Genomic DNA, 55369 nt, shown 5'->3' on the forward strand with positions numbered 1-55369 from the left:
TTGATACTCCTACATCATGGTCCATAAATATTGAGCCACAACAGCTTGCCCGCGAATCGGTGGTTCAGTCGCTGAAGGTGTGGCGCCAGTACCGGCCTCTTCGTGAGCAAGCTCACTCCCACAGGTTCAGCGTTGACTCTGGCGATCCAGACCGCCCACCTGGTGGGAGCGAGCTTGCTCGCGATGGCTGATTTCCAGACGCTGCAACTCCACAGCCTGAATCGGCCTTTTCCCGGCTGAAGCCGGTCCTACAGACGCTGCAGGTTTTTCGTAGGACCGGCTTTAGCCGGGAAGGCGTCGGGTGTTGTGCCGTTGATCGCAGGTGGTTTATAGACAGCTGGCTCACTGCCACAGGTTCAGCGTTGACTGTGGCGATCCAGACCGCCCACCTTGTAGGAGCGTGCTTGCTCGCGAAAAGTCGGACCATCCATCGCCCACGCTACATCCCCACCACAACCCCTTCCTGCGTTTCGCTCGCCGCGCGCAGGTAGCATTCGAACGCTTCGATCACGCCCGCCCAGCCTTGCCGGCTGGCGTGTTGCCGGGCGTTCAATCGCACGCGTCGCAGTGTCTCGTCGTCTTCGAGCATCCATCGTGCGGCGTCGATAAAACCTTCTTCGTCGCCCGGCATGGCGACGGCGCCGTTGTGTCCGTGACGGATATGCTGGGCCGCTGCGGCTTCGTCGTAGGCAACGACGCCAAGCCCTGAGGCCAAGGCTTCCAGCACCACGTTGCCGAACGTCTCGGTCAGGCTGGGGAACAGAAACAGGTCTCCGGACGCATAAAGCGTCGCCAACGCTTCACCGCGCTGGGCCCCGCAGAAAATCGCATCCGGCATTTGCTCCTGCAATGTCGCGCGCACCGGGCCGTCGCCGACAATCACCAGCTTCAGGTTTTTCTCGGGATATTCACTGACAAGCGAGTCGAACGTGGTCTTTAGCAAGCCCAGATTCTTTTCCAGTGCCAGTCGGCCGACATGCAGAACCGCGGTGTCGCCGGGTTCCAGCCCCCAGGATTCACGCAGGGAGGTGGAGCGCCTGGACGGATGAAAAAGTTGGCAATCCACGCCCCGCGACAGCAATTCCAGGCGCTCGAAGCCGCGCCGCTCGAGCTCGTTTTTCTGAGTGACACTGGGCACCAGCGTGGCAGCGGAGCGGTTATGAAACCAGCGCAGGTACGAGGTCAGCAGGCGAGTAATGAAACCCAGCCCATACTGCCGCGTGTACTGCTGAAAGTTGGTGTGGAAACCGCTGACGATCGCAATCCGCAAACGGCGCGCCGCCCGCAGCGCAGAAAGGCCCAAGGGACCTTCGGTAGCGATGTAAAGCACATCGGGACGATTGCGCCGCCAGCGCCGCAGCAGCTTGTGCATCGACGACTGCCCCCACTGCAACCCCGGATAGCCCGGAATCGGCCAGCCGCGGCACAGCATCAGATCATCCCCGGCAGCGCGCGAAGGATCGTCCGTCTGCCGAGGCCTGATCACCTCGACCCGATGCCCCCGCGTGCGCAAACCTTCACACAAGCGGCTGAGCGTGTTCGCCACGCCATTGATCTCAGGCGCGTAGGTTTCAGTAATCAGGGTGATATGCAGGGATTTACTCATGACAGCCAGTCTCTGAGCCCCGCATTGCGCTTGCATGGCGGTTGAGTGATGGATTTGTGACGGATGAAACATCTGAAAACAAGAGGCGCTGTCCGGCCGGTTACAGAAACGCCAACCGGCGTCGAACACCGCCTTTGTCCGAGCGCAGAGCGGCGTCCGCTTAGCTGCCCACGAGCAATGGCACTATTCGTGAGCTGCCGATTTTTTCCAGCGCCGCGGCTTCAGGGACGTAGCTGGTCTGCCGAGGATTCAGGCTGACCAACTCCAGATGCGAGCGCGGCCGCACATAGCTGGTGAGTGCTGCGGGTGCTGCCTTGGTCGTTTTTGTCGCAAAATTATCGACGGCCTGCTGCAGCGCTTGCATGAACTTGGGTGCGTGGGGGTCGGCTTTTGGCTTCTTTTCCATCAGAAAAGAGGAGGACGGCAGCGTTGTGCTGTTTGACGCATTGATACGGTTCGATTCCATGGACATGTAACTCCCGATGATGAAAGCGTCAGCCAGGGCAACCCGACTTCGCTCGCCCGGAAGGGGCAATGTCAATGGTGAAACAGACAGCGTGTAGGACGTTGGGAAGACTCCAGTAGGTGTTTTCCTGATTTTTCGGGGAGCTGACGGACGGATCAGGCCGAAAAAAAGCCTCTTTCGAGGCCTTTCTGGTCTGTTACCGAATCCGCTCTGCCAGTGTCTCCGCCCCGCGCTCCCTTACCCAGAACAGCGTCGCGCCGGCCACGGCTGCTGGCATCATCAGGAGGTTGACCACCGGGATCAGCAGCACCAGGTACACGATCCCGCCGAAGCTCATGCTTTGCCAGCGTTTGGCACGCAGCCAGGCGAGCATGTCTTGCCAGCTCATCTTGTGGTTGTCGGCGGGGTAGTCGATGTACTGGATAGCCATCATCCACACGCCGAACAGCAGCCATAACGGCGCGGCGATGATGTTGACGACGGGTATCCACGAAAGGATGAACAGGCCGATGGCCCGTGGCAGAAAATAGCCGAGTTTGCGCATCTCGCGGCTCAGGGTGCGCGGGACCATTTCGATGAGTTCGGCCCAGCTGAAGGCGGGGAAGTCGTCCTTGCCACGGAGTACCACTTCGACTTTTTCAGCAAGAAATCCGTTGAACGGTGCCGCGATGATATTGGCGATCATGGTGAAGGTGAAGAACACCATTAATACGACCAGCACTACGAACAACGGCCACAGGATGTAATTGAGGAAGCTCAGCCAGCTCGGCAGCGAGGGCATGAAGGAATCGACCCACAGGCTGAATTCGTGACCTGCGAAGTAGATCAGAGCGCTGAACAGCACCAGGTTGATGGCCAGCGGTAATAGAACGAACAGGCGAAGCCCGGGGCTGAGGACCAGTTTAAGGCCTTCGCGCAGGTATTGCGGACCGGACAGGGCGGGTGCAGGCATGGTGGCCTCCAGCGGTTGAAGTCGCGCCGACCTTACCGGCTTTGTCGCGGGCGCGGAAGCTGGACGGGCGTCATGACATTCGCCGAAACAATCTCTGGCCGAGAAAGTCTATCGACAGAACCGTGTGGCATCCGATCGGGGATAGGTGGGGTCTATGAGCTGGATTGTGAATCGATATTTCCTTAATCTCTGCCGCCCCGATAAGCTTGCGGGCAACTTTTAGACCTTTTCCCATTCACTTTGAACCTCGAAGGAGTATTGATGAGCGTTCTGGTAAACAAACAAGCCCCTGATTTTGAAGCAGCGGCCGTACTGGGTGACGGTTCGATCGTCGACAGCTTCAAGCTGTCGTCCTTGAAAGGCAAATACGTTGTGCTGTTTTTCTGGCCACTGGACTTCACGTTCGTGTGCCCGTCGGAGATCATTGCCCACAACAACCGCATCGATAAATTCCGTGAGCTGGGCGTTGAAGTCGTCGGCGTGTCCGTCGACTCGCACTTCACCCACGCTGCATGGCGCAACACGCCGGTGGAGAAGGGCGGTATCGGTGAAGTCGAATTCACCATGGTTGCCGACATCAAGCACGAGATCACTCGCGCTTACGGTATCGAACACGACGACGGCGTCGCGCTGCGCGGTTCGTTCCTGATCGACAAGGCTGGCGTCGTTCAGCATCAGGTGGTGAACAACCTGCCGCTGGGCCGCGACGTGGACGACATGGTGCGTCTGGTCGAGGCACTGCAGTTCACCGAAGAGCACGGCGAAGTCTGCCCTGCTGGCTGGCGTCCAGGCCAGAAAGGCATGAAAGCCGACGCTTCGGGCGTTGCTGATTATCTGGCTGCAAACGCTAGCAGCTTGTAATACCGTCGCTGCGGCCAAGGTCGCAGCGTCACGATTTCAGGATTGGCGAACGGGTAAACCAAACGGCTTTCATGCTGGCGCCGATCCTTTTTATTCCAGCCGGTGCGCCGGCTTAGACCACAGTGACTCCGACCACACGTGAACGATGGCCGGTCAATAGGAGTGTGTCATGTCTGATGTACGTCATTCCCGAGTGATTATTCTCGGCTCCGGCCCTGCCGGTTACAGCGCTGCGGTCTATGCGGCACGCGCCAACCTCAAGCCGCTGCTGATCACCGGCATGCAGTCCGGTGGTCAGCTGACCACCACCACCGAAGTCGACAACTGGCCGGGCGACCCCCATGGCCTGACCGGCCCGGCGCTCATGGACCGCATGCGTGAACACGCTGAGCGTTTCGAGACCGAGATCGTGTTCGACCACATCAACGCCGTCGATCTGGCTGGCAAGCCGTTCAGCCTGAAGGGCGACAGCGGGACCTACACCTGCGACGCACTGATCATCGCCACTGGCGCCAGCGCTCGCTACCTGGGCCTGCCGTCCGAAGAGACGTTCATGGGCAAGGGTGTTTCGGCCTGCGCAACCTGCGACGGATTCTTCTATCGCAACAAGCCTGTGGCGGTCGTCGGTGGTGGTAACACTGCCGTTGAGGAAGCGCTTTACCTGGCCAATATCGCCAGCAAAGTGACTCTGGTCCACCGTCGTGAGACGTTCCGCGCCGAGAAGATCCTGATCGACAAGCTGCATGCACGTGTGGCGGAAGGCAAGATCGAACTCAAGCTGAACTCGACGCTCGACGAAGTGCTGGGTGACGACATGGGTGTAACCGGTGCGCGCCTGAAGAACAACGACGGCAGCTTCTCGGAGCTGAAAGTCGATGGCGTCTTCATCGCAATCGGTCACACGCCGAACACGTCGCTGTTCGAAGGCCAACTGGCGCTGAAGGACGGCTACATGGTCGTGCAAGGCGGTCGCGAAGGTAATGCGACGGCCACCAGCGTTGAAGGTGTGTTCGCGGCCGGTGACGTGGCTGACCACGTGTACCGCCAGGCAATTACCTCGGCTGGCGCAGGCTGCATGGCGGCACTGGACGTCGAGCGCTACCTGGACGGCCTGGCGAACGCCTCGTTCTGATCCAACGCTTCAAAACAAAAAAAACCGGCCCAAGGGCCGGTTTTTTTGTGTCTGATGATCGCCTTCATAGTAGGAGCGTGGCTTGTCCCGCGATCGGCTGCGCAGCAGTCGTAAAGTCAGCTCCATCGTTGCATCTGGCACACCGCGTACACCGAATCACGACGACTGCGTCGCCGATCGCGGGACAAGCCACGCTCCTACATAGGCGAAGGTGGCGTTACGCCTTGCGAGTCAGCGGCGGTGCGCTGAATTTCACGCCCGCCAGCCCGTTGGCAATCAATGCGCGGATGTTGCCGTGATCGGTGCCTTCGGGCGTTGCAATCACGGAGCGATAGTGTTCGCCGAAGGCCAGTAGCGCTTCTTCGTCGCTCAGCCCTTCCAGCAATGCCAGGCCCAACGTCTTGCACGACCCCTCGTTCTGACCCGCTGCGTTTTCTACCGCACCGTTGCTGAACGCCTGAGGCTGGTAGTCATAATGAGCAGCCACAAAAGCCAGTGTGTCAGCGAAGACGTGCTCGCCGCTTTTCAGGCTGCTGCGCAGGGTGTTCAGGTCAGTCATGTTTCTGTTCCTTGGCGAACGCCGCTTGCTGGTCGGCGCTGGCTTCTTTCTGGTATCTGGATTTCCACTCGCTGTACGGCATGCCGTAGACCACTTCGCGGGCGTCATCGAGGCTGATGTCGATGTGCTTTTCGTCGGCTTCGGCCTTGTACCACTTCGACAGGCAGTTGCGGCAGAAGCCAGCGAGGTTCATCAGGTCGATGTTCTGGACGTCCTTGCGGCTGTCCAGATGCGCGACCAGACGGCGAAAGGCGGCGGCTTCGAGTTCCAGGCGTTGTTGCTCGGTCATGATGGACTCTGTGCGAATGAAGGTGGGGCGGATGATAAGAGTGCGGGGCAGGGTGGGCAATGGTATTCGTCGACCGGATGCATGGGCTGTGGGCGCGGATGAATGCGCGCCCACCGAAGCGATGCCCTAATCGGGAATACCAGCGCGCGATGCTCAGCGCCTGATGCTCAGCGTTCCGCGGCGAGGGTAATGGACACCGATTCAGCGAAGCGCAGTGCGTGGGGCTTGTCGACTTCCACCTCGGCGTACTGCACCGCCTCGTGGCTCATCACCAGGTCCAGCACTTCCTGAGTCAGGCGTTCGAGCAGGGCGAAGCGGTTGCTTTCCACGTGCTGAATAATCGCCTTGGTGATCGTGCGGTAATTGAGGGCGTGATCGATATCGTTATCGCGCACCGCTTCCTGAGCCGCATACAGGATCGTCAGATTGATCAGAACGTCCTGTTTGTTGAGGATCTCATCCTCATTGATGCCGATATAAGTGCGCAGGCACAGGTCTTTCACCCGAATGCGTGCGGTGCCTGGTTCAAGTCTTGCCATGGACTACTTGCTCCGTCCGATCAATTGCAGAAATTCCATGCGCGTCGTGGTGGATTCGCGAAAGGCGCCGAGCATCACCGAGGTGTTCATGGTCGAGTTCTGCTTTTCGACGCCGCGCATCATCATGCACATGTGTTGGGCTTCGATGACTACCGCCACGCCCGCAGCGTGGGTCACGCCCTGGATCGCATCGGCAATCTGCCGCGTGAGGTTTTCCTGGATCTGCAGGCGCCGGGCGAACATGTCGACGATCCGGGCGATCTTCGAAAGCCCCAGCACCTTGCCGGTCGGAATGTAAGCCACGTGGGCCTTGCCGATGAAGGGCAGCAGGTGGTGCTCGCACAGGGAATACAACTCGATGTCCTTGACGATCACCATCTCGTCGTTGTCGGACGCAAACAGCGCGCCGTTGACGATTTCCTCAAGCGTCTGATCATAGCCATGACACAGATACTGCATCGCCTTGGCCGCGCGCTTGGGCGTGTCCAGCAACCCTTCGCGCTCGGGATCTTCACCCAGGCCAACGAGGATTTCGCGGTAGTGCTGTGGCAGTGACAAAGTCATTAAGTGGGTCCTCGGGGCGGCTTACTTGACGTGCCGTCCGCCGTTCAGGGTCAGAGTGGTGCCGGTAACGTACGGGTTATCCATCAGATAGCGAAGGCTCTGGTAGATCACCTCGGCGCCGGGTTCGATGCCCAGCGCGGATTTGGCCAGCGTTCTTGCGCGATACGCCGCGTCGTCGTCGGGTTGGAACATCAGCATGGCCGGGGCGATGCCATTGACCTTGATATGGGGCGCGAATCTGGCGGCGAACGACAGCGTCAGATTCTCCAGCCCCGCTTTGCTTGCACTGTAGGCGATATGTTTGCTGCTGCCTTTGCGCGTGACGTCATCGCCAATGTGCACGATGTCGGCCACTTCGCTGCGCTGCAACAGCTCGGCGCAGTGCAGATTGATCAGGTACGGCGCCAGCATGTGGACGCTGAACAGGCGAGTGAATACTTCGGCCTCGTCGCCCGGCGTCTCGGCGAGCCAGTCCGACGCGTTGTGCACGATCGCGCGCAGGCTGTCGGTCTGCGCTTTGAGCTGCGCGATGAAATTCATCACGCTTTCTTGCGATGAAAAATCGGCCTGAATCACCACCGCGCCCAGCTCTTTCAGGCGCTGCACGCCCGGTCGCTCGCTGCGATAGCTGATGATCACCGGCTGGCTTTCGTGCAGCAGGCGTTCGGCGCAGTGAAGACCGACGCGCTGACTGGCGCCCGTGATCAGGACTGGGGCAGGAGAGGAAGCCATGGCTGCTCACGTGGTCATCAAGGAAGAAGAGAGACGGCGGCCAGTCGAATTCGAGTCTGCGGCGAGCTGCTTTCATTGCGCCATCAGAGAATGACCGTCCGGGGCAAAGTTAACCCAATGGTCAGTGGTGTACAACTGTAGGGTATGAGCGCGGCGCCGGTATGCGCGGTGATCGCGGGAAAGCCGCCAATGGGCTCCCGCGAAAACCGCGGCGTGAGGTCAGCGGGTCGAGGCCGACTCTGCGGCGGCGGTGGGCACCTGAACATGGTTGTTCAGCCAGCCCGACAGAAGATGGGTCGACAGCGGGATGAACCAGAACACCATCAACGGCGTCAGGATCAGGGTGCTGATCATGATGCGCGGCAGCAATTCCAGCTGACCCAGCAAAGGGCCCAGCACGTAATTGAAGATCAGCGAGACCGGGAAGAACGCCAGCCAGATCGCGACGGCCTGTTTCCAGCGCGGCGGGCGCTGACCAACGGTACCGAACCAGCCGTCCATGCCTCGTACGCGATGCACGGAATTCTTGGCAAACAGGCCGCTGCCGCGCACCAACCATGAGCGTCGGGACGCAGAATGCTCCCAGGCGTGCATCGTGGCCTCATCGGCAAAGCGGAAAATAATCTGGAATTCGTCATCTCCCGGAGGCGGCGCAAGTACGCCAGAGCCAAGGTAGCCGGGAAAGTCTGTAGCGAGCTGTTCGCCTTCATGCAGCCAGGCAATCAGTTCCTGATAGCGGCCATGGGCGACGCGACGGGCAACCATCAGCGTGACGGGTGAGGTAGACATTGTGTATCTCCGATAACGAGTGAGCTTCCCGGGTAGGGAAATCACATGACGCAGTGCCGGGGTGGTGGCGTCGCGTCAGCTTCACTGGAAAAGCAAGCAAGGATTATTCCTGATTCCCTGAATAAAGCCATCTGTCTTCGTCGGACAACGCGCCTTTTTGCCACTCGGCGCCGCTACAATGCGGCCGAATCCTACAAAGATCTGGCCCGCCATGACTCAAATGCTTTCTGACTCGCGCGGCATCGACGAACTCAAACACACCGAGCTGTTTCCGATCCGCGAAGTGTCGCGTCTGACTGGCGTCAATCCAGTCACGCTGCGGGCGTGGGAGCGTCGCTACGGCCTGATTTCGCCTACCCGCACTGAAAGCGGCCATCGGCTTTATTCCCAGGCCGATATCGACAACATCCGCACCATCACCGACTGGATCGAGCGCGGCGTGTCGGTGAGCAAGGTCGGCAAGATCCTCGCCGGCATCGGCGGGCTGGGGGCTCAAGAACGAGCGCTGCACAGCGTGATCGATGCCGCCGAACAGCACAGCTGGCAAGCTCAGGTGCGTCAGGCGGTCAACGAATTCGACGAGAACCGCCTGGACCAACTCTATGGTCAGATCTTTTCGACGTACCCGTTGCCGGTCGTGTTTCAGGAATTATTGATGCCGGTGTGGCGCGAGTTCGCTGCGCGGCATGACGGTTTCGGGCAGATCAGCGAATGGCTGTTTCTGGACAGCTTCCTGCGGGCGCGCACCCTGCAGCGGGTGCAACTGACGCGAGGTTCGGCCAGTCAGCGTGTGTTGTTGGCGTCGATGCCAGGCGGGTGCCGTGAGCTGGAGTTGTGGGTGGCGGGCATTCTGATGAGCACCAGCGACGTGGCTGTCAGCGTGCTTGCTCCCGGGCAGCCCCTTGAAGAACTGAGCCTGGTTTGCAGCAAAATGCGGCCGCAGGCGCTGGTGCTCTTCTCAAACTCGCTGCCGACTGCCGACACGCCAAAGAAGCTGGTTCGTCTGGGTCTGAGCCTGAACTGCCCGTTGCTGCTGGCCGGGGAAATCGCCGACATGGCCCTGGACAGTCTCAACGGCACTGCCATCGGCTGCCTCGGCAGCGAAGGCCAATTGATGCAGCGACGCTTGCAGTTATTTCTGGCGGGACGACTGGATACGTGAAGGCACGCTGAGCGCTGCGCGGCCAATGCCGAATGCGGCCAGCCGCCTGCGACGCGTTACGTCACAGGTGCATCGAGGGATGGATCTTGCGATGCTGCTGGAGGATGTACTGGCGCAGGCGCTCAGTGTCTTCCTTGCTGTTCTGGCTCAATCGATAAGCCGCCAGGCCTTGCTCGGTCAGGCGTTCGAACGTGCCGCGCAGCGCGATGGGCGCATGGCCGGGCGGTGTGAACCACGCTGAGAAGTACTTGGGCGGTTTGGTCTGCTTGCGGTTTTCGAGCAGGATGCCTTTGAACGAAATCTCGTGAACCCAGAGCGCTGTGAGCGAGCCTTTTTCGGTCTCGAGTGCCATCGGTTCCGGCAGCGTCAGGCGCCATGGACGAATACGCGGGCCTTCTTCAAAAATGCTCGGCGCGCCGAGCTCAAGGTGCAGCGCGTGGAATTCGTCTTCGACCAGATGCAGCGGGAAGGTCATCTGTTGGTTGTCGAACTGGGCCTGGATGGTCACCTGCTCATGTGCGGCCAGACGCGTCAGCAGATCCTGAATCTGCACGCCGCCGTTAACCACCAGGCTGCGGGACTTGTCACGCAGGTTCAGCTTGGGGTTGCGCTGCATGTTCTGGATGAAGTCCAGCTCATCCTGCGTGAGGATATTGTCGCGCTGCATGTTCGAGCTCGATTTACCGGTTATTGAGAAAGCAGACCAAAAATTCGCTGTTTTGTTGCTGCCGTTCGTCAGTTACAGGACGTTACCGTTTCAGCGCTTCAATCTCTGCACGAGCTTGCGCCAGTTCCGCCTGCAATTCGACAACTTTCTGTTGCGCCAGCACGTGCTCGGTCACGTCCTTCTGGATGCCGATGTAATACATCAACTTTTCCGCATCGTTGAACACTGGCGTGATCGACAGCTCATTCCAGAAGGACGTGCCATCCTTGCGATAGTTGCGCAGGATCTGACGACAGGGCTGACCTTTGGCAAGCGCCTGACGAATGACCTTTCTGGCCAGCTGATTGCGCTCGTCACCCTGAAGAAAACGGCAGTCCTTATAAAGGATGTCCTGCGCGCTGTAACCGGTCAGGCGCTCGAAGGCTTTGTTGACGTAGATGAGAATGTCGTCATCGCCTTCGTGCTCGGCTACCACGATTCCGTCGTTGGACTCGTCGACGACCAGTTGCAGCAGTTTTGCGTTGATCACTGAATGCTCCTCCCTGGCATTACGAAGGCGGCATTCTAAGACATTGCGCCGCTCTGGGGCATAATGCCGCACGATTTTACTCAGTCACAGGATCGCACAATGAAAGTCGCCATTGTTTCAGGCTCGGTGTACGGCTCGGCCGAAGAAGTCGCCCGTCACGCCCAAGACATCATCAAGGACGCCGGCCATGAGGTCTTCTTCAACCCGCGCGCAACGCTGGCCGATCTGCAGGCGTTTGCTCCGCAGGCCTTGCTGGCCGTGACTTCGACCACCGGGGTGGGCGAGCTGCCGGACAACATCCTCCCGCTGTACAGCCAGTTGCGCGACACGTTGCCGGCGGCATGGCGCGGTCTGCCGGGCGGTGTGATCGCTCTGGGGGATGCCAGCTATGGCGACACGTTCTGCGGCGGTGGCGAGCAGATGCGTGAGCTGTTCATGGAGCTGGGTGTTCGCGAAGTGCAGGAGATGCTGCGTCTGGACGCCAGCGAATCGGTGACCCCGGAGAGCGATGCCGAGCCTTGGCTGGCCGGGTTCGTCAGTCAGTTACAGGCGTAAATAAGCCATTGGGCGCCGCCCGCTCACGCAGCAGCGCCAGCCAGGCCTGAGCGGCTTTGGACAGATACGCACCCTTGCGCCAGATGAAAGCAATGTCCCATCGCAAGGTCGGCGGCGCCTTGAGCGTCACGTGCACGACGCCAGGGCGGACCAGCGCCCGCGCCACGACTTGCGGCAGCAGCACCACGCCTTGACCGGCAGCCACCAGCGCCGCCAGAAAATCCGCCTGACCACTGCGCCCGCCTTCTTTGGGCGTGAAGCCAACCTGCTGGCACGCCTGCAGCAGACGATCGTTGAGCACGAAGCTGCGCTGATACAGCAGAAACGGCGTATCCGCCAGCTGGCTCAGTTCGATCTCACTCAGGTTCGCCAGCGGATGACGGGCGGGCAGCAGGGCATCCAGCGGCTCGTCGCAGAAAGGTTGCCAGGCGAAAGCGGGATCGTCCGGCGTCAGGCTGCCGCCCAATTCAAGCTCGCCGCTCATCACGGCCTGCTCGATGGCCCGACTGCCGCCTTCGATCAGATGAATCGTCACGTTCGGGTAACGCCGCCTGTACTCAGCAAACGTCTCGGCGAACAGCGTGTCACTGCCCAGCATCGGCAGCCCCAGATTCAGTTCCCCGCGGGCCAGATGGCTCAGGTCATCCAGCTCTCGCAGCAGGCCGTTGCGCAGCACGAGCATTTCTTCCGCACGGTTGAGCACGATTCTCCCCGCAGCCGTCAGGCTGACTTGCGATCCATGACGATCGAGCAGGGTGACGCCAAGGCTCTCCTCCAGCTGCGCCACCTGCTTGCTCACCGCTGACTGGCTGACATACAGCGTCTTGGCCGCCTGAGTGAAGCCACCTTGGCGCACGACTTCGACAAAGCTGCGCAGTTGCTTGAATTCCATCGCAGAGAAGATTCCTGAATGACCGGTGAGCGCATTGTGACGTTTTGTATTCCGGAATGGAATTCCTGCAAGTCAGACAATTCGTTTTCGAGATTCTAGTGTGGTCGATAGACTGAACTCCCCAGAGGACCGGAATATCATGAAACGCTTGTCTCACTTTTCCCGACTGGTTGTCGAAATCGCCGTCTTGCTGGCGATCTATCAGCTGGGCTGTGAAATCGCGCTGTGGCTGAACTGGCCGATTCCGGGCGGTGTGATCGGTCTGGCGCTGTTGCTGATGACCTTCGCCACCGGCTGGGTGAAACCGGCGACGCTGCAACTGGGCGCGGGATTGCTGCTGGCGGAAATGCTGTTGTTCTTCATCCCGCCGCTGATGAGTCTGCTCGACTACGGCACGCTGGTGCGCACCGATGGCTGGCGGATCATGCTGGTGATCGGCTGCAGCACGTTGTTGGTCATGCTGGTGACGGCGTTTACGGTCGAATTCGTTTGCCGCCTGAAAGAACGTCCCCAGGAGCCGCGCGCATGAAGTTCGAGCCCATGCCGGTGTTCTGGCTCGTGGTGACGGTTGCCGCCTACCTCACCAGTCGCTGGTTGTACCGCCGGACCGGTCGCTACCTGCTGTCGCCATTGATTATGGTGCCCATCGTGTTGCTGGCCATCGCCGTGCCGATGCACACCGCTTACGCCGAATACTCCACGAATACCCATTGGCTGATGCTGGTGCTGGGGCCTGTGACGGTGGCTTTCGCCGTGCCGATCTGGCAACAACGGGCGCTGCTGGCGCGACACTGGCCTGCTTTGTTGATCGGGATGCTCGCAGGCAGCGCGGCGTCGATCGCCAGCTCTTTCGGCCTCTCTCGGGCTCTGGCGCTCGACCCGTCGGTCGCGATGTCCCTTGTGCCTCGCTCCATCACCACGCCCTTTGCGATGCCGCTGGCCCATAACCTGGGCGGCGTGCCGGAGCTGACAGCGGTGTTCGTGATGTGCACCGGCGTCTTCGGCGCGGCGCTTGGCGGCGTGTTGCTCAAATGGCTGCCGCTGCGCACGGCCCTGGCGCGCGGCGCATTGTTTGGCGTGGGCGCGCACGGTGCCGGCGTCAGCCGCGCGCGGGAGGTCGGCGGCGAGGAAGGGTCGGTGGCCGGGCTGGTCATGGTGCTGACCGGCTTGATGAATCTGTTTGCGGCGCCGCTTTTGGTGTGGATGCTCTGAGGCACGCGCTGCAGAGCGCTGCCGGTTTTCGTGACTCGCCAGGCCACTAACGTGGCTGCCAAGGCAAGTAGCGCGCGGCTGGGGGCTGACTAGACTGCTGAGCCTACGAGAGCACGCCACAGCCCGAGGACCGCCGATCGTGAAAGTCGCCCAGGTGTTTACCGATACCCTCAGCTCTTCCAGCAGCCCCGTGAAGGATCAGGTCAGCGACGCCGAATGGCAGACCCGCGTTGATCTTGCCGCGTGTTATCGACTGGTGGCGATGCATGGCTGGGACGATCTGATCTTCACGCACATCTCGGCCAAGGTGCCGGACACCGAAGACTTCCTGATCAACCCGTATGGTCTGATGTTTCACGAGATCACTGCGTCCAGCCTGGTCAAGGTCGATCAGTCGGGCAAGAAACTCATGGACAGCCCGTATGAGATCAACCCTGCCGGCTACACCATTCACAGCGCGGTGCACGAGGTGCGGCATGATGTGAACTGCGTGCTGCATACGCACACCGCGGCCGGCGTCGCTGTTTCGGCTCAGAAGCAAGGTATTTTGCCCATCAGCCAGCAAGCGCTTTTCGTCCTCGCCAGCCTGTCGTATCACGGTTACGAAGGTGTCGCGTTGAATCACGACGAGAAGGCCCGGCTGCAGGCGGATCTGAGCGGCAATAACTTTCTCATGCTCAACAACCACGGGCTGCTGACCTGCGGGTCGAGCATCGCCGACACCTTCTTGATGATGTTCACTTTTCAGCGCGCGTGTGAAATTCAGGTGCTGGCGCAAGGCAGCGGTGCCGAACTGATCGGCATCGACGGACAGATACTGGCGGGAGCCAAAGCGATGATCGCCGGCGTCACGCGCAGTGCCCAAGGCATGGGCGGGCATCTGGCGTGGCCAGCGCTGCTGCGCAAACTCGACCAGTTCTCGCCGGGATACGGCCTGTAATGGGCCTTGCAGAAATCCCGCTCAGTGTCTGGCGCACCCGTGGGCATGATTTCGAGTTTCAGGGACAGGTCATCCGTTACTGGAGCGCGGGGCAGGGCGAGCCTTTATTGCTGTTGCATGGATTCCCGACCGCCAGCTGGGACTGGAATTACCTCTGGCAACCGCTCTCGCGTCAGTATCGTGTGATCGCCTGCGACATGCTGGGCTTCGGCGACTCGGCCAAGCCGCGCGACCATGACTACAGCCTGCTGGAACAGGCAGACCTGCAGCAAGCGTTGCTCGACCATCTGGGCGTCAACCAGCCGGTTCATGTCCTTGCGCATGAATACGGCGGCAATGTCGCTCAGGAACTGCTGGCCCGAGAAGGCGAGGGCCTTTTCAAAATGGCCAGCTGCGTGTTTCTCAACGGCGTGTTATTTCCCGAAACCCATCGGCTACGGCGTGTACACAAATGGTTGCTGGGCCCGCTCGGCTGGCTGGTGGCCCGCCTGTTCGACCGCGCCAGTCTGGACAAAGGCTTCAGCCGGATCTTCGGTCCGGACACCCGGCCGAGCGAAAGTGAACTCGATGATTTCTGGAGCCTCATCACCAGCAACGGCGGGCAACGCATTCTCAACCGCCTGATCACCTACATCCCGGAGCGTATGGCCCAGCGCGACCGCTGGGTGCAGGCCATGCAGCAGACTTCCCTGCCAATGCGCTTGATAAACGGCGTCGCCGACCCTTACGTCGGGACGCGGACTGCCGACCGGTATCGCGAGTTGATACCCGCCGCCGACGCAGTGCTGATCCCCGGGATCGGCCGCTATCCTCACACCGAGTCGCCGGCGTTTCTGTTGCGGCATTACCAGCGGTTTCGCGCCGACATTGCTGAGCGGCGCACGTGTCTCGTGCCCCCGCGTCCTGTCCAGAACGCCCCCCAGCCTGATCATCCCGTTGCGTTATCGAGCACCATTCAGAGTGCCTCGTGTTGATTGTGACCGGTGCCTGACTGGTCGACACTCGATGACTGATTCGCGCGTTCCAGGTCTTCTGCTGTCCAGCGCCTGTCTGGACGGCACACTGTGAACGGCACCATCCTCGGGAGAGCACTATGAGTGAGACCGTACGTTTTGATGACAAGGTCGTGATCGTCACGGGCGCAGGCGGGGGGCTTGGTCGGGCACATGCATTGCAGTTCGCTCGCCACGGCGCGCGAGTCGTCGTCAACGATCTCGGCGGGTCTGCCCACGGGGAAGGGGCGAGCGCCTCGGCGGCGGATCGGGTCGTGGCGGAAATTCGCGAGCAGGGCGGCCAGGCCGTGGCCAACCATGATTCGGTCACCGATGGCGACAAGATCGTACAGAACGCGCTGGACGCTTTCGGCCGAATCGACGTGGTGGTCAACAACGCAGGGATTCTGCGTGACAAAAGTTTCGCGAAAATGGAAGACGCCGATTGGGATCTGGTTTATCGCGTCCACGTCGAAGGGGCCTACAAAGTAACGCGCGCTGCCTGGCCGCATCTTCGGGAGCAGAACTACGGTCGGGTGATCTTCACGTCTTCCACTTCGGGTATCTACGGCAATTTCGGCCAGTCCAATTACGGCATGGCCAAGCTGGGACTTTACGGCCTGACCCGCACACTCGCCATCGAGGGGCGCAAGAACAACATCCTGGTCAACGCCATCGCCCCCACCGGCGGCACCCGGATGACCGAGGGTTTGATTCCCGCGAGCGTTTTCGAATTGCTCAAGCCGGAGCTGGTCAGCCCGCTGGTGGTGTATCTGGGCAGTGAGCAATGCCAGGATACCGCTGGATTGTACGAAGTCGGTGGCGGCTGGATCGGCAAAGTCCGCTGGGAACGTAGCCTGGGCGCTGGCTTCGATCCACGCGCTGGCTTCACCCCGGATGACGTCGCCGCCCAATGGCAAACCATCAGCGACTTCGGGGACGCGGTCCACCCGGGCGACAATGTGGAAGCCTTGAAGGAAATGATGGCCAACCTGCAAAAGTTTCCGGGCTGAGGGCGTTGTCTGACTGAGGAACTGCCGGTCCGAGGTCGGATTGGCAGTTTTTTGTAGGAGAGTTATTTGAAGGATTGTAGGACCTATCTATTTTCCCTCAATGTCAGGTTTGTGGGCTCAAGGAGCGTAGCGACTTCCCGATAGGACGAAAGTAATCCTATCTGCCGTGGAGGTGGCCATGCTTCAAAATTTCTCAATAATCCGTGAGCGGCTCAGTAATTATGTCGTAGTGCCGGACAGAAAATTTTTGACTGACTCTGGAGCGTCCGCTGAGGAGGAAAGTATCAGTCAAAAGGTCCGTCAATACTGGGCCGATGAGACGGTGTCAAACGCCCAGAAACTCAAAGGCCTTAATCTGGATATCTCGGGTTTTGACCCGCGCAACACAACCAATCGAGAGCTTAGGGAAATCGGAAGTGTGCTCGTGGGGCTGGGCATTATTGATTATGGAACGTCGGGTTGGTTGTCAGGTATTGATCTTGAGTTCGATGCGCAGGGTAATGAGATAGGTCTGGATAACCCAGTTGATATGTATGATTACTTCGAGCGGCAATTAACATTTCTGAGCGGCTGTATTACCGAGGGGCGTAGCTTTGCCAACGATACGTTAACCAAACTCAAAACGGTTATGTCGGTGACGCAGGCGCTGGATGAGCGCGCCAAGCGACCGCCGCCCAGAGCCTTGGTCAACATCCGTGCCTAGCCGCATAAGGGCCTGAACCCCTGGGAATTCAGGCCTTTGTGTGCGTTACAGTGGCAGCGAGAAGCTGCCACGATAGCCCACGGGCGCGTTGCCGTTGCGGTTATTCAGAATGACGCGAAAGCTGCCTGCGCCCCAGTTGGCCGAAGGGTCGTAGGCATTACTCGCCACTACGACCCAACGCCCACCCTGGAGACGTTCGACCGTGACAGGCTGCACAGATCCCTGCTGAGTTCGGACGGTCAGGTGGTGCATTGTTGTTCCGCATTTGACGGTGTAACTGTGGATCACTTTGTATTCGCCCGGTGCGGCGACTCCCGGCGACATCTGGCTGCTGTATTTGTAGCATTGAACAGCCTGAGCCCCGGGTGCAGCAGTGGCTGAGTGGGACACCTGGGCCATGCCCAGCGCCAGCATCAAGGCGATTACGTTTTTACTTTTCATATAAACTCCATTAGTCATATCCATTGATTACCGTTGCGCGGATCAGAGAATCCGAAACGCTTCGATGACTAACGTTTAAACAGATGGTCGCGTAGGACTGCAGCTAATAATGCCGTAGGACAGGTCTGAGTATTTCAACGGGCTGCGTATCACTGCCAACAACCCTCAGCTGAGAAAAACCTGCTGCGTTGAACATATTCAAAGCAAAAAAAAGCCGCTGCAGCGGCAGCGGCTAAACAAGACGTTAGATCCAGGAGCTGAACAATCGAACGTCGATGATACTAAGCGAGCTCGTATCCCGCATAAACATAAGCAGGAAAACAGTGACGCTGAGTCGATGGCGTAATAATGAAGATTGGCGGGTAAAATAAACATACCTGTTTAAGACAAGCACCTTTACGGACGAGGTAACAATGCGTTCTTGCGAAACCCTTGAAGGGTGCGGGTTGAGGATCTTTCTGTCACGGCGTTGGTGTAGCGTCGCACTGTTTGTGTCAGCACGTGGGGCTGCAATAAATATTTAATTATCCCTGTCGTGACACGCCAATGACGTTTGATGGAGCCTCATTTTGCTGCTCGTTCGTTTCACCGCCGTGGCTGGATGCCTGGCGGGGCGAGCAGCCTACCTTGGAGCTTCAAATGAACGACCTCTCTTATAAACCTGCTCAAACAGCGAACCTGCACGCCAGCACTTTGGGTGACGTGACTGGCCAACTGGCAAAACTCGCAGGCGCCTCGGCGTGCTGCATTGATCTGATGAACAATTCGCCCTCGCTTCGGGCTGTGGCTTTCGACCTTCTGCAAGGCTTTTTGCCTCGCGGTACGCGGATTTCCAACCCCGACAGCATCTTTTTGAACAGCGCCACCGATAGCGGCGTGAAGTCTCTGTCGCTCACTGACGCGCTGCTTCACGCGATGATTCATGGTCATGCCTTTCTCGAAGAACCAGACCTTCAGTTTTATCAGCGGCACGATTCGGTCGCCGATCTTTACAGGTTTTCCTCTGATGAAACGAAGCGCATCACCAGCGCCGTGCGTCAGCTTGTGGACGTGTTGCCGGCACGCTTCGAAGGGCAGATCCACGCCTTCTGGAACGCCCAGCACGTCAGGCCAGATGACGCTTCGCGAACGGCGAAACGTCGAGAAATCATCAGTGATCAGCAGACCCTGGCCTTGCGGTGCGAGGCGCAGATTCACTGCGCGACTCAAGCCATCACGTTGAGCGAAAAAGAACATGTCCTCCAGGCATTGGACGACGAGGTGCCGCAAGGTGGTTTTTCGATCAACCTTTTGACCGACGAGGGCCATACCTGGGAATTACCGCTGATTGCCATCGAGCAGCCTGCGTCCGGCGAAGACGCATCGGCCGTGTTTCTGCTGATCCCGGGCAAAGGCATGGAGCGGATAGACTCGCTCAGCGTACTCACCGAAACATTGAGCCACCGACTCGCAGGCCCTTCGCGCGATGAGCATCTGTTCGGCTGCCTGCCTGCGCCGCTGCGACAGCAAGTCGAACAGGGAGTCGCGCTCCAGGGGACGTTTCATACCGTGCCGCTGGGTGAACCCATTCTGCGCCGGCAGATGGACGTCTTGCTGAACAGGCAGGTCCATGATTTCAACTACCTGCTCACCCAAGCGCGCAATGACGCACAGCTCTCGGTGTTCCTCGATCGCATGGAGCACGTGCAGCCTGCTGTCGCCCTGAGCGATGCACTGGGCTACCGCGTGAAAGCACTGACGGTGCAGGCGAACGAAAGCTTCAGGCCGGGCTGGTTCACATACGCTGACCCGGCACATCGCGAGGAATACTTGCTGTTGGAGGCCGAACACCAGAAGCGTCGCGAGGCCGTCGACAGCATGTTTGCAGGCCTCGAGTCCCTGGAAACGTTCGGACTGAAGCAAATCGATACGTATGTCCTGGAGCGCCTGGGTTACAGCGTCGATCCTCGTCAGGTCATAGTCAGCGTGCCGGATGAAGTCGCGCTCAAGAGTGGAACGATCAGCACGCGTTACAAGAAGTCGTTGTTCGATTTCGCCATTTCCGGGCTTCCATTCGCTTCTCAGGATGGCATCGTCGAGTTGCCGGCGGGCAAGTCCAACCCGCTGTTTGACTTCGGATTCGTCGTCGATCTGGTCACTCAAGTCGACGTTCAGCGTCGCTATGCGCAGATGCTCAGGGACCGCTATTCCCAAGCGAGCGTTCAGCGCGCATTGGTTCACATGCGCGACAGTGCTCTGGCGTTGAGCGTCTGTGGCGCCGTGATGCAAGGGCATCTGCGTGATGCGCGCAGCGAAGAATGGGTGAGAGGCGTGCGCGCAGACGTGACACTCACTCAAGCGCCGCTCAGGATGGGCAGTCTTTCGCTGGCCGCCACCGGCACACGATTCAAGGATGCGATCGTGTTCTGCGACGGCCTGGGGAGTGACGCACACTTTGTCTTGTATGCACCGGGCGCGCCTGCGGGCAAAGATCTGTTCGAAGGTTCCTGGCAGCAGATTGCCAACGAAGTCGGCGGGTGGACCGCAACCGAGGCGGGCAGGCGTTACGTGACCGATCAGGTCGCCGAACACAATGGCAACGATCCTGAATCCTTCATGCAAGCCATCCAGCTCAAACCCAGTCTCTGGAGCAGCGAAAGTGTTTCGTTCCAGGCTCTGGCTGTACAGCCTTACGAACTGAACCTGCTGAGTTTGATCAGCCACAAGGTCGATCGCGCCCTGAATCAGCAGGACGCTGACGTTCTGGGACTCAGGAATGAAACCGCCTTCGCCAACCGTCGCACGCTGGCGTTTATCGATGCGCGTCTGGAATGGCTGGACAGGGAGTTCAGAGGTTCGATCCGAGGCCTGCTGTCATACAAGGATTTCGTTGTTCGCGAAACCCGAGCCGCTTTCGATGAGTACTTGCAAGCTGACGGCATCAATGACTCGATCGACCCGGACACGCTGTACTTCGATGTCCACAATACGGCTTATACCGACTCGCCTGACTTCAGTGAGTACACCCATCTGCGTACGCTCACCAGCCTGATGGCGGAGGGCTATTCCGATCAATACGCCTACAGACCGACAGCGCCGATGTATTCATCTGTAGGGCAAAACCCGTTGGACTGGCCGCTGTATTTCGTTCAGTTCGTCGATCAGCAACTCAGGAAGGCCAACCTGGGCGCGCGCTATATCGACTACCTCAAAAGCGACTTTCTGAACGCCAGCCATCCTCAATACGCACATCGTCGCGCGCTGATGGGCATGCGCACGCAGTTTCAGATGCGCCGCGCCGCCATTTCTCATTTCCTCGACGGCTCATTGAACCAACAGCAATATCGTTGGCTGGTCGACATGATCGTCGGGCTGGATGAAGACGTGCTGGCGAGCGATGTGTTGCTCAGGGAGCGTAATCTAGGCCGCGCGATGTCTCCCTTCCGCGTCGCCGGTCACATTGTCCAGGGCGTGTATATCTTCAGGGATTTCAACTCCGACGATCCCCAATTCAAGTTGCTCTACACCCCTGACGCACCGGATGGCGTGTCGTTCCGGCCTGTCACCGATTACCTTCAGTTGCTCGAATCCCATGAGATGCGCAGTTATTACTATCACCGGGTTTCCTACAAGGGCCAACCCAGCGTCGGCACGCTCTACGAGCAGATGGCACGAGGGCTCAAGCGTGACCCGGAGTCGATCAAGGTCCTTCAGCCGATGGTGTCTGCCGATGACGTCATCACCGATGTGTACAAGCTGTACGACACGATGTTGGGGCGCATGATCTTCGACGTGGATGCCCAGACCACCAGCACCGCAGAGCAATGGGCGGAGGTGCTGTACACGGTCGTGAGATGGACCGGCACCATTCTTCTGTTGCCCTTTCCACTGGCGGGCATCGCCTGGGGCGTGGTGACAAGCGGCGTCAGTTTCTTTCGTGGCGCAATTGCCTACAGCTACGGCGATCGTGCGACCGCGTTGCCGTATCTGGTCTTTGCGGTGAGTGGCCTTCTGCTGGCTGGCGATGGGGTCCGGGCGTTGAGCCAGGGCACCCAGACTATCCTCAAAAGCATCGGGCTCAAGGCCGTCACCTCAAGCATGGCCCGGGGCGGCTTGATCATTTGATGGTTTGGTCACCGCGCGTGGCTTTTCCCACGCGCTTGCAAGACGCTTCAGTGAACGATCCGATCGCCGGGCAGTTGGCCAAGACGCTGAGTCAGCCGCACCCGTTGTACCGGATCATCACTTAACAGCAACGCATACTCCAGGTCGAAACGCTCGGCCTGGGGGCATTCAAGATTCTGGTACAGGCTGGCGCGAGCGAGGTAATCGCTGGTGTTGGCCTGACCCAGCTCCATCACGCGATTGGCATCCTTGAGCGAGGCGATCAGGTCGTCGTTGATCTGGTGCAGATGCCGCAGGTTGCGCGACAGCCGCTGAAGCATCGCCACCGGCGTCGCCGTGACCATGTGCTCGGCGCGCAGCGGCATGTCTGGCCCGAACTGGCGCAACAGCAACTCTCTGCAATCCTTGGGATAAAGCCGTCTGCCGCCGCACGGATCGAGCGTGTGATCGGCACCCGGCACACGCAACAGAAAGTGCCCAGGGAAGTTGACCCCTTCCAGCGGAATCTCGAGCCTTCGGGCAATCTCCAGTGCAATCAGTGCAAGCCCCAATGGCTGACCTCGGCGGCGTTCGATGATCTTGTGCAACAACGCCGCCTGGGGTTTGGGCTGAGCGGCATCGTCCAGCTGAAAACCATACGTGGCGAGCTGTCGCAACAGCGGCTGCGCCAGCTCCGAAGAGGGCAGCATGGGCAGTGCCGCGCTGACATTGCGTTCAAGCACGGACAGTTGCTCGCGCGTCTGCTCCAGATCAAAGGTTGCATCGTGCTCAACGGATATCCACATCGCCGCTTCGAACGTCGCCGGTGGCGTACGTTGCAGGCAGGCGATGCACAACTGGCGAGGATTCATCGACTTCTCCGGCCGGATCAGGCGTCCGAAATCTGGTTCTTGAATGCTCGTTGTAGCCTTGGTGGCGGGCTTCGTCCAGTGTTGTTTGCCCGTCGGTGCTTCAAGGATCGCCGGTCAGACTGGTCGTCTGGATATGCCGCACCTGACCATCGTTTTTTCTGGCAGCGCCTATACTCGCCAATACAAAAAAGAACGGGAGCACGGCCTATGTTCGCTCTCATGCAAAGCTCACGCGTGCAGTCGTTGCACCTGATCGTCGATCCGCGCACCAGCCTCAAAGCGGTGATCGCCATTCACAGCAGCCGGAAGGGGCCGGCGCTGGGAGGCTGTCGTTATCTCGCCTATCCAAATGAAGAGAGCGCGATTGAGGATGCCATTCAACTGGCGAGGAACATGAGCTACAAGGCTGTGCTCGCCGGGCTTTCTCTGGGCGGCGGAACGGCGGTCATCATGCGACCTGCCCACGTTCCCGATCGCGCGGCGCTCTTCGAAGCCTTCGGTCGCTTCATTCAGACACTCGATGGTCGCTACATCACGGCCATGGACAGCGGGACGTCCAGCGAAGACATGGACTGCATCGCCCAATATACCCAGCACGTGACCAGCACCACCGAGGTCGGCGATCCTTCCGCGCACACCGCGCTTGGCCTGTACGCCGGCATCCGCACCACCGCAATGGCGCGACTGGGCAGCGATAACCTGGAAGGCCTGCGCGTGGCGATTCAGGGGCTGGGGCATGTCGGCTATGCACTTGCCGAGCAACTGCACGCCGCTGGGGCCGAATTGCTGGTCGCCGACCTGGACAGCGGCAAGGTGCAACTGGCCATGGAACAGCTGGGCGCCAAACCGATCGCCAGCGAAGCGCTGCTCAGCACGCCGTGCGACATCCTCGCGCCTTGCGGCCTTGGCGGCGTCCTCAACAGCCACAGCGTCACCAAACTGCGCTGCGCCGCCGTGGCCGGGGGCGCCAACAATCAACTGAGTTGCCCCGCCATTGCCGATCAACTGGAGGCGCGGGGCATCCTCTATGCACCCGATTATGTGATCAATTCCGGCGGCCTTATTTACGTCGCCCTTCAGCATCAGGGAGAACAGCCAGGCACCATCACTGCGCACCTGTCGCAGATAGGAACAAGGCTGACTGAAGTATTTGCCCACGCCCAGGCCGAGAAGCGCTCACCCGCGCGGGTTGCCGATGCGTTGGCAGAACGCCTGTTGAACCTCGAATAAGCGCCTCACCGGAGCTGTTCGAACCAAGCTCGCGACCACAAGTGGCGAGTGTTGACCATCACGCGTGCATCGCCATGGCGCCGCCGCGTGCTCAGGAGTGTGCAATGTCCAATAACAAGATCGAGCTTGCGTACACCCGTTATCTGTCCCCCGACGGTCGCCTGACCGGAGAACTTCCCCCTTGGGCCGATGACTTCAACCTTCTCACGCGTCTCTATCGGCAGATGGTCCTGACCCGGCTCTTCGACCAGAAAGCCGTTGCCCTGCAACGCACCGGACGCATCGGCACCTACGCCCCGACCCTGGGCCAGGAAGCGATCGGCGTGGCGATCGGCAGCCTGATGCACCCGGAAGACGTGCTGATTCCCTACTACCGCGACACCGCCGTGCAGTTGATGCGCGGGGTGCGCATGGAAGAGATTCTTTTGTACTGGGGCGGAGACGAACGCGGTAGCGACTATGCCGAACCCTCGGTGGCGCAGGACTTCCCGCTCTGCGTGCCGATTGCGACACAAGCGCTGCATGCCTGCGGCGTCGCCAGTGCATTCAAGATTCGCGGCGAGCATCGAGTGGCCGTCACCACGTGTGGCGACGGCGCAACCAGCAAAGGTGATTTCCTGGAGGCGCTGAACGTCGCTGGCGCATGGCAATTGCCGGTGGTGTTCGTGATCAATAACAACCAATGGGCGATTTCAGTCCCGCGTCGGATTCAGTGCGGCGCGCCCACGCTGGCGCAAAAGGCCATTGGCGCCGGCTTTCATGGCGAACAGGTAGATGGCAACGACATGCTGGCCGTTTACGACCGGATGCAGATTGCGCTGGAGCGGGCTCGCAAAGGCAAAGGGCCAGTGTTGCTGGAGTGCCTGAGTTATCGGCTGGGTGATCACACCACCGCGGACGACGCCACCCGCTACCGCGCCGCGGAGGAAGTGAAGCAGGCGTGGCAGGAAGAGCCGATCAAACGCCTGCAGTCATTCATGGCCAGTCAGGGCGTCTGGGACGAAGGCCGGGAGCAGGCGCTGATCGCCGAATGCCAGGGCCTGGTTCAGCAGTCTGTGGATAACTTCGACCGCGCAGGAAATCAACCGGCCGAATCGGTCATCGATCATGTCTACGCACGGTGGCCTGCGCCTCTGGCGGATCAGCGTGAATGGTTTCTGGAGCGCGTGGCGCGTCGTAATGGAGGGGCTGATCATGGCGAATGACAATGCGATGGACGAAAAGCCCTCAGACAAAAAACTGAGCCTGCTGGAAGCCGTGAACCTGGCGATGCATCGCGCCATGAGCGAAGACGAGAACGTCGTCGTGCTCGGCGAGGATGTTGGGGTCAACGGCGGCGTGTTCCGAGCCACGCAAGGGCTGCGCGAGAGTTTCGGATTCAAGCGCGTGATCGATTCACCCCTCGCTGAAACCATGTTGGGCGGATTGGCGGTCGGCATGGCGGCGCAAGGGCTCAAATCGGTGGTCGAGATTCAATTCATGGGGTTTATCTATGCCGCCATGGAGCATCTTGTGTCCCACGCCGCGCGCATGCGCAATCGCACGCGCGGTCGACTCAATTGCCCGATGGTGATGCGCTCGCCCATGGGTGCGGGCATTCGCGCGCCCGAACATCACAGCGAAAGCACCGAAGCGATGTTCGCCCATGTACCGGGCTTGCGGGTGGTCATTCCGTCCTCCCCGGCACGAGCCTATGGCCTGCTGCTGGCGGCCATCGACGATCCCGACCCGGTGATTTTCCTTGAGCCGACAAGGCTCTACCGCATGAACCCGCAAACGCTTGTCGACGACGGTAAACGCCTGCCGCTGGACACTTGTTTCACTCTGCGGGAGGGCAGCGACATCACGTTGATCAGTTGGGGCGCAAGCGTCCATGAAACCCTGCAGGCCGCCAGCGCCTTGGCTGAGCAAGGCATCGGGGCCGAGGTGATCGATGTGGCATGCGTGAAGCCGCTGGACCTGGACACCCTCGAAGCGTCGGTGCGGAAAACCGGGCGCTGCGTAATCGTTCACGAAGCGCCGCGCTCCGGCGGGCTGGGCGCAGACATCGCAGCAGGGCTCTACGAGCGGGTTTTTCTCGACCTGCAAGCGCCGATTCAACGGGTCACCGCGCCTGATATTCCGCCGCCGTTGTATCGCCTGGAGCAGCTGTATATCCCCAGCGTCGAGGACATTCTCATGGCATGCGACAGCGCGCTGAACTTCGCCTGACAGCCCAGGAGGCTTGCGATGAAATATTTCAAATTGCCCGATCTGGGCGAAGGTCTTCAGGAAGCGGAAATCGTCGAATGGCACGTCAAGGCAGGAGACACCGTCAAAGCCGATCAATTGGTGGTTTCCGTGGAAACGGCCAAGGCCATCGTCGACATCCCCGCGCCATATGACGGTGTCGTGGCAAAAGTGTACGGGGGCGATGGCGATATCCTGCATGTCGGTGAACCGCTGATGGCCTTCGAGGGCGAAGGTGATGCGGGCACGGTGGTCGGGCGGCTGGAAGGCGGTGGCAGCAGTCATGAAGACGCGTTTTACGTAGGCGCTGCGCCCTCTACCCGTGAGCACATGTCCACCCGCGCGACGCCTGCCGTTCGCCAGCTGGCGCGGCAACTGGGCGTGGACCTTGCCGCATTGAGCGGGTCGGGCAGCGATGGGCTGATTACCCGCGCGGATGTCGAAAGTGCTTCGCAGGCGGAGCGGGACAAATTCGGCGGCGAAAAGCTGCGTGGCGTGCGTCGCAGCATGGCGCTGAACATGGCCAGATCCCACGCGCAGGTCGTGCCGGTCACGATCTTCGGCGATGCCGATCTGCATCGCTGGGGCTCGGCGCGTGATCCATTGATCCGCATTGGCAAGGCGATGGCGGCGGCCTGCAAGGTTGAGCCGGTATTGAACAGTTGGTTCGACGGCAAGTCGCTGTCGATCAAACACCACGACAGCCTTGATCTGGGTATCGCCGTGGACACGCCCGATGGCTTGTTCGTGCCGGTGTTGCGCGATGTCGGTAATCGTCAGCCAGCGGATCTGAAGGAGGGCTTGAGTCGACTGCGAGCCGACGTCAAGGCACGTTCGATTCCCGCGAAAGAAATGATGGGAGCGACCATCACGCTGTCGAACTTCGGCACGTTGTTTGGACGCTACGCGAACCCGGTCGTGGTGCCGCCGCAAGTGGCGATCATTGGCGCAGGCGGGATTCGTGAGGAACCGGTGGCCGTGCAAGGGCAGGTTGTCGTGCATCCGGTGCTGCCGCTGTCATTGACCTTCGATCATCGCGCGGTGACCGGCGGTGAAGCGGCGCGGTTCTTCAAAGCGCTGGTCGAAGCGCTGGAAAAACCGGAGTAAAACTCGAAAGAGCGGCACGTCGGCACTGGGCGGCGTAGCTTCGCCAGTGCCGGCTGACCGGATGACCGAGGAAATGGCTGGCGCCTGTTTTCCCGTCAGTCTTCACTTGCCGGGGCTTCACCCAGCTCGCTCAATGCGCTTGCATTGTTCTTGAATGCCGCTGCAAAAATCGCTCGGTTTTTCGCCATATAGATGCTCGCATCTTCCGCATGCTTCTCAGAAAGCCCTGGCACGTTCTTCATCAGAACGTCGGTCAGCAGCTCTGCAAGCTCCAGCATTTGATCATGGGCATCAGCGAGTTTGCGGTCCACGAACGTAGTCTCCAAATCGCGGGTACTGCGGTAAAGGGTTTCAACAGCCATTTTGGCCTCGTCGTTTGTCCAGTGTTGTAAAAGGAAGCATGTGCTCGGCGCTTCATGCTGGCCAACAGGTACAGCGCAACCGCTGGCATCAAGCCCTTGTATCGCGTGCCAGGCGGGTTTGGCACATCGCGAAAGGCTCTCAGGCTCCGCTACGGACCTGTGCCTTCACGAATTCGGTCTGTCTCGGATACTGTGTTTTTATACAGTGCGCAGCATAAGGGAATCGACGCGGCTTGGGTAGTGGCAATTCATACGTAATTTCCGGTCCATGGATGTGCCTTGCGACATCCGGTCACGTTCTCAACCATAGCCGATGGCCTCTTTAATGCTTGGCAATCTATGCGTCACGAACGCGCGGCATCATCCGTTCCGGATCACTCAAGGAAGTTCATCGTGAAAATCAACTGGGCCGAATCTCTCCGTCAGCACGTACACAGCTGCGCCGAGTCACTGGGCAATCTGTTCGTCGAGACCTTCCATTACCTGGCGCTGTTCGCCATCGGGGCGGTGACTGCCTGGGCGGCGGTCATGGCATTTCTGGGCATGCTGGAAAAAGGCCACATCACGGTCGATGACATCCTGCTGCTGTTCATCTACCTGGAATTGGGCGCGATGGTGGGGATCTATTTCAAGACCAACCACATGCCCGTTCGCTTCCTGATCTATGTAGCAATCACGGCGCTGACTCGGCTGTTGATTTCTGATGTGTCGCACCATGCGCCGCCGGATCTGGGCGTCGTGTACCTGAGCGGGGCAATCCTGCTGCTGGCGTTTGCGATTCTGGTGGTGCGCTATGCGTCGTCGCAATTTCCGTCGGTGAAAGTGCCGGACCCGCATGGCAAGACCAAAGGTGCGGTGATCGAGGAGAAGGGCGAGATTTGATGCCGTCACGACGGACAGCGGTCGGAGGTCTGCGAAGCAGGAGGCGGGGAATGAAGACCGCCTCCGTCAGATTCGCATCATGCTGGTGAGACCCGGATCAGATACCCACATTCAACTGAGGGCGGTTGAGGAAATGATTGCGTGACGGGGGCGGTGCCAGTTGCTTGAGGTCGCCGTCGGTCATTGCAGCCAGGATCTTGATTGCGCTGTGACCCTGTTCGATCGCGATGCCGAACTGCACGCTTTCGATCAAGCGACGCAGACGCTTGGGTGAATTTCGTTGTTCGGGGCTGATCAAGCGTTTGGCGACCACACCGGACTCGTTGGAGAGCGTCAGCATGATGGTGCCGTCGAGGCCCTGGATACTCAGATTGACCCGGTAGTCCGGGTGGAACGCATCAGTGATCTGTTGAAACGGATTGTCCATAGCCTGTTACCTGTTTATCGATCTGCATAAATTGACTGGGGGGCTGTCCCTTTAGTTCTCGAAGCCGATCAACGGTAGAAAATTCCTGCCTTGGCCGTTATCGCTGAAGTAACGGTTTTTCCAGAAGTAATCCGCTGAAGCGCCCTCGGTTTGAGCGAGTGTGCTGCCCGTCGAGCCTGAGGGGGCGAGGGTTGCGTTGGTTTGTAAGCTCGACGATACGAAGCTTGCATGGTTTGGGCCAGTTGCTTGAAACAGCGCAAGGCGCGTGTAATGAACCCATTCAGCGTCGAATGTGGGCATCGGACTGTCGCTTTTAATTAATGATTAAGTAATAGCCCAATGCCTGCTGATAACTTTTCAAGCACCATTTGTGCACGTTGCGCCTGTTTTGTGTGCGCGATTGCCGAACTCGACGGGTTATTTTTTTGTAATAAAAAAGCGGACCTGCTTTCACAGGTCCGCTCTTTCAATTCGACCTGAGCGTCCGTCGATGGACGGACGAATTGTTCAGCCGTGCAATGCCTCGTCTTTTTCCAGAAATTCTTCCTGCAACAGGGCGTCAGGGTTGTCCGAGTCTTCATTTCGCGTAGCGCCTGCGGAGGAAACACCGCCTCGTTTGCTGCGCAGTTTGCCGAACAGATGCTCCAGTGCGTGATCGAGTTTCACCGCTGCGCCGTCAACGGCCTGGTCCAGCGAATCGGCCTTGTGGGTCACGGAAATGGGTTGGTGTCCTTTGGGCCGGGCCTCCATCTGACAGCGAATGTCATGCGGGCCGGGCTTGTCGCCGTTCTCATCGCGGATGTGAACTTCAACGCGGGTGAGATCTTCATCGTAGCGGTCGAGCGTGCTTTCAACGGTGGTTCGTACCCACTCCTCCAGTCGGATGCTGCTTTCGATGTGGTTATCGCTGTTGACCTGGATTTGCATAGTTCTTCCCTTACTTTGGCTTGCTCGGGAGAGTCTCGACGAAGGTGGATTTTCGTCTGCCCTCACTCACAGTGTTGGCGCCTGTGGATGAACAATTCAACCCCCCAAACGAAAGAAATATTTCATTGCAGAATCGACTTTTCAGATGTCGCGGCAGATGCTACGAGAGCACGATCAATGATCTGATCCCGTAGCAATTAGCGGAAGTTGGCAGCGAATTGTCAGAAAGACACCGAAGTTTGTACGTATAAAGTGCGGGGCTCGCCGACGTATTTCCCCTTGTTGTTGTCCTCGAACGATCGCGTGAAGTATTCGTGATTAAGCATGTTTTTCACGCCGACCGCCACGTTGAGGTCCGACATCTGCGGACCGAAATCGTATGAGGCACGACTTCCAAACACCATATAACCGGGTATCCGACCGTTGCTGCCATCCGCGCTTTCAGTGGACGTGTTGGCGTTGTCAGCGAACTGGCTGCTTTGATAGGCGCTGTCCAGATTCAACTTCCACGGACCTTCTGTGTAACCGATGCCCAGCGTGCCCTTGTGACGTGACGAAAACGGCACACGATTGCCCTTGTTCGGCCCATCTTCGCGGATGGTTGCATCGACATACGCGTAGGTGGCGTATACATCGAAGCCCGAAAGCAGCGGGCTCAGACCGTCCAGTGCGTAATTGATGCTGGTCTCGATGCCTTGATGGCGCGTCTCACCTCTCGCGATCACCGTATCGTTGGTCTGGTTGCTCTCATACTGGTTGTCGAAATTGATGAGGAACGCGCCGATTTCCGCCCGCAGGTTGCCGTTGTCATAGCGGGTGCCCAGTTCCCAGGTACGGGCTTTTTCCGGTTTCACCTCACCGCCGGTGACCCGGTTCGGCATCTGGGCATACTGAACGGAACCGTACGACCCCTCTGTGTTGGCGTAGAGGTTCCAGTTGTCCGTCAGGTGGTAGAGCACATTCAGAGCGGGCAGGGCGGTGTTGTAATCACCCTGATATTTGACGTGCGTCAGGTTGTTGTTCTGCGCTGAGTCGATCATCTCGTAGCGGATGCCCGGTGTGAGCGTCCATCGGCCGATGTCGATGCGGTCATCGATGAAGAAGGCGTGTGCTTCCGTTGAGCCTCGGGTATCCCGATCATTGGTGCTGTCCGTATTTGGCAGCAGGTTCAGCGACACATTCTCTCGGTAGCGCAGTTCGTGGCCTGCCTCGTTGATGTAGCGATACCCGACGCCGACCTCGTGCTGAGTCGGGCCCAGGCCGAAGCCTTGGGAGAACCGCGTTTCAAGGCCACGCACCCAATACTCGCGCGGTGACAGCGAGACGAAGGAGCCTTGATCGAGATAGCCGCTGCGCAGGGTCTTGGTGAAGAAACTGTTGACGGTAAACTCGCGTGCGTCTTCCTGATAGCGGTAGCCGAGGTTGAACAGGGTGCGACGTCCCCAGAACTTGTCCTTCAGTCGTGTCGACTGGTAAGGGTCGTCGTCGTAGTCGGCCGCGCTCAGGCCGCCGGGCATGTCGGCCTCGCCCTCGTAATATTGCGCTTCGGCGTTGAGGCTGTTGGCGTCGTCGATCTGGTACTTGCCCTTGAGAATCAAATCGTCGATTTGAGTATCGCTGTGCTCGCGCCAGTCGCCGCCGCGGACTCCAGAATAGAGAATCGCGCCGCCCAGGCCGTTGGCGCCGGTGCCACCGGCAAGCAGGTTGCCGGTGGTCTTGAAACCGTCATGGCTGGACGACGGGCTGGTTTCGGTCTGGACACCGCCCTTCAGGGTCGCGGTTTCGGGGATCGCGCGGGTGACGAAGTTGACGATGCCGCCGACGTTCTGCGGGCCGTAGCGCACAGCGCCGCCGCCGCGTACCACGTCCACCGCGTCCATGTTGCCCATGCTGACCGGCGCGAACGACAGTTGTGGCTGCCCGTAAGGGGCGAACGGCACTGGAATGCCGTCCATCAGCACCGTCGACCGCGCCGCAAGGCGCGGATTCAGGCCCCGAATGCCGAAGTTCAGCGCCATGTCGTGGCTGCCAGTGCCGTTGTTCTCCGGAGCGTTCACGCCGGGAATGCGATTGAGCACTTCACGCGCGGACGTCGCGCCGACACGCTCGAATTCCTCGCGACGGATCACATCCCGCGCGCCTGGATGTTCGAATACGTTGACCTGCCTGGCCTCAGCGAGCCAGTCGCCGACCACGCTCGATGCGCCCAGCTCAATCATGCCACCCGCCTGAGCGGACGCCTGAGGTTGCAGGGTGAAGCCGCCTTGCCCGTCGCTTATCGCCTGCAGCCCGGTGCCGTCCAGCAGGCGCACCAACGCCTGCTCGTCGGTGTAGCTGCCCTCCAGTCCCCGCGTGCTGAGCCCGCTGGTCATGCTGGAACCGTAGGAAATCAGAACACCTGCTTCACGGCCGAACTGGTTGAGCGCGGTTTCCAGTTCGCTGGGCGCAATGTGCCAGGTCTTCGCGGGTGCGTCGCCCGCCCATGCCAGTGAACCTGCGCTGATCGAGAGGCCTGCGCCGAAGAGAACGTGGCGCAGTGCGCGCGTGAGAGGCGTCGGGGAAAGCGAGCTGGATGACATGCAGGAGTCCTTTGAGAAGACGGATAAAGGGTGCTTTTCCTGTCTGTCACGCGAGCCTTGAAAAACAGCTCACCGAATATGAAAAAAATTTGGAAATCGCTGCGGGCTCGCTCAGGCCCTGCGCTCGACGTTCACCCAGTAACGGGTGAAGCGCTGCACTTTCACGGGGAGCGCGATTTCCAGCATGTCCAGAATCCGCTCGCTGTCCTTGAGCGGATAGCTGCCCGAAATCAGCAGGTCGGCGACATTCGGGTCGCAGTTCAGACGACCGCGCCGGTAGCGGCCCAGCTCGGCGAGGAAGTCGCTCAAGCGCATGTGCGAGGCGACCAGCATGCCGTCGGCCCAGGCGCCGCTGCCGGTGTCGACCGCACGTAATGCGTCCCACCGCTCCCCTGTGAATACGACCTGCTGCGCCGCTTTCACCTGCAGCGGCGCGGTCTTGGCAGCGAGCGGGGTCAGCTCGATGCTGCCGGCGAACACGGCCAATTGGGTGCGACCGCTCAGTTGCCTCACGTTGAAACGCGTGCCGCTGTCGATGATGCGCAGACGGCCCTCAGCGGTCAGCAGATTCAACGGGCGTGCATCTGCCGCTGCCGTCATCAGCATTTCACCCGTGAGCAGCCTGATCAGGCGCAGATCGTTATCGAATCGGACATCCAGGGCTGAATCGGTGTTGAGCCGTACCTGACTGCCGTCAGCCAGCGCCACGTTACGTTGCTCACCCACGCCGCTGCGGTAATCGGCGAGCAGCGGCGGCAGATCCAGCGGGTTGCGCAAGCCCCAGGCCGCCACAGACCCCGCGCCCAGCAACAGCAAGAGTTTCAGCGCCTGACGACGACTGTGGGTCGGCGCATTGATCGCGGCGTGGGCCAAAGGTGATGAAAGCCCGTTCAGGCGCTGATTGACCCGCTGGATGTGAGCCCAGGCCCGTTGATGGTCGCTGTGGCTGTTCAACCACGACTGCCAGGCTTGCTGGCGTGCCGAATCCAGGCTGCCGCTTTGCATCTCCATCAGCCAGTTGACCGCTTGCTCTGCAACCTGCGGGGAGATGTCGGGGCGATTCATCGAGTCCGCGCCCAGCCCGCTGTGTTGCGCGCTCACAGGGCGAAATAGCAGCGCATCGCTGCTTTTGTGAGGTGGCGCTTGACCGTTGCGACGGAAATTTTCAGCCGCGCGGCGATTTCGCCATGGGTGAGGCCGTCGACCTGAGCCAGCAAAAAGGCACGTTTGGCCAACGATGGCAGGCCATCGAGCAGTTGATCAAGCTCGACGAGGGTTTCCAGGATGATCGCCCGATCTTCCTCAGACGGCGCAAGCGCCTCCGGCAACTCGGCAAGCGCTTGAAGATAGGCCCGTTCCAGTTCCTGACGCCGGAAGTGGTTGCACAGCACGCGTCTGGCGACGGTGGTCAGGAACGCGCGAGGCTCGATCAGTTTCGGTGTTTCTCTGGCCAGCAAGACTTTGACGAACGTGTCCTGCGCCAGATCCGCCGCACTGTGCGGACACCCCAGGCGACGCCGCAACCAGCCTGTCAGCCAGCTGTGATGAGCGCCGTACAGACCTTCTACGGTTTGGTTGAGGGAGGGATGGGCGGTGGACATGTGTGGATGTAACCCGCGGATGCGCCAGAAATGCGGGCGATTCTGTCAGAGTCTTTTGCGTATGAGAATATTTATCATTAATATTGCGTTCTTTTCCCGACGCCCGATGACCATGACCTTCTTTCGCCTTATTTGCGCCGCGCGTTTGCCGATGCCGTTGCGCACTGACTGTTTCTTCGCGGGCGCTCGCCGATGAGTGCCGCACAGGCAGGCGCGCCAACCGCAGAAGGACGCGCACGCAAGAGGTCGCGGGCCGGCGTGTCGGTGCGCTGGCGAATGTCGGTGGCGTCTCGCGTTGTCGCAGCGTTGATCGGCGGCTACCTGCTGACGGCGCTGGCGAGTATCTGTCTGGCGCGGTTTCTTCCGCTGGTTCGTGCTGAAGCCGTGGTGCTGGCGATGACAGTGTCTTTCCTGGTTTATCTGCCCGCCGTGCTCTGGTGCTTTGCGTGCCGCTCTGCCTGGCGAGCATGGTTCGGCCTGCTGTTGCCGAGCGCCGCGCTGGCAGCGCTGTACGCGGTCTCAAGGTGGCTGTTGTGAAGGAAGGCTTCCGGCAGGCGATGGCCTGGCTGCACACCTGGGCGGGACTGACGTTCGGCTGGTTGCTCTTCGCCATTTTCCTGACCGGCACGCTGTCGTATTTCAAAGAGGAAATCACCCAGTGGACGCAGCCTGAAATCGTGCCTCATCAGGTTTCCGCTGCCGCCAGCGTCGATCGAGCGCAGCAATGGCTGCAACAGAATGCCGGCGATGCGCGTCGCTGGTTCATCAATCTGCCGGACGAGCGCACGCCGGAGCTCGCCGTGAGCTGGACCAACGCCAAGGGCCGGTTCGAGCGCAAGTCGCTCGATTCGCTGAGCGGCGTGCCGGTGCAGGCGCGCGAAAGCAGCGGCGGAGAGTTTTTCTATCGCTTCCACTTCCAGCTGCAAATGCCCTACCCGTGGGGACGCTGGCTGGCCTCGCTGGCGGCGATGGTGATGTTCGTCGCCCTGGTCAGCGGGATCATCACCCACAAGAAAATCTTCAAGGAGTTCTTCACGTTTCGGCCCCGCAAAGGCCAGCGCACCTGGCTCGACGGTCATAATGCGGTTGCGGTGCTGGTGCTGCCCTTTCACCTGATGATCACCTACAGCAGTCTGGTCATCTTCATGACCATGATCATGCCGCTGAGTATTCTCACGACGTACGGCAAGGACACTCAGACGTTCTTCGACGATCTGTTTCCGGCCTTCAAATCCGCGCCTGCAGCGGGGACTCAGGCCACGCTCGCGCCGCTGAGCCCGTTGCTCGAAGTCGCACGCGAAAAGTGGCCAAACGAGCGGGTGGGGCTGGTGACCGTGAACAATCCGGGCGACGCCGGCGCATCGGTGACCCTCACGGCCAGTGGCGCTGATCACATTGCCCATCAGCCAGGGACAGCATTGACCTTCGACGGCGTGACCGGCGAATTGAAGAATGAGACCCGCATGAGCGCTGCTTCGCTGTTGCTGGCGGGCGGGCTTTACGGGCTGCACATGGGGCACTTTGCCGGACCGTTTTTGCGCTGGCTGTATTTCCTGTGTGGCATCGGCGGCACAGCGATGATCGGCACCGGGCTGGTGATCTGGCTGGGCAAACGGCGGCTCAAACACGCAAGGTCCGATGTTATCCCGTTCGAACTGCGCCTGGTCGAGATGCTCAACATCGCCAGTATGTCCGGGCTGATGCTGGCGATCGTGAGTTTCTTCTGGGCGAACCGGCTGTTGCCAGTGGGGCTTGCCGGGCGCAGCGACTGGGAGGTGAAAACGTTCTTCTGCGTCTGGGGGCTGGCGTTGCTGCACGCCCTGGCGCGCGTCTTTTTGCGCGACGGCCGGACGGCATGGCGCGAACAGTTGACCCTGGCGGCGCTGTTGTTCTGCAGCCTGCCGGTGCTGGACGCGGTGACCGCAGGCAGCTATCTGCGGCTTTCGTTGGAGCAAGGCCGTTGGGTGTTGCCGGGCGTGGACCTGACAGCGCTGGCCACCGGACTGTTCATGGCGTGGGGCGCCCTCAGGTTTCGGGGGGACGGCAAGGCCGCGCTCGCTGTCCGGCCCGGCCCGACGCCCTCCACCGGCGAGCGGTCATCGCCGGACGCACCGGCTGATCGCGTCATCGCGACCCACACACCCGTCGTGCAGGAGCCGCGCTGATGTTGCTGGTGACGCTGCTCTGTTATGTCGGCTTTGCGGCCTTGTCCCTTTCCATGCCGCGCCATTACGCCGACCTGGCAGGCGGCACGCTGTCGACTGCGCGCGGCAGGTCGCTCAAAGTGCTCGGCGGGTGCGCGTTGTTGGTGTCTCTGATCGTGGCGCTGAGGCTGCAAAGCACGGGCTTTGCTCTGGTGCATTGGTTCGCCGCGCTGATGGGCAGCGCGGTTTCACTGGTTTTCCTGATGTCCTACTGGCCAAGGCAGGCCTTGTGGCTGGCGGGGATCGTGGCGTTTGTCAGCCCGATCGTTGCCTTCATTCAACTGCTGGCCTGAGTCCATCATGATCGACCTCACTCCGCCGAATCCGAATCCGGCCTCGCCTGACAATGATCAGGACGGGCCGAAGACTGCACGCGCGCATTTTCTCAAAGTGTTTTTGTCCCAGCGCCCGCAGATGGAGGCGCTGGTCAGTCGGCGTGTCGGCTGCCGGGCGACGGCGGCGGATCTGGTACAGGACCTGTTCGTGCGGTTCTGGCGCAGGCCGCTGGTGCAGGTCGAGGAACTCAACACGTATCTGCTGCGATGCGCAGGCAACATCGCCATCGACCATCTGCGCAACGAAGGCACGCGGGCGCGGTTGAGCGAAGAGCTGATGCCGGACGCACAGGAGGCCCGCGCCGACGAGCCGCAGGCCGCGCTGGAAGCCAGCAATGATCTGCGTCATATCGAAGCGGCGCTGCGCGGATTGCCCGAAAAGACCCGGCAGATTTTCCTGCTCAATCGCATTCACGGGCGCAAGTACGGCGAGATCGCGAAAGCCATGGGGCTTTCGCAAAGCGCAGTGGAAAAACATATGATGCGCGCCTTGCAAGCCTGCAAGGCAAGCCTGGATCAGGACGCCGGACGGGCTGCTCCCGCTCGTGCGAAGTCCGAGGACGCACGTTGATGAAAGCGCCTGTGGACTCGATCCGGATGATGACCCCTGAACAACACGCTGCCGCGCTGAACTGGCTGAGTCTGCTGCACGATGAGCCGACGGCTGACGATCAGGCGCGTTTCAGCCGCTGGCTGCAAGCTGATCCGGCCCATGCCGAGGCCTACGCGCAGGCTCAGGTGCTATGGGAATTGAGCGAAGAACCGGCGGCTCGTCTGGCGGCTGAAGACGCTGCCGCGCTCGATGCGCTGCTCAAGGCCATGGATGATGCGCCGCGCCAACGCGCGCTGCCACGCTGGGGCGCAGCCTTGGCGATGGCGGCGTGTCTGGTGCTCATGGTGGGCGTTGGTCTGGGCTGGAAACCGCAGCGATGGGTCGAGGATTTCGGCGCCGATTACGTGTCTGCTCCCGGTCAGGTGCGCACGGTGACGCTGGCGGATCAATCGCAGGTGACGCTGGATGCCGACAGCGCGATTGCCGTGCATTTCAGCCACGGGGAGCGGCATGTCGAACTGCGCCGTGGTGCGGCGTTCTTTCAGGTCGCGCACACCGGAGAGCCGTTCGTGGTCGAGGGCGGTCAGGGTGAAACCCGAGTGCTCGGCACGCAATTCGAAGTGCGCCTGCAGCCGGTGGGCGCTCAGGTCACGGTGCTGTCGGGCCGGGTGGGTGTGAAAGCGGGCGCGCAGTTGCCGCAACAGGTTCTCACGGCCGGCCAACAGGTCGATTATGACCTTGCCCGGACCAGCGAGCCCCGAGCGGTGGACAGTGAAAATCAGCTGGCGTGGCGTCAGGGCTGGCTCAACTACTACCGCACGCCGCTGGCCGATGTCATCGATGATTTGAGTCGCTATTACCCGGGCCGCATCGTCGTGCTCAACGATGAACTGGCCGCGAAGACAGTCAGCGGCAGTTTCCCCAGCAAAGACCCGCAAGCCGTGCTGGCCGCGCTGAAATCGGTCATCGGTTTCGAGCAGTACGAAGCCTTGGGACGGGTGATCGTGATCCGCTGATCAGCAAGGGTCGGTCCAGTCGGGACGTCCGACGAATCATGCTCGCCCGCCATCGGGCGGCAAACGTGATCGTGGCCGACCACAGGTTCGTGGTGCATTCGGAGGGGCTTCAACTTGAAAGTCTGGCTCGGCATTTCCATGCTGACGGTCGGGAGCGCATGCGTTCAAGCGGCGGAGCCGGCCTACACGTTTTCCATCGCCGCGAAGCCCTTGCCTCAAGCACTCAGCGATTTCAGCCGAGTGACAGGGCAGGGCGTTATCTATACGCAGGAAACGCCCTACAGCATCGACGCGCCGGCAGTCAGTGGATCGTTCAGTGCCGAGCAGGCGCTGCGCATCCTGTTGGGCAACTCCGGCCTGACGTTCCGGCGTGCAACGCCTACGACGTTTACCCTGGAACCTGTTGCCGTCGATGGCGCGATCACCCTCGGCCTGACGCAGATCGATTCGCGGCGTAACGCGACGTCGAGCTATCAGCCGCCCGTCAGCACCTCGGTGATGCGCACGTCGACATTGCAGCTGGACAACCCTCAGGCCGTCAGTGTGGTGCCGGCGCAAGTGCTCAGCGATCAGGCGCCGCGCAATCTCGACGACGCGCTGAACAATGTCAGCGGCGTGACCCAGGGCAACACGCTGGGCAGCACGCAGGACACCCTGATGAAGCGCGGATTCGGCGACAATCGCGATGGCTCGATCATGCGCGACGGCATGCCGGTGGTGCAGGGGCGCAGCCTCAACGCAACGGCTGAGCGGATTGAAGTGCTCAAGGGCCCGGCGTCCGTGCTGTACGGGATTCAGGATCCTGGCGGCGTCATCAATGTGGTCAGCAAGCGCCCGCAGTTGCAGCCCTATACCGCCTTGACGGCGCGGGGCTCCAGCTATGGATCCGGCAAGAACGGCAGCGGCGGCACGCTCGACAGTACCGGCGCCTTGGGTGGCTCCGACGAGCAAGGGCAGGGCCTGGCCTACCGGATGATCGTCGATCATGAAGATGAAGATTACTGGCGCAATTTCGGCGTTCATCGCGAGACGCTGATCGCGCCTTCGCTGGCCTGGTTCGGTGACGACACGCAATTGCTGGCCGCCTACGAGCATCGAGAGTTTCTGTCGCCTTTCGATCGGGGCACGGCGATTGACCCGCGCACCAACCGACCTTTGGACATTCCGGCCGGACGTCGCCTCGATGAGCCGTTCAACAGCATGGAAGGGCGCTCGGATTTGTACCGGGTCGAGGTCGATCATGGATCAGACGACGACTGGAAAGCGCATCTGGGATTCAGCTACAACCGCGAAACGTACGATGCCAGCCAGGTCCGCGTCACGGCGGTGGATCCGGTCGACGGCACGCTCACCCGCTCGATGGATGGTACGGGAAATGCCTTGAGCGTCGATCGCTTCACCACCCTCAGCCTTGCCGGCACGACAGATCTGGCGGGCATGCAGCATGAGCTGGTGTTTGGCGTCGACGATGAGTACCGCAAGATATATCGGGGCGAACTCATCCGGCAAAAAAGCCGGACGACGTTCAGTTACGCCGATCCGGTCTATGGCCAGGAGGTCGAGGGCACGCAGGTCAGCGCGCCGGACAGCAATCAGAAGGACATCCTGCGCACTGACTCACTGTTCTTTCAGGATTCCGTTCACCTGAGCGATCGATGGATTTTCGTGGCCGGTGCGCGCTATGAAATGTTCGATCAGCAGGCCGGCAAAGGCACGCCCTTTACCCGCAATACTGACCTCAACGGTGAAAAATGGATTCCCCGGGCTGGCCTGGTGTATCGCTACAACGATGAACTGTCGCTTTATGGCAGCTACACCGAGTCGTTCAAACCCAACTCCAGCATTGCAACGCTCGCAGACAACACGGTGTTGGGCTCGGACACACCACCGGAGCGAGCGAAGTCGTGGGAGTTGGGCGCGAAGTGGGAAGTGGACAATCGAATCAGCGCAACGCTGGCGCTGTTCGACATCCGCAAGCGCAATGTGCTGGTGGCCAATTTCGACTCGCAGACGAGCCAGACCGTCTACACCACGGCGGGCGAAGTGCATTCGCGGGGGATGGAGCTCGATGTGAGCGGGGAGCTGTCCGATCGCTGGAGCCTGATCGGCGGCTACGCGTTCACTGACGCCTGGGTGGTCGACGATCCGACGCTCAAGGGCAATCGCCTGCAGAACGTGCCACGGCACAGCGGCTCGCTTTCGGCGGTTTACGATTTCGGCCAGGTACTGGGTTCCGATCGATTGCGCGCCGGTGCCGGGGCGCACTGGGTGAGCAAACGCGCCGGCAACCCGGACAACGATTTCGATCTGCCGGGCTACACCGTTGCCGACGCATTCGCGACGTATGAAACCAGTCTGGACGGCCAGAAAGTGAAGTTTCAGCTCAATGTGAAGAACCTCTTCGACCGCACTTATTACAGCTCGGCAGTCAGCCGCTACTTCGTCTCGATGGGCGATGCCCGTCAGGTGATCCTCGCGACCACACTGGAATTCTGAGTGGGCGATATAGCGCCGTTCGCCTGACATAACGCGCCAGCCGGTTGTGCTGCCGGTGCCCGGCAGTTCGCGAGCAAGCTCGCTCCTACATGGGCCTTCGGGTTTTCCGGACTCTCCGGCCAGGCACACATTCTGTGTGCGAGCTTGCTCGCGAAGGTGGTATTCGCATGCACTGGCCTATTCCCGGCTAAAGCCGGTCCTACTGACGCTGCAGATTTTTCGTAGGACCGGCTTTAGCCGGGAAGGCGTCGGGCGTATCACCCCCGACGCAAGCTCAGGTCCGCTCGGGTTTGGATCAGGACTGGAAGGCGAGCCGATATTCACCGGCCGTGGCGCCCATCGCCTGTTTGAACCTGTTGCTGAAATGACTGGCGCTGGCGAATCCGCATTCCACTGCAATTTCGCCGAACGCCATGCGTGTGCTGCGCAGCAGGTCGCGGGCGCGGTTGATGCGGCGGGCCAGCAGATATTGATGAGGCGGCAGGCCAAAGCTCTCGCGGAACATCCGTGCGAAGTGGTATTCCGACAGTGCGCAAGTGCCCGCCAACTGGCCCAGGCTCAGCGGTTCTGCCAGGTTCAGCTCGATGAACTCCACCAGTTGACGGCGCACGTGCGGGGCGAGACCGCCCTTCAGGCGAAGCCCTTCACGCAGGCCCACCTGGCTGAGAATCATGTGGTCGAGCAGTTCATGCGCCAGGCTGCTGGTGAGCAGGCGTTCGCCTGGCTCCTTCCAGTTCATGCCGATCAACCGGTGAAAACGCTCTGCCTGCTGCGGGTCGTCCAGAAAGGTTTTTTCCTGCAACGCCAGCTCCCGCGGCTCTCGGTCGAGCAGGGTGACGCAGTTCAGGGAGAACTGCTCGGGGCTGATATACAAATGCGCCAGGCGAATCTCCCCGTTCACCACCCAAGACGACTGATGCCCGGCCGGCAGTGTGCAGATTTTGTCGGGGGAACCCTTCTTGTAGGGCTGATCGCGGCGAAAAGTCTCCGTGCCGCCGGCGATGTAACAGGACAGCGTGTGATGGCTGGGTGCGTGATAATCCTGCGAATCATGCCGGTTGTTCCACAAGGCCGCCACCACGCCATCGCCCAGAAACGCGCTCTGTTCCAGCTGCGCATGGGGCGAGCTGTTCAGGGATTGGAAGACTTGGATGGTGTCCAGTGACGACATGGGCATCTCGTGAAATACAGGTTGGCGGCGTCGGGTCGGCGGAAAACAGCCTGTGGGAAAGAGCGTGCTCACGACGGCTCGGGTGAAGCCGCGACTCTCTATCGGCATCCGTCAGCCTTCGCGCTCCCACGGGCAACTTCGTCACCCGCCCCACAGCGTTGTGTCAGCTGCATCGTCCATGTGCCGAATCCTACTCCGCCCATGCGCCGCTGCCATCCTCCCAGCGATCAAATGCGCAAGATTATGCAAATGACGACCCGACGGAGCGCTCAGACTGGCATCTCATTGAGGGAGCCAGTCATGAACATCTCGCTGTATCTGCTGACCGTTTTGATCTGGGGCACCACCTGGATCGCCCTGAAAATGCAATTGGGCGACGTGGCCATTCCCGTCTCGATCGTCTACCGATTCGGTCTGGCAGCGCTGATCCTGTTCGCAATGCTGCTGATCAGCGGCAAGCTGCAGCGGGTCAATCGGCGTGGACAATTGATCTGCCTGGCCCAGGGGTTGTGTCTGTTCTGCGTGAACTTCATGTGCTTCCTGCACGCCAGCCAGTGGATACCGAGCGGTCTGGTCGCCGTGGTGTTTTCCACATCGACGCTGTGGAACGCGCTCAATGCGCGGGTGTTCTTCAAACAGAAGATTGCACGCAACGTGCTGACCGGCGGCGCGCTGGGGCTGCTCGGTCTGGGCTGCCTGTTCTGGCCCGAGCTGTCGGGACACAGCGCCAGTCGCGAGACATTGATCGGCCTTGGCCTGGCGTTGCTCGGCACGCTGTGCTTCTCGGCGGGCAACATGCTCTCAAGCCTGCAGCAGAAAGCCGGCCTGCGCCCCCTGACCACCAACGCCTACGGCATGTTGTACGGCGCAACGATGCTCTGCCTGTACTGCCTGCTCAGCGCAACGCCGTTCAGTTTTGAATGGAATGCGCGTTACATCGGCTCGCTGTTGTATCTGGTCATCCCGGGTTCGGTGATTGGATTCACCGCCTATCTGACGCTGGTCGGACGCATGGGGCCGGAGCGCGCTGCGTACTGCACGGTGCTGTTTCCGGTAGTGGCGCTGAACGTCTCGGCGTTTGCCGAAGGCTACCAGTGGACGTTGCCCGCGTTGATGGGGCTGGTCCTGGTGATGATGGGCAACGTGCTGGTGTTCAGGAAGCCGAAACCAGCGGTGGCCGTGGCGGCGAAACTGGCCTGAAAAGCGCGCCAGTCATTGTCCTCCTCGCGAGCAAGCTACCTCTCCAAGGACCCACCATTTGCCCGGCGCTCCGGCTGAGCACAACACCGGTGCGAAGGAGCGTGCTCGGGGCGACCATCGGACGAAGACTGATTTCCTATCATTGCATCTTCGCAGCATGAACCGGCCTCTTCCCGGCTAAAGCCGGTCCTACAGACGCTGCAAGCTTTTCGTAGGACCGGCTTTAGCCGGGAAAGCGTCGAGTCAGGCGCTTGATCTTCAGCCTTTCCACACCTGTGCGTTCACCAGATCCTGCGGCTTCTCACCGAGCAAGGCCGCACGCAGGTTGGCGTAGGCGCGATCGGCCATGGCCTGACGGGTTTCGTCAGTGGCCGAGCCGATGTGGGGCAGCGTCACCGCGTTGCTCAACTGGAACAGCGGCGATTCGGCCAGCGGTTCCTTTTCGTAGACATCCAGGCCCGCACCGCGAATGGTGCCGTTCTTCAGTGCCTCGATCAGCGCAGGTTCATCGACGATCGGGCCGCGGGCAATGTTCACCAGAATGGCGCTCTTTTTCATCAACGACAGCTCGCGTGTGCTGATCAGGTGCTTGGTTTTCTCGCTCAGCGGCACGACCAGGCAGACGAAATCCGACTCGGCCAGCAGTTGATCCAGCGTACGGAATTGCGCCCCCAGCTCCTGCTCGATCGCCGTTTTACGGCTGTTGCCGCTGTACAGGATCGGCATGTTGAAACCCAGTCGACCGCGACGAGCGACGGCAGCGCCGATGTTGCCCATGCCGACGATGCCCAGGGTCTTGCCATAGACATCCGTACCGAAATGCGGCGCTTCGATGCTGCGGGTCCACTTTCCGGCTTTGGTGTAGGCGTCCAGTTCGGCCACGCGACGAGCGCTGCTCATGATCAGCGAGAAGCCCAGGTCCGCGGTGCTTTCGGTCAGCACGTCCGGGGTGTTGGTGAGCATGATCCCGCGTTCGGTGAGGTAGGAAACGTCGTAGTTGTCGTAGCCAACGGAGATGCTCGACACGACTTCCAGTTGACGGGCACTTTCCAGCTGTTCACGCCCCAGCTTGCGACCGGCGCCGATCATGCCGTGGCTGTGTGGCAGGGCTTCATTGAACTGCTCGTTCAGATCACCCTTTTTGGGGTCCGGAATGATCACGTTGAAGTCTTGCTGCAGGCGCTCGGCCATTTCCGGGGATACGCGGCTGAAGGCAAGGACGGTCTTTTTCATCGGATAGCTTCTCTCGTGCAGTTCAGATGGGAAGTGCGTAGCACGCTAACATTCTTGTTGTTGGATTGGCGAGATTGGTGAGAAGGATACCCAAAGCGTGTAGGAGCGTGGCTTGTCCCGCGACCGGCTGCGCGGCAGCCGTGAAATCAGCGGCCGCGATACACCTGAAATACCGAGGTGTCAGGGTTTACGACGACTTCGTCGCCGTTTGCGGGACAAGCCACGCTCCTACATTCGGGTGCGTGTCAGGCTTCACACCGCCTTCGGCAAGTGGACACGTGTCAGGGATTAGCCCACCTCCGGCAATACATGAGTCTGCAAATCTGCCTCATGTGCCGCCATGATTTCCGGCAGGGACCCGCGCAGGTATTCCACCCAAGTCTTGATCTTGGCATCCAGATACTGACGCGACGGGTAGATCGCGTACAGATTCAACTCGTGCGAGCGGTACTGCGGCAACACGCGAACCAGCGAGCCGTTGCGCAGACCTTCGATGGCCGAGTAGATCGGCAGGATTCCGATGCCCATGCCGCTGCTGATCGCCGCTTTCATGGCGTCTGCCGAGTTCACCAGAAACGGCGAGCTGGCGATGGTCACGGTTTCCTGACCTTCCGGGCCGTCGAACGCCCATTTTTCCAGCGGAAAAACCGGGCTGACCAGACGCAGGCACGCGTGATTGAGCAGGTCCGCGGGCTTGTGCGCCATGCCGAACGCTTTGACGTAGGCGGGCGACGCACAGACGATGCTGTAGGTAATGCCCAGGCGCTGCGAGACGAAGCCTGAGTCCGGCAACTCACTGGCCAGCACGATGGACACGTCGTATCCCTCTTCGAGCAGGTCCGGCACGCGGTTGGTCATGGTCAGGTCGAAGGACACGTCAGGATGATTCCGGCGATAGCGGGCAATGGCATCGATCACGTAATGCTGGCCGACGCCGGTCATCGAATGCACCTTCAGCTGTCCGGCCGGACGCGCATGGGCGTCGCTGGCTTCGGCTTCGGCTTCTTCGACGTACCCCAGAATCTGCTCGCAACGCAGCAAGTAACGCTTGCCCGCTTCGGTCAGGGCAATGCGTCGCGTGGTGCGGTTGAGGAGACGGGTTTGCAGGTGAGCTTCGAGATTGGAGACGGCGCGCGAAACGTTGGCGGTGGTGGTGTCCAGCTGAGCCGCAGCAGCGGTGAAGCTGCCCGCTTGTGCCACGCAACTGAAGGCGCGCATGTTTTGCAGAGTGTCCATTGGCCGTTCTCTGGTGAGATAGCAAATTGTGACATGAAGTAACTGATCCATGTCAGCCATACCAAAGGATTATCTTCCGTTCAGTAACAAAGATTCACAGAAGTCCCGGCTTATCGCCGTTCGAGGCGCATCCTAGAATCTCGGCTCGATTCTTCCTCCTCCTCATTCGGGTAATTGCAGCAGTGCCGCGTCGCATTCTCAGAGGGCTCAAGCCCCTCAGTGTCTGGGCTTTAACGTTACTCATCAGCGGCTGCATCGGCACTGGCGGAATCGCCCCAAAGGGCACTTCAATGCCGGCGAACGAGTTAGCGACCGATGACGCGATCAAAGAAGCCGCCAAAGACGCTCACTGGCCCGACGGTCAATGGTGGCGGGCCTATGGCGATGATCAACTCAATCACTGGATCGAACTGGCCGCGCTGGGCAGCCCGACGCTGGCCATTGCGGCCGCGCGAGTGCGTCAGGCCAAGGCCATGGCCGGTATTGCCGAGTCGGCCGAATCGCTGCACATCAATGGCGACAGCACCCTCAAACGCCACAACTGGCCGACCGACCAGTTTTACGGGCCGGGCGAGCTGTCGAACACCAGCACCTGGGACAACAATGCGTCCATTGGGCTGAGTTACTCGCTCGACCTCTGGGGCCGGGAAAGCAACAACACCGAACAGGCGCTGGACATGGCGCACATGAGCGCCGCCGAGGAGCGTCAGGCGCAGCTCGAGCTGCAAGACAACATCGTGCGCGCCTACATTCAGTTGTCGCTCAATTACGCTCAGCGTGACATCGCCGAGGCGACGCTGGCTCAGCAACAGCAGATTCTCGACCTGGCGCAACGGCGTCTGAAGGGCGGCATCGGCACGCATTTCGAGGTCAGTCAGGCGGAAACGCCGCTGCCTGAAACCCATCGGCAGATCGACTCGCTGGACGAGGCGATCGCTCTGAGTCGCAATCAGATTGCCGCGCTGGCGGGCAAAGGTCCGGGCGAGGGTGCGAGCCTCAAGCGTCCGACCTTGTCGCTCAATGCCGCGCTGAAGCTGCCGTCGGCGTTGCCGGCCCAATTGCTCGGTCAGCGTCCGGATGTCGTTGCCAGTCGCTGGCGGGTGGCGGCGCAGGCGCGGGGCATCGATGTCGCGCATGCCGGGTTTTATCCTAACGTCGACCTGATGGGCAGCCTGGGTTACATGGCTACCGGCGGCGGCATGCTGGAGTTTCTCACCGGCAAGAAATTCAACTACAGCTTCGGTCCGGCGATCAGCCTGCCGATTTTCGATGGCGGCCGTCTGCGCTCCGAACTGGGCGTGGCGTCGGCCGGCTATGACACCGCTGTGGCGCAGTACAACCAGACCCTGGTGACGGCGCTCAAGAGCATTTCCGATCAGTTGATCCGCCGCGAGTCGATGAACAAGCAACTGGTGTTCGCCGACCAGTCGGTGGCGGCCGCGCAGAAAACCTACGATATCGCGATGGTCGCTTATCAACGCGGTCTGACCGATTACCTCAATGTGCTCAATGCCCAGACGTTGCTGTTTCATCAGCAACAGGTGCAACAGCAGGTGCAGGCTGCGCGCCTGACCGTGCATGCCGAACTGGTGGTCGCGCTGGGCGGTGGCCTGATGGCAGGCAATGATTCGCCGTCCGCCGACAAGACCGTCGCGCCAAAGACGCCGGCGTCATTGACCATGCTTGGGCGGTGAGGCAGGTGAATAGGTGTCGGCCATACCGGCTTTTTCGCGGGCAACCGCGCTCCCACAGTGGATCGCGATTTGCTGTAGGAGCGCGCTTGCCCGCGATTGCGATGGACCCTGCCACGCGGGAAGTGATTTGAAATGAATCAAGCCCTGAGCTGGCTCAAATCCCTGGAATGGCGGCGCGAACTCAATGGTTGGGCGCGCAGCGACGGCGTGACCTGGATCTACATCTTCAAGGTGCTGATCGCCGCTTTCCTGACGTACTGGATCGCGATGCGTCTGGAGCTGCCGCAGCCGCGCACGGCCATGATTACTGTGTTCATCGTCATGCAGCCGCAGAGCGGGCATGTGTTCGCCAAGAGCTTTTACCGCCTGCTCGGCACGCTGGCAGGCTCGGTGGTGATGGTCACCCTCATGGCGCTGTTTGCCCAGAACAGCGAGTTGTTCCTCGGCAGTCTGGCCATCTGGGTTGGCTTTTGCTGCGCCGGTGCTGCGCGGTATCGTAACTTTCGTGCCTACGGTTTCGTGCTGGCCGGCTACACCGCCGCGATGACCGGCCTGCCTGCACTGGCCCACCCGGAAACCTCGTTCATGGCGGCGGTCTGGCGTTTGCTGGAGATTTCTCTGGGCATCGTCTGTTCGACCCTGGTCACCGCCGCGATTCTGCCGCAAAGCTCCGGCGCCGCCATGCGCAATACCTTGTATCAGCGCTTTGGCACCTTCGCTCAGTTCGTCATCAGTGGCCTGCGCGGTACCAGCGATCCGGCGGCATTCGAGGCCAGCAACGTGCGTTTCATCGCCGATGCCGTGGGGCTCGAAGGCCTTCGCGCCGTGACGGTTTTCGAAGACCCGCACATGCGTCGGCGCAACGGTCGGTTGAATCGCCTGAACAGCGAATTCATGACCATCACCACCCGTTTCAACGCGCTGCACCAGTTGCTCGAGCGCTTGCGCAACCGGGGCGTGACGGCGGCGGTGCAAGCCATCGAGCCGGGTCTGCAAGCGCTGGCGCAGTTGCTCGAACCCTTCGCTGGACGCGCGCTGACCGACGCAGATGCGGCATTGCTGGCCAACCGTCTGAGCGTCTACAAAGCCGATCTGCCTGAGCACGTACGCAGTTTGCGCGCCGAGTTCGTCAAGACTGACCCCAGCGATGACGACCTTCTGGATTTCCACACCGCCTACGAACTGCTGTATCGCTTCGTCGACGACATGCACGATTACGCCCAGACGCACGCGTCCCTGGCTGACCACAGCCATGCGCGGGAGAAATGGGTCGAACCCTTCGTTTCCACCACCAACTGGATGGCGTCGGTCGCCTCGGGCGTGCGGGCGACGTTCATTCTGGGCGTAATGTCGGTGTATTGGGTGGCGACCGCCTGGCCGAGCGGCGCTTCGATGACACTGGTCTCGGCGGCGACGGTCGCATTGTCGGCGACGACGCCCAACCCGCGACGCATGTCTTTCCAGATGGCGTGCGGTACCTTTCTCGGTGCGCTGCTGGGCTTTTTCATCACCTTTTTCGTCCTGCCCCGCATCGATGGCTTCCCTTTGCTGTGCATGGTGCTGGCGCCGGTTTTCGTGTTCGGCGTGTTCCTCACCACGCGGCCGCAGTGGGTCGGTTACGGTCTGGGCTTGCTGATCTTCTTCAACATCGGTTCCGCCCCGGACAACCTGACGGTCTACAACCCGTATGCCTTCATCAACGATTACATCGCCATGGTTCTGGGCATGCTGCTGTGTGCGGCGGCGGGCGCGATCATTCTGCCGCCCAACAGCCGCTGGCTCTGGCAGCGTCTGGAAGGCGATCTGCGTCAGCAGGTGAGTTTTGCCATCAGTGCGCCGTTGCGCGGCATTCGTTCGAAGTTCGAGAGCCGTACCCGCGACCTGATGCATCAGGCATACGGCCTGGCGGCGGGCAAACCCGAAGTGCAGCGCAATCTGCTGCGCTGGATGTTCGTGGTGCTGGAGATCGGCCACGCGATCATCGAGCTGCGTCGCGAGCAGGATGTCCTGCCTGTGCATCCCAGTTATGCCGAGTCGCAGCCGTGGCGGCAGGCGATCCGGGCCATGGGCCGTTCACTGATTCGTCTGTTCATTCAGCCGGACCGGCACAACCTGGCGCGCAGCCTGTACGCCGTGGATCACGCGATCTTCTGCGTGCAGAACACCGACGAACCCTTCGCCCCGCATTTCGACACATCGGCGCTGCGTCGAGTGAAGAGCTATCTGCACTTCATCCGGACCTGTCTGCTGGACCCGCAGTCACCGTTGGCGGCCTATGCGCCAGCACAACCGCCCGCTCTGGAGCCTCAAGGACTTCCCCATGCCACGTGAAATTGCCTTTCACGGCGTTTACATGCCGAGCGTGACCGTGATGTTTCTGGTCGCGATGGTGCTTTCCTGGGCGCTGGATCGCTTCATGTCCGGGCTCGATCTGTACCGTTTTTTCTGGCATCCGGCGCTGCTGCGCCTGAGCCTGTTCAGCTGCATTTTCGGCGCGATGGCGCTCACTGTTTACCGTTGAGGCACGTTGGTTGACATGAAAAAGGTCTTTAGTCTGATCGCCACTTTACTGATTCTGGCGCTGGCCATCTGGATCGGCCGGTTGCTGTGGATTCATTACATGGACACGCCCTGGACGCGTGACGGGCGCGTGCGCGCGGACGTGATAAACGTTGCCGCCGACGTCAGCGGCATGGTCATCGACGTCCCGGTCAAGGACAACCAGCCGGTGAAAAAAGGCGACTTGCTGATGCAGATCGACCCTGATCATTACCAGCTGGCGGTCAAGCAGGCTGAAGCGCTGGTGGCCTCGCGCAAAGCGACCTGGGAGATGCGCAAGGTCAACGCCAATCGTCGCAAAGACATGGACGCGCTGGTGATCTCCGCAGAAAACCGCGAAGACGCCTCTAACGTCGCCAACTCGGCACAGGCCGATTACCAGTTGGCCGTCGCACAACTGGAAGCCGCGCAACTGAACCTGCAACGCACCAAAGTCCTGGCGGCGGTGGATGGCTACGTCACCAATCTCAATGTGCATCGCGGCGATTACGCGCGCATCGGCGAGGCGAAAATGGCTGTGGTCGACAAGAACTCGTTCTGGGTCTATGGCTTCTTCGAAGAGACCAAACTGCCGCACGTCAGGGTCGGTGACCCCGCCGACATGCAATTGATGAGCGGCGAAGTGATGAAGGGCCACGTCGAGAGCATCGCCCGCGCCATCTACGACCGCGACAACCCCGAGAGCCGCGAGCTGATCGCCGACGTCAACCCGACCTTCAACTGGGTGCGTCTGGCCCAGCGCGTCCCGGTCCGCATTCACCTGGACCACGTGCCGGAAAGCGTCGTGCTGGCGGCGGGCATCACCTGTACCGTGATCGTCAATCCTGAGGTTGAACAGTAACCGAGAACGACGCAGCCGATGCGGTGCGTGCCTGAACGCCGGTCACAGCGGTTGATTCAGCTTGAAGCGCCTGCTCAGGATTCTTTCCAGCAGGGCGGTCGGCAACAGCCGCTCCATGAGGGGCAGGGCGCGGCTGCCATTGCCGGAGCGCAGCAGGCGCGGGGGTTTGTCTTTCTGAACCGCGTTGAGTACATCGCGGGCAAAGTCGCTGGCCGGGGTTGGATTGCCCTGTGACGCGTTGGCCCTCGCGCGGATGCCTTCTCGCAGCGGCCACCACGGGGAGCTTTCATGGATGACCTGCTCGGCAGCCTGGCTGGCATTCCTTGCAAATTGCGTGTCGATGGCGCCGGGCTGCACCTCCATCACGCGCATGCCAAACGGCGCCAGCTCCATGCGCAACGCTTCGCTCATCGCATGAACGGCCGCTTTCGAGGCGCAATACGCGCCGCCGAATGGCGTGACCAACACACCTGAAACGCTGCCGATATTCACCACCAGCCCTTTATTGCGGCGCAACAGGGGGAACAGCGCGCGCGTCACGCCGACGATAGAGAACACGTTGGTTTCGAACTGCCTGCGTATGCCTTCCACGCCGCCGTCGAGAAGCGGTCCGATACCGCCATAGCCGGCATTGTTGATCAGCACATCGAGCCCTTTGCCATGGCGATCGAGCGCAGCGGCCAGTTGCTCCAGCGCAGCGCTGTCGTTGACGTCCAGCTCCACCGCCTGAAAGCCTGCCGCGGCCAGTGCCTGAACGTCCGCAGTTTTGCGCGCGGTGGCCCAGACCTCATGTCCGGACGCTTTGAACGCGTCTGCCATGGCGCGGCCAATGCCGCTGGAACAACCGGTGATCAGGACGACAGGCATAGGGTTCATTCCTTGAAAATCGAGAGGGTCAGTCCGAGAACGTGCCTTGCAGGCGCTCGGCGCGGAAGTTCAGCGTCTGCGGCCGGTAGCCCGGGCGCAGGGGCGGCAGCGGCAGGCAATCCTGCCATTGATTGCCTGGCAGCAGTTCGCCCGGACCACGATAGCGCGGCGCCGTGTAGGTGTCTTCGGCAAGGTTGACCGTGTCGCCGGGCGCATAGGCCGCCACCTTCCAGCGCAGCTCCGTGAGGGCGACATTGTTACCGTTATCGATCAAAACCAGCAGCGGCCGACCGGTCGGGCACTGTTGCGGCGCGAAATCCAGGCGCAACTGCAGACGCTCCAGACGCTGGGTTTCTCGGCTGTCCTGCCACATTACGACCGCCGCGACGATACCCAGGCCAACCGCCGCCGCCAGTGAAACCGGCAGGGCTTTGGACGGATAGCGCAGCAGAAGGACCAGCCAGGTGAGGATCAGTACGGCGCCGATAAGCATGTCTTCGGACTCGTGAATGCGAATGCTGGCATCGTACCGAAAGGGAGCAGCGAGACCAATGCGCCTTTGCGTGGTGTGTCGGTCTGGTGGTCGTTTCTGAAAATCGGATAAAAAAAAGCCCCCACCCGTCCTCTGCGGATGGGGAATACGCAGAGAGTGGGCGGGGGCCCTACAACGCGGTTTTACTGACGCATCAACGCGCGATGGTCTGAGTTCTCACGCCGGCTTCGATGCCCGGAGTCGAGCGACCGTAGACGTCTTCGAAACGCTCGATGTCGTCTTCGCCCAGGTAGCTGCCCGATTGCACTTCGATGATTTCCAGCGGGATCTTGCCTGGGTTGCGCAGGCGGTGAACCGACGCGATAGGGATGTAGGTCGACTGGTTTTCAGTCAGCAGGAACACGTTCTCGTCGCAGGTCACCTGAGCGGTACCCGACACCACGATCCAGTGTTCGGCGCGGTGGTGATGCATCTGCAGCGACAGGCTGGCACCCGGCTTGACCGAGATGCGCTTGACCTGGAAGCGGCCGCCCATGTCCACGGAGTCGTACGAGCCCCATGGGCGATAGACTTCGAGGTGGTTCTGGGTTTCGGTGCGGCCTTGCTCGTTGAGCGTGTTGACCATCTGCTTTACGCCCTGAACCTTGTCCTTGTGGGCGATCATCATGGCGTCCTTGGTCTCGACGACCACGATGTTGTCCAGACCGATCACGGTGACCAGTTTGCCGTTGCCCTGAATCATGCAGTTGCGGCTGTCCTGGATGACCACGTCGCCTTTGGTGACGTTGCCGTTTTCGTCCTTGGCGTGGACATCCCACAGCGACGACCAGCAGCCGACGTCGTTCCAGCCCGCGTCCAGTGGCACCACGCAGGCGCGCTGGGTTTTTTCCATGACGGCGTAGTCGATGGAGTTGTCAGGGCAGCAGGCGAAGCTCGCCTGATCCAGCTCGATGTTGTCGCCATCGTGCTTGCTGCGCTCAAGGGTCAGCAGGCAGTTGTCGTAGATGTCCGGATCGTGCTTTTTCAGCTCTTCCAGATAACGGCTGGCACGGAACAGGAACATGCCGCTGTTCCAGTAGTAGCCGCCTGCATCGACGAATTCCGAAGCGCGTTTTTCGTCGGGTTTTTCGACGAACTGGGCCACGCGGCTGACGCCTTCCGGCAGCAGCGCATCGGCAGTGGATTTGATGTAGCCATAGCCGGTTTCAGGCTTGGTGGCCGGCACGCCGAACAGCACCATTTCGCCACGCTCGGCAGCGACGGTTGCCAGTGCCAGTGCACGTTGCAGTGCTTTCTGATCGTCGATCACGTGGTCGGCCGGCAGCACCAGCATCAACTCGTCGCGACCTTCGTTAGCCAGCATCATGGCCGTGATCGCCACTGCCGGAGCAGTGTTGCGGCCGAACGGTTCCATGATGATGCCTTGGGTATCAAGGCCCAGCGCCGCCAGCTGTTCGCCGACGATGAAACGGTGGTCCTTGTTGCACACCACGATCGGGTGCTGCATCCCGTCGAACTGCAGGCGCTCGAGGGTCTGCTGGAAGAGGGTGTGTTCGCCGGTCAGTGCCAGGAACTGTTTTGGAAACTGTTTACGCGAAAGAGGCCAGAGTCGGGAACCGCTGCCACCTGACAAGATCACTGGAATCATTTTAATTCTCCAAATAGCAATAGCGTTCGAATGGGCTATACGTCGGTTTTTCTGTCGTTTCGTCTGTCTTGTTCTTGTACCGCTGCGCTCGGCGCCCTCTTGGTGTGCTTGCTCCGCATCACCTGGCGCCGAACGCTGATGTCTGTAGGAGCGCGTTTGCCCGCGAGGGCCGGTACGTCCAGAACAGTGGTGTCGTCTGACACATTGCAATCGCGGGCAAGCACGCTGCTACAGAATCAAAATTCAATCGCGTGCGCCGCGTGAGCAGCGCACGATCTGCATTTACTGAGTCGAAGTCGGGCGCTTGACCCAGACTGGCGACAGGTTGCTACCGGTGCCGGTGATGTACAGCACGGCCGCTTCGCCACGCTCCAGCGCGACTGGCTTCAGGTCGCTGACCTTCTTGTCGCCGTCGAACAGCGCGAAGCTGACTTTGACCGGGTTGATTTCACGCTCGCCGGTGCCTTTGGCCGAGACAGCCTTGACCACGTCGGTCTTGCCGTCGGCAGTCTTCAGGGTCAGCGACTTGTCGCTCAGGTTCTGCACGCGAACCAGGGACTTCTGCTTGTTCTTGAACGGTGGCTCCTCCACCAGCTGTGGCGCGCCCGATGTGTTGTTGACGATGGTGTAGTAGTGATCGCTCGCCAGTTTCACCGGCAGCGTCTGGCTGCCGATCTTGGCGCTGTAGTCACCCTGTGGCATGAAGCTGAAATCGCTGCTGGCCAGCGGGCCGACTTCGTTCAGGCTGGTGTTGCCGACGCTTGCGCTGATTTCACTGTTGCTGGCGTTGTAGACGCGAACGAAGGTCGACCCTTTTGGCGCGGTCGGGCCGTACAGAGCGGCGTCGCCACCAGCGAAGGCCGAGAGGGACACGAAGCCCAGGCTTGCGGCCAGAACGCAGGTTTTCAGCAGGCTGGTCTTGGTCGAACGAGTAGGCATGCGAGTTGGGTTCTGCAAGGTCATTTTGAGTAGTCCTCTCAGTTTTGCGCCCGGTTGGGCGACTCGGAGTTGGAATCGTTGGCGTTCTGAGCCAGATTTTGTTGAGGGTCACGAGCCTTCTTGAGTTCGGCGATCCACTGCGGATCGAACTCGGTCAGGTCGTTGTGAGCGGGCAGGTAGCGTTCCGGGAACTCCCAGATCAGCACCTGCGGCGGGCTGCTCTTGAAGGCATCGGTCTGCAGATACTTGAGCATCGGCAGAATCGGGCCATGGCCGTCTTCGGCGTAATTCACGACGTCGCTGTGCAGCGCTTGCTTCAGAGCGCCAGCAAAGTTCCAGTTCGGGTTGGCGCTGTAGCTGGTACCGACCAGACCGACTGCCACCGAGTTGTCGGCGAACAGTGCATCACCGCTTTCACCGTCGGCCTGGGCCGGGTTGGTGGTGCGCTGTTGCAGGTCGTCCGGCTTGGGCAGCAGGTTGCTGAACAGCGGATCGAGTGGCAGGAAGTTGGTCAGGTCACCCTTGTACGGCGCGCTGGACTTGGCTTCGGTGACGAACGTCTGCGGATCGCCGCTCAGTGGCGTTTGGCTGGAGATCGCCACGCCCAGTTGCTGCGCGACCACTTCGGCGCCCATCGGCGTCCAGTGAGTGTCGGTGCGCAGGAATACCTGGCCTTTGTCTTTGGCGTTCTGCAGCGGTGCCAGCAGGTCCGGCGCGAAGATGCCGGCCTGATTCACCTGAGCATGGAACTGCTGATACAGATCGGTGTGCAGCGCGGCCGGCTTGTTGTCGCCCACGTGCTCCGGATAGAGACGCGTCTTGGCTGGAACGATTGCCAGCACCAGTTGCGTACCCTGTTTTTTCAGCGTGTCGCGTACGCCCTGAATGATCGCCAGGTTGTCGGCTTCGTTCTGCTCGCCATTGGCGACTGCGTCGAATTCTTCGTCGGTGTACAGCCACTGGTCCTTGCCGAGGATGACCCCCGGACGA

General features: G+C 60.5%; 57 protein-coding genes (1 of these 57 cut by a window edge). 27 read left to right on the plus strand and 30 right to left on the minus strand.

From position 1 onward, the window contains the following. Positions 1-439 precede the first annotated feature (439 nt). The 3 genes from QRN36_RS24765 to cysZ form a co-directional block, all read right to left on the minus strand. Complete coding sequence (locus QRN36_RS24765) at positions 440-1606, minus strand: glycosyltransferase family 1 protein (protein WP_285426447.1); 1167 nt, start codon at positions 1604-1606, stop codon at positions 440-442. 160 nt (positions 1607-1766) lie between these two features. Then, the gene (locus QRN36_RS24770) at positions 1767-2072 is read right to left on the minus strand and encodes a hypothetical protein (protein ID WP_285426448.1); all 306 of its coding nucleotides are present in this window, start codon (positions 2070-2072) and stop codon (positions 1767-1769) included. A gap of 196 nt (positions 2073-2268) precedes the next feature. Continuing rightward, positions 2269-3024, minus strand: a complete 756-nt coding sequence (cysZ, locus tag QRN36_RS24775; protein WP_285426449.1) for a sulfate transporter CysZ — start codon at positions 3022-3024, stop codon at positions 2269-2271. A gap of 261 nt (positions 3025-3285) precedes the next feature. Here cysZ and QRN36_RS24780 point away from each other — a divergent pair, with 261 nt between their 5' ends. Further along, positions 3286-3885, plus strand: a complete 600-nt coding sequence (locus QRN36_RS24780; RefSeq protein WP_285426450.1) for a peroxiredoxin — start codon at positions 3286-3288, stop codon at positions 3883-3885. 169 nt (positions 3886-4054) lie between these two features. Then, positions 4055-5017 (plus strand): thioredoxin-disulfide reductase, encoded by a 963-nt coding sequence (gene trxB / locus QRN36_RS24785; RefSeq protein WP_285426451.1) that lies wholly within the window; start codon positions 4055-4057, stop codon positions 5015-5017. 217 nt (positions 5018-5234) lie between these two features. Here the strand turns inward: trxB and QRN36_RS24790 are convergent, their stop codons facing one another. From QRN36_RS24790 to QRN36_RS24815, 6 genes are all read right to left on the minus strand, one after another. Beyond that, on the minus strand, positions 5235-5576 hold the full coding sequence (locus tag QRN36_RS24790) for a HopJ type III effector protein (RefSeq protein WP_285426452.1): 342 nt from the start codon (positions 5574-5576) through the stop codon (positions 5235-5237). Then, positions 5569-5865, minus strand: a complete 297-nt coding sequence (locus QRN36_RS24795) for a DUF1244 domain-containing protein (RefSeq protein WP_093462245.1) — start codon at positions 5863-5865, stop codon at positions 5569-5571. Before QRN36_RS24795 ends, QRN36_RS24790 begins: the two co-directional genes overlap by 8 nt. A 167-nt stretch (positions 5866-6032) precedes the next feature. After that, positions 6033-6404: a dihydroneopterin triphosphate 2'-epimerase gene (folX, locus tag QRN36_RS24800; protein WP_285426453.1), complete on the minus strand. Its 372-nt coding sequence runs from the start codon at positions 6402-6404 to the stop codon at positions 6033-6035. Positions 6405-6407: 3 nt separating this feature from the next. Continuing rightward, complete coding sequence (folE, locus tag QRN36_RS24805; protein WP_285426454.1) at positions 6408-6968, minus strand: GTP cyclohydrolase I FolE; 561 nt, start codon at positions 6966-6968, stop codon at positions 6408-6410. A gap of 21 nt (positions 6969-6989) precedes the next feature. Continuing rightward, positions 6990-7700 carry a dihydromonapterin reductase gene (folM, locus tag QRN36_RS24810; protein WP_285426455.1) on the minus strand — a complete coding sequence of 237 codons (711 nt, stop codon included), beginning with the start codon at positions 7698-7700 and terminating at the stop codon, positions 6990-6992. Positions 7701-7919: 219 nt separating this feature from the next. Further along, positions 7920-8489, minus strand: coding sequence for an antibiotic biosynthesis monooxygenase (locus QRN36_RS24815; protein WP_285426456.1), 570 nt, complete (start codon positions 8487-8489; stop codon positions 7920-7922). A 211-nt stretch (positions 8490-8700) separates the two neighbouring features. On the opposite strand from QRN36_RS24815, the gene QRN36_RS24820 reads away from it, so the two are divergent. Further along, positions 8701-9651 carry a MerR family transcriptional regulator gene (locus QRN36_RS24820; RefSeq protein WP_285426457.1) on the plus strand — a complete coding sequence of 317 codons (951 nt, stop codon included), beginning with the start codon at positions 8701-8703 and terminating at the stop codon, positions 9649-9651. Between the two features lie 61 nt (positions 9652-9712). Here the strand turns inward: QRN36_RS24820 and QRN36_RS24825 are convergent, their stop codons facing one another. Further along, positions 9713-10318, minus strand: coding sequence for a hypothetical protein (locus QRN36_RS24825; protein ID WP_093462230.1), 606 nt, complete (start codon positions 10316-10318; stop codon positions 9713-9715). A gap of 82 nt (positions 10319-10400) precedes the next feature. Then, positions 10401-10847: a PAS domain-containing protein gene (locus tag QRN36_RS24830; RefSeq protein WP_093462227.1), complete on the minus strand. Its 447-nt coding sequence runs from the start codon at positions 10845-10847 to the stop codon at positions 10401-10403. A gap of 99 nt (positions 10848-10946) precedes the next feature. On the opposite strand from QRN36_RS24830, the gene QRN36_RS24835 reads away from it, so the two are divergent. After that, positions 10947-11402: a flavodoxin gene (locus QRN36_RS24835; RefSeq protein ID WP_285426458.1), complete on the plus strand. Its 456-nt coding sequence runs from the start codon at positions 10947-10949 to the stop codon at positions 11400-11402. On the opposite strand, the gene QRN36_RS24840 is transcribed toward QRN36_RS24835, so the two are convergent. Then, positions 11383-12294, minus strand: coding sequence for a LysR family transcriptional regulator (locus QRN36_RS24840; protein ID WP_285426459.1), 912 nt, complete (start codon positions 12292-12294; stop codon positions 11383-11385). The two genes, QRN36_RS24835 and QRN36_RS24840, sit on opposite strands and share 20 nt — an antisense overlap. A gap of 139 nt (positions 12295-12433) precedes the next feature. Here QRN36_RS24840 and QRN36_RS24845 point away from each other — a divergent pair, with 139 nt between their 5' ends. The 6 genes from QRN36_RS24845 (at position 12434) to QRN36_RS24870 (ending at position 17154) form a co-directional block, all read left to right on the plus strand. Next, positions 12434-12823: a CidA/LrgA family protein gene (locus QRN36_RS24845; RefSeq protein WP_285426460.1), complete on the plus strand. Its 390-nt coding sequence runs from the start codon at positions 12434-12436 to the stop codon at positions 12821-12823. Continuing rightward, positions 12820-13506, plus strand: coding sequence for an LrgB family protein (locus QRN36_RS24850; RefSeq protein WP_285426461.1), 687 nt, complete (start codon positions 12820-12822; stop codon positions 13504-13506). The genes QRN36_RS24845 and QRN36_RS24850 overlap by 4 nt, the downstream gene beginning before the upstream one ends. A 154-nt stretch (positions 13507-13660) precedes the next feature. Further along, complete coding sequence (locus QRN36_RS24855) at positions 13661-14446, plus strand: class II aldolase/adducin family protein (RefSeq protein WP_285426512.1); 786 nt, start codon at positions 13661-13663, stop codon at positions 14444-14446. Continuing rightward, positions 14446-15420, plus strand: a complete 975-nt coding sequence (locus QRN36_RS24860; protein WP_285426462.1) for an alpha/beta fold hydrolase — start codon at positions 14446-14448, stop codon at positions 15418-15420. Before QRN36_RS24855 ends, QRN36_RS24860 begins: the two co-directional genes overlap by 1 nt. A gap of 119 nt (positions 15421-15539) precedes the next feature. Then, positions 15540-16451 (plus strand): SDR family oxidoreductase, encoded by a 912-nt coding sequence (locus tag QRN36_RS24865; protein WP_285426463.1) that lies wholly within the window; start codon positions 15540-15542, stop codon positions 16449-16451. Between the two features lie 178 nt (positions 16452-16629). Further along, complete coding sequence (locus QRN36_RS24870; RefSeq protein WP_285426464.1) at positions 16630-17154, plus strand: hypothetical protein; 525 nt, start codon at positions 16630-16632, stop codon at positions 17152-17154. 45 nt (positions 17155-17199) lie between these two features. Here QRN36_RS24870 and QRN36_RS24875 read toward each other — a convergent pair whose 3' ends face one another. Next, a complete protein-coding gene (locus QRN36_RS24875; protein WP_285426465.1) occupies positions 17200-17595 on the minus strand; it encodes a hypothetical protein in 396 nt (131 codons plus the stop codon). Between the two features lie 585 nt (positions 17596-18180). Further along, positions 18181-18792, minus strand: coding sequence for a hypothetical protein (locus QRN36_RS24880; protein WP_285426466.1), 612 nt, complete (start codon positions 18790-18792; stop codon positions 18181-18183). 21 nt (positions 18793-18813) lie between these two features. Between QRN36_RS24880 and QRN36_RS24885 the strand changes: the two genes are divergently transcribed. Further along, positions 18814-21699: a DUF6543 domain-containing protein gene (locus QRN36_RS24885; RefSeq protein WP_285426467.1), complete on the plus strand. Its 2886-nt coding sequence runs from the start codon at positions 18814-18816 to the stop codon at positions 21697-21699. Between the two features lie 47 nt (positions 21700-21746). On the opposite strand, the gene QRN36_RS24890 is transcribed toward QRN36_RS24885, so the two are convergent. Beyond that, positions 21747-22550 carry a SirB1 family protein gene (locus QRN36_RS24890; protein WP_285426468.1) on the minus strand — a complete coding sequence of 268 codons (804 nt, stop codon included), beginning with the start codon at positions 22548-22550 and terminating at the stop codon, positions 21747-21749. A 207-nt stretch (positions 22551-22757) separates the two neighbouring features. Here QRN36_RS24890 and QRN36_RS24895 point away from each other — a divergent pair, with 207 nt between their 5' ends. From QRN36_RS24895 to QRN36_RS24910, 4 genes are all read left to right on the plus strand, one after another. Next, positions 22758-23780 (plus strand): Glu/Leu/Phe/Val dehydrogenase dimerization domain-containing protein, encoded by a 1023-nt coding sequence (locus QRN36_RS24895; RefSeq protein WP_285426469.1) that lies wholly within the window; start codon positions 22758-22760, stop codon positions 23778-23780. A gap of 104 nt (positions 23781-23884) precedes the next feature. Continuing rightward, positions 23885-24985: a pyruvate dehydrogenase (acetyl-transferring) E1 component subunit alpha gene (gene pdhA / locus QRN36_RS24900; protein ID WP_285426470.1), complete on the plus strand. Its 1101-nt coding sequence runs from the start codon at positions 23885-23887 to the stop codon at positions 24983-24985. Between the two features lie 7 nt (positions 24986-24992). Further along, positions 24993-25991, plus strand: coding sequence for an alpha-ketoacid dehydrogenase subunit beta (locus QRN36_RS24905; RefSeq protein WP_285426513.1), 999 nt, complete (start codon positions 24993-24995; stop codon positions 25989-25991). Between the two features lie 18 nt (positions 25992-26009). Further along, positions 26010-27116, plus strand: coding sequence for a dihydrolipoamide acetyltransferase family protein (locus QRN36_RS24910; RefSeq protein WP_285426471.1), 1107 nt, complete (start codon positions 26010-26012; stop codon positions 27114-27116). Positions 27117-27211: 95 nt separating this feature from the next. On the opposite strand, the gene QRN36_RS24915 is transcribed toward QRN36_RS24910, so the two are convergent. After that, complete coding sequence (locus tag QRN36_RS24915; protein ID WP_285426472.1) at positions 27212-27478, minus strand: YebG family protein; 267 nt, start codon at positions 27476-27478, stop codon at positions 27212-27214. Between the two features lie 393 nt (positions 27479-27871). On the opposite strand from QRN36_RS24915, the gene QRN36_RS24920 reads away from it, so the two are divergent. Continuing rightward, a complete protein-coding gene (locus QRN36_RS24920) occupies positions 27872-28360 on the plus strand; it encodes a phosphate-starvation-inducible protein PsiE (RefSeq protein WP_081565590.1) in 489 nt (162 codons plus the stop codon). Positions 28361-28457: 97 nt separating this feature from the next. Here QRN36_RS24920 and QRN36_RS24925 read toward each other — a convergent pair whose 3' ends face one another. From QRN36_RS24925 to QRN36_RS24950, 6 genes are all read right to left on the minus strand, one after another. Next, on the minus strand, positions 28458-28787 hold the full coding sequence (locus QRN36_RS24925) for a DUF3509 domain-containing protein (RefSeq protein WP_285426473.1): 330 nt from the start codon (positions 28785-28787) through the stop codon (positions 28458-28460). A gap of 51 nt (positions 28788-28838) precedes the next feature. Beyond that, positions 28839-29087: a hypothetical protein gene (locus tag QRN36_RS24930; RefSeq protein WP_285426474.1), complete on the minus strand. Its 249-nt coding sequence runs from the start codon at positions 29085-29087 to the stop codon at positions 28839-28841. A gap of 207 nt (positions 29088-29294) precedes the next feature. Then, positions 29295-29714, minus strand: coding sequence for an HPF/RaiA family ribosome-associated protein (locus QRN36_RS24935; RefSeq protein WP_285426475.1), 420 nt, complete (start codon positions 29712-29714; stop codon positions 29295-29297). Positions 29715-29935: 221 nt separating this feature from the next. Continuing rightward, positions 29936-32293: a TonB-dependent Fe(3+) dicitrate receptor FecA gene (gene fecA / locus QRN36_RS24940; protein WP_285426476.1), complete on the minus strand. Its 2358-nt coding sequence runs from the start codon at positions 32291-32293 to the stop codon at positions 29936-29938. A gap of 111 nt (positions 32294-32404) precedes the next feature. Further along, positions 32405-33358, minus strand: coding sequence for a FecR domain-containing protein (locus QRN36_RS24945; protein WP_285426477.1), 954 nt, complete (start codon positions 33356-33358; stop codon positions 32405-32407). 32 nt (positions 33359-33390) lie between these two features. Further along, positions 33391-33894, minus strand: coding sequence for a sigma-70 family RNA polymerase sigma factor (locus QRN36_RS24950; RefSeq protein ID WP_285426478.1), 504 nt, complete (start codon positions 33892-33894; stop codon positions 33391-33393). A gap of 192 nt (positions 33895-34086) precedes the next feature. Here QRN36_RS24950 and QRN36_RS24955 point away from each other — a divergent pair, with 192 nt between their 5' ends. The 6 genes from QRN36_RS24955 (at position 34087) to QRN36_RS24980 (ending at position 40498) form a co-directional block, all read left to right on the plus strand. Next, a complete protein-coding gene (locus tag QRN36_RS24955; RefSeq protein WP_285426479.1) occupies positions 34087-34431 on the plus strand; it encodes a DUF3649 domain-containing protein in 345 nt (114 codons plus the stop codon). Next, entirely contained in the window at positions 34428-36059 is a 1632-nt protein-coding gene (locus tag QRN36_RS24960; RefSeq protein WP_285426480.1) for a PepSY-associated TM helix domain-containing protein, read from the plus strand. Before QRN36_RS24955 ends, QRN36_RS24960 begins: the two co-directional genes overlap by 4 nt. Further along, positions 36059-36391, plus strand: a complete 333-nt coding sequence (locus QRN36_RS24965) for a DUF3325 domain-containing protein (protein WP_285426481.1) — start codon at positions 36059-36061, stop codon at positions 36389-36391. The genes QRN36_RS24960 and QRN36_RS24965 overlap by 1 nt, the downstream gene beginning before the upstream one ends. A gap of 7 nt (positions 36392-36398) precedes the next feature. Further along, positions 36399-37004, plus strand: a complete 606-nt coding sequence (locus QRN36_RS24970) for an RNA polymerase sigma factor (RefSeq protein ID WP_285426482.1) — start codon at positions 36399-36401, stop codon at positions 37002-37004. Beyond that, the gene (locus QRN36_RS24975) at positions 37004-38002 is read left to right on the plus strand and encodes a FecR family protein (RefSeq protein WP_285426483.1); all 999 of its coding nucleotides are present in this window, start codon (positions 37004-37006) and stop codon (positions 38000-38002) included. The genes QRN36_RS24970 and QRN36_RS24975 overlap by 1 nt, the downstream gene beginning before the upstream one ends. Before the next feature lie 138 nt (positions 38003-38140). After that, a complete protein-coding gene (locus tag QRN36_RS24980) occupies positions 38141-40498 on the plus strand; it encodes a TonB-dependent siderophore receptor (RefSeq protein ID WP_285426514.1) in 2358 nt (785 codons plus the stop codon). 295 nt (positions 40499-40793) lie between these two features. Here the strand turns inward: QRN36_RS24980 and QRN36_RS24985 are convergent, their stop codons facing one another. Then, a complete protein-coding gene (locus QRN36_RS24985; RefSeq protein WP_285426484.1) occupies positions 40794-41669 on the minus strand; it encodes a helix-turn-helix domain-containing protein in 876 nt (291 codons plus the stop codon). Between the two features lie 300 nt (positions 41670-41969). Between QRN36_RS24985 and QRN36_RS24990 the strand changes: the two genes are divergently transcribed. Continuing rightward, on the plus strand, positions 41970-42869 hold the full coding sequence (locus tag QRN36_RS24990; RefSeq protein ID WP_285426485.1) for a DMT family transporter: 900 nt from the start codon (positions 41970-41972) through the stop codon (positions 42867-42869). Positions 42870-43127: 258 nt separating this feature from the next. On the opposite strand, the gene QRN36_RS24995 is transcribed toward QRN36_RS24990, so the two are convergent. Beyond that, complete coding sequence (locus tag QRN36_RS24995; RefSeq protein ID WP_285426486.1) at positions 43128-44102, minus strand: D-glycerate dehydrogenase; 975 nt, start codon at positions 44100-44102, stop codon at positions 43128-43130. 288 nt (positions 44103-44390) lie between these two features. Then, entirely contained in the window at positions 44391-45338 is a 948-nt protein-coding gene (locus tag QRN36_RS25000; RefSeq protein WP_093462153.1) for a LysR family transcriptional regulator, read from the minus strand. Between the two features lie 182 nt (positions 45339-45520). Between QRN36_RS25000 and QRN36_RS25005 the strand changes: the two genes are divergently transcribed. The 4 genes from QRN36_RS25005 (at position 45521) to QRN36_RS25020 (ending at position 50432) form a co-directional block, all read left to right on the plus strand. Beyond that, a complete protein-coding gene (locus QRN36_RS25005; RefSeq protein ID WP_285426487.1) occupies positions 45521-47032 on the plus strand; it encodes an efflux transporter outer membrane subunit in 1512 nt (503 codons plus the stop codon). Positions 47033-47164: 132 nt separating this feature from the next. Then, positions 47165-49363, plus strand: coding sequence for an FUSC family protein (locus QRN36_RS25010; protein ID WP_285426488.1), 2199 nt, complete (start codon positions 47165-47167; stop codon positions 49361-49363). Next, positions 49353-49553 (plus strand): DUF1656 domain-containing protein, encoded by a 201-nt coding sequence (locus tag QRN36_RS25015; protein ID WP_093462144.1) that lies wholly within the window; start codon positions 49353-49355, stop codon positions 49551-49553. Before QRN36_RS25010 ends, QRN36_RS25015 begins: the two co-directional genes overlap by 11 nt. A 15-nt stretch (positions 49554-49568) precedes the next feature. Next, positions 49569-50432 (plus strand): HlyD family secretion protein, encoded by an 864-nt coding sequence (locus QRN36_RS25020; protein ID WP_285426489.1) that lies wholly within the window; start codon positions 49569-49571, stop codon positions 50430-50432. 42 nt (positions 50433-50474) lie between these two features. Here QRN36_RS25020 and QRN36_RS25025 read toward each other — a convergent pair whose 3' ends face one another. From QRN36_RS25025 to QRN36_RS25045, 5 genes are all read right to left on the minus strand, one after another. Next, the gene (locus tag QRN36_RS25025; RefSeq protein WP_285426490.1) at positions 50475-51299 is read right to left on the minus strand and encodes an SDR family oxidoreductase; all 825 of its coding nucleotides are present in this window, start codon (positions 51297-51299) and stop codon (positions 50475-50477) included. A 28-nt stretch (positions 51300-51327) separates the two neighbouring features. Next, positions 51328-51792 (minus strand): multidrug transporter, encoded by a 465-nt coding sequence (locus QRN36_RS25030; RefSeq protein WP_285426491.1) that lies wholly within the window; start codon positions 51790-51792, stop codon positions 51328-51330. A gap of 193 nt (positions 51793-51985) precedes the next feature. After that, a complete protein-coding gene (locus QRN36_RS25035; protein WP_285426492.1) occupies positions 51986-53440 on the minus strand; it encodes a mannose-1-phosphate guanylyltransferase/mannose-6-phosphate isomerase in 1455 nt (484 codons plus the stop codon). Between the two features lie 282 nt (positions 53441-53722). Then, positions 53723-54379 carry an alginate O-acetyltransferase AlgF gene (locus QRN36_RS25040; RefSeq protein ID WP_285426493.1) on the minus strand — a complete coding sequence of 219 codons (657 nt, stop codon included), beginning with the start codon at positions 54377-54379 and terminating at the stop codon, positions 53723-53725. Positions 54380-54417: 38 nt separating this feature from the next. Further along, on the minus strand, positions 54418-55369 hold the 3' portion of the coding sequence (locus QRN36_RS25045; protein WP_285426494.1) for an alginate O-acetyltransferase. The gene runs 230 nt beyond the window's last position; 952 of the gene's 1182 nt are visible here — the last part of the coding sequence; the start codon falls outside the window, past its right edge; its stop codon occupies positions 54418-54420.

Origin of the sequence: Pseudomonas sp. efr-133-TYG-103a, assembly GCF_030209235.1 — a bacterium.
Lineage (GTDB): Bacteria > Pseudomonadota > Gammaproteobacteria > Pseudomonadales > Pseudomonadaceae > Aquipseudomonas.

Bases quoted from the DNA above. Each gene is read 5' to 3' on its own strand.
- QRN36_RS24765 (WP_285426447.1), bottom strand. From the start codon at position 1,606: ATGAGTAAATCCCTGCATATCACCCTGATTACTGAAACCTACGCGCCT.
- QRN36_RS24770 (WP_285426448.1), bottom strand. From the start codon at position 2,072: ATGGAATCGAACCGTATCAATGCGTCAAACAGCACAACGCTGCCGTCC.
- cysZ (WP_285426449.1), bottom strand. From the start codon at position 3,024: ATGCCTGCACCCGCCCTGTCCGGTCCGCAATACCTGCGCGAAGGCCTT.
- QRN36_RS24780 (WP_285426450.1), top strand. From the start codon at position 3,286: ATGAGCGTTCTGGTAAACAAACAAGCCCCTGATTTTGAAGCAGCGGCC.
- trxB (WP_285426451.1), top strand. From the start codon at position 4,055: ATGTCTGATGTACGTCATTCCCGAGTGATTATTCTCGGCTCCGGCCCT.
- QRN36_RS24790 (WP_285426452.1), bottom strand. From the start codon at position 5,576: ATGACTGACCTGAACACCCTGCGCAGCAGCCTGAAAAGCGGCGAGCAC.
- QRN36_RS24795 (WP_093462245.1), bottom strand. From the start codon at position 5,865: ATGACCGAGCAACAACGCCTGGAACTCGAAGCCGCCGCCTTTCGCCGT.
- folX (WP_285426453.1), bottom strand. From the start codon at position 6,404: ATGGCAAGACTTGAACCAGGCACCGCACGCATTCGGGTGAAAGACCTG.
- folE (WP_285426454.1), bottom strand. From the start codon at position 6,968: ATGACTTTGTCACTGCCACAGCACTACCGCGAAATCCTCGTTGGCCTG.
- folM (WP_285426455.1), bottom strand. From the start codon at position 7,700: ATGGCTTCCTCTCCTGCCCCAGTCCTGATCACGGGCGCCAGTCAGCGC.
- QRN36_RS24815 (WP_285426456.1), bottom strand. From the start codon at position 8,489: ATGTCTACCTCACCCGTCACGCTGATGGTTGCCCGTCGCGTCGCCCAT.
- QRN36_RS24820 (WP_285426457.1), top strand. From the start codon at position 8,701: ATGACTCAAATGCTTTCTGACTCGCGCGGCATCGACGAACTCAAACAC.
- QRN36_RS24825 (WP_093462230.1), bottom strand. From the start codon at position 10,318: ATGCAGCGCGACAATATCCTCACGCAGGATGAGCTGGACTTCATCCAG.
- QRN36_RS24835 (WP_285426458.1), top strand. From the start codon at position 10,947: ATGAAAGTCGCCATTGTTTCAGGCTCGGTGTACGGCTCGGCCGAAGAA.
- QRN36_RS24840 (WP_285426459.1), bottom strand. From the start codon at position 12,294: ATGGAATTCAAGCAACTGCGCAGCTTTGTCGAAGTCGTGCGCCAAGGT.
- QRN36_RS24845 (WP_285426460.1), top strand. From the start codon at position 12,434: ATGAAACGCTTGTCTCACTTTTCCCGACTGGTTGTCGAAATCGCCGTC.
- QRN36_RS24850 (WP_285426461.1), top strand. From the start codon at position 12,820: ATGAAGTTCGAGCCCATGCCGGTGTTCTGGCTCGTGGTGACGGTTGCC.
- QRN36_RS24860 (WP_285426462.1), top strand. From the start codon at position 14,446: ATGGGCCTTGCAGAAATCCCGCTCAGTGTCTGGCGCACCCGTGGGCAT.
- QRN36_RS24865 (WP_285426463.1), top strand. From the start codon at position 15,540: ATGAGTGAGACCGTACGTTTTGATGACAAGGTCGTGATCGTCACGGGC.
- QRN36_RS24870 (WP_285426464.1), top strand. From the start codon at position 16,630: ATGCTTCAAAATTTCTCAATAATCCGTGAGCGGCTCAGTAATTATGTC.
- QRN36_RS24875 (WP_285426465.1), bottom strand. From the start codon at position 17,595: ATGAAAAGTAAAAACGTAATCGCCTTGATGCTGGCGCTGGGCATGGCC.
- QRN36_RS24890 (WP_285426468.1), bottom strand. From the start codon at position 22,550: ATGAATCCTCGCCAGTTGTGCATCGCCTGCCTGCAACGTACGCCACCG.
- QRN36_RS24895 (WP_285426469.1), top strand. From the start codon at position 22,758: ATGTTCGCTCTCATGCAAAGCTCACGCGTGCAGTCGTTGCACCTGATC.
- pdhA (WP_285426470.1), top strand. From the start codon at position 23,885: ATGTCCAATAACAAGATCGAGCTTGCGTACACCCGTTATCTGTCCCCC.
- QRN36_RS24905 (WP_285426513.1), top strand. From the start codon at position 24,993: ATGGACGAAAAGCCCTCAGACAAAAAACTGAGCCTGCTGGAAGCCGTG.
- QRN36_RS24910 (WP_285426471.1), top strand. From the start codon at position 26,010: ATGAAATATTTCAAATTGCCCGATCTGGGCGAAGGTCTTCAGGAAGCG.
- QRN36_RS24915 (WP_285426472.1), bottom strand. From the start codon at position 27,478: ATGGCTGTTGAAACCCTTTACCGCAGTACCCGCGATTTGGAGACTACG.
- QRN36_RS24925 (WP_285426473.1), bottom strand. From the start codon at position 28,787: ATGGACAATCCGTTTCAACAGATCACTGATGCGTTCCACCCGGACTAC.
- QRN36_RS24930 (WP_285426474.1), bottom strand. From the start codon at position 29,087: ATGCCCACATTCGACGCTGAATGGGTTCATTACACGCGCCTTGCGCTG.
- QRN36_RS24935 (WP_285426475.1), bottom strand. From the start codon at position 29,714: ATGCAAATCCAGGTCAACAGCGATAACCACATCGAAAGCAGCATCCGA.
- fecA (WP_285426476.1), bottom strand. From the start codon at position 32,293: ATGTCATCCAGCTCGCTTTCCCCGACGCCTCTCACGCGCGCACTGCGC.
- QRN36_RS24945 (WP_285426477.1), bottom strand. From the start codon at position 33,358: ATGAATCGCCCCGACATCTCCCCGCAGGTTGCAGAGCAAGCGGTCAAC.
- QRN36_RS24950 (WP_285426478.1), bottom strand. From the start codon at position 33,894: ATGTCCACCGCCCATCCCTCCCTCAACCAAACCGTAGAAGGTCTGTAC.
- QRN36_RS24955 (WP_285426479.1), top strand. From the start codon at position 34,087: ATGAGTGCCGCACAGGCAGGCGCGCCAACCGCAGAAGGACGCGCACGC.
- QRN36_RS24965 (WP_285426481.1), top strand. From the start codon at position 36,059: ATGTTGCTGGTGACGCTGCTCTGTTATGTCGGCTTTGCGGCCTTGTCC.
- QRN36_RS24970 (WP_285426482.1), top strand. From the start codon at position 36,399: ATGATCGACCTCACTCCGCCGAATCCGAATCCGGCCTCGCCTGACAAT.
- QRN36_RS24975 (WP_285426483.1), top strand. From the start codon at position 37,004: ATGAAAGCGCCTGTGGACTCGATCCGGATGATGACCCCTGAACAACAC.
- QRN36_RS24980 (WP_285426514.1), top strand. From the start codon at position 38,141: ATGCTGACGGTCGGGAGCGCATGCGTTCAAGCGGCGGAGCCGGCCTAC.
- QRN36_RS24985 (WP_285426484.1), bottom strand. From the start codon at position 41,669: ATGTCGTCACTGGACACCATCCAAGTCTTCCAATCCCTGAACAGCTCG.
- QRN36_RS24990 (WP_285426485.1), top strand. From the start codon at position 41,970: ATGAACATCTCGCTGTATCTGCTGACCGTTTTGATCTGGGGCACCACC.
- QRN36_RS24995 (WP_285426486.1), bottom strand. From the start codon at position 44,102: ATGAAAAAGACCGTCCTTGCCTTCAGCCGCGTATCCCCGGAAATGGCC.
- QRN36_RS25000 (WP_093462153.1), bottom strand. From the start codon at position 45,338: ATGGACACTCTGCAAAACATGCGCGCCTTCAGTTGCGTGGCACAAGCG.
- QRN36_RS25010 (WP_285426488.1), top strand. From the start codon at position 47,165: ATGAATCAAGCCCTGAGCTGGCTCAAATCCCTGGAATGGCGGCGCGAA.
- QRN36_RS25015 (WP_093462144.1), top strand. From the start codon at position 49,353: ATGCCACGTGAAATTGCCTTTCACGGCGTTTACATGCCGAGCGTGACC.
- QRN36_RS25020 (WP_285426489.1), top strand. From the start codon at position 49,569: ATGAAAAAGGTCTTTAGTCTGATCGCCACTTTACTGATTCTGGCGCTG.
- QRN36_RS25025 (WP_285426490.1), bottom strand. From the start codon at position 51,299: ATGCCTGTCGTCCTGATCACCGGTTGTTCCAGCGGCATTGGCCGCGCC.
- QRN36_RS25030 (WP_285426491.1), bottom strand. From the start codon at position 51,792: ATGCTTATCGGCGCCGTACTGATCCTCACCTGGCTGGTCCTTCTGCTG.
- QRN36_RS25035 (WP_285426492.1), bottom strand. From the start codon at position 53,440: ATGATTCCAGTGATCTTGTCAGGTGGCAGCGGTTCCCGACTCTGGCCT.
- QRN36_RS25040 (WP_285426493.1), bottom strand. From the start codon at position 54,379: ATGCCTACTCGTTCGACCAAGACCAGCCTGCTGAAAACCTGCGTTCTG.